Below are 57,186 nucleotides of genomic sequence, written 5' to 3'. Positions count from 1 at the left end.
CGTCGATCTCGTTGACCAGCCCGGGCAGGCCGGCGCGGTTCATCGAGCCGAAGATCAGCTTGTCGTCCAGGGCGCCGAGCAGCAGCAGGTCATCCAGCACATCGGGGGAGGCGAGCACGCCGTCGACCTTCGGGTGGGCCAACGCGATGCGCAGCCTGTCCAGCAGGCGGCGGCGGTCCGCGATGGCGTGCGGGTCGGACTTCACAGCCAGGGCTCCGCGGGCGGCGTGATCGGCGGCGATGATGAAGCTCTGCCGACCGTGCACCGGGCCCCGGTGGCGGGGTCGGGCGGCAGCGGCGGCGGCCACCGCCTCCGGGTGCTCCAGGCGGACCCGGGTGAGCGGCTCGTAGCGGCGCGGGTCCTCCTGGCCGGCGGTCACAGGCTCCGGGGGAGAGATCTCTGCGCGCAGGTGGTGGACAGGGGTCAGGGCCTCGGCGGTGTCGGGGCGGCTCATGCCGAGACCTCCTGCGGGACGGTGCGGCCGCGATCAGCCAGCATGGTGTTGACCTTCTCGGGGGTGGGCATCGCCTCCGAACAGGCGATCTCCGCGGCGACCAAGGCGCCGGCGGCGTTGGCGTAGTCCAGCACCTGCTCCAGCGGCCAGCCGGAGAGCAGGCCGTGGACCAGCGCACCGCCGAAGGAGTCGCCGGCGCCCAGGCCGTTGACGGTCTCCACCGGCAGCGGCTTGGATACCACCCGCTCCTCAGTGGTGGCCGCCATGACGCCCTCGGCGCCGCGTTTGACCACCGCGAGCTTCACCCCGGCTTCGAGCAGCCGGTCCGCCTGCTCGTCAGGAGTGCCAGCGCCGACGGCGACCGCGCACTCCTCGGAGTTGCCCACCGCCACGGTGACCTGAGGCAGGATGCGGGAGACCTGCTCACGGGCCTGCTCCACCGAGTCCCAGAACATCGGCCGGTAGTCCAGGTCCAGGATGGTGTGCTGGTCGGTGTCCAGGGACTCTTGCGGGCGCGCCAGGTGTGCGGCGACCTGCGCCTCCCGGGAACGTTCACGGGAGAGCCCGGTGACGGTGGACCAGAAGATCTTCGCCGCGGCGATCGCGTCGGTGTCGAGCTCCCCGGCTGCGATCTCCCAGTCCGGGGCGCTGGGGGAGCGGCCGTAGAAATAGAGCGGGAAGTCCTCCGGGGGCTGGATCGCGCAGAACGTCACCGGGGTCTGCAGCGCGGGCACCGGGGCGACCCACTGGTCGTCGACGCCGTAGCGGCGCAGCTCCTGGTGGAGGAACTCGCCGAAGGGGTCGTCACCGGTGCGGGTGATCACCGCGGTGCGCCGGCCATGGCGCGCCGCGGCGACGGCGACATTGGCCGGGGAGCCGCCCAGGTACTTGCCGAAGCTGGTGACATCGGCCAGGCCGACGCCGATGTCGTGGGGGTAGATGTCGACGCTGATGCGCCCCATCGTGATGAGCTCGTGGGTCATCGGTGCTCCTTGAGATCTGCGAGGAGTCCTCTGTGGTTCCTCAGCTGGTCGGGGCGGATCCGGGAAGGGATCCTTCGGGGTCTGGGCCGGCGCCTGGGCTGGGAGGGCTCAGCGGATGCGCGTGCGGGAGCCGCAGCCGCACAGGTACCTGCGGGTGCGGGTGGCGATCGGCAGAGGCACGTCGAAGGACTCGACCGGGTACATGTCCTGCTCGACGATCCCGAAGAAGGAACGGTCCAGGCGCTCCAGCTCGTCGATGACGACGGAGAGGTCCGGCAGCCCGGCCGGGGGCTCGACCATGACGCCTGCCTTGTTGGCGGCCGCCCAGGTGAGGTCGTCGCGGCGGACGATCTCCATGATCTTCGGATCGACCTGTTTCAGGTGCAGGTAGCCGATACGGTCCGGGTGTCGGCGGATCAGCTCTGCGGAGGAGGCTCCGCCGTACTCGGCGTGGCCGGTGTCCAGGCAGAGGCTCACCCGCCGCGGATCGGTCTCCTCCAAGAAGCGGAGGATCTCGTCCATGGAACACACATGGGAGTCGGCGTGGGAGTGGAACTGCTGGGCCAGTCCGTACTTCTCCTCGAGGACCGCACCGAGCTCGTCATGGCCTGCGGCGAGTCGACGCCAGCCGTCGGAGTCGAGGGTCCCCGGCTCCACTGCCTCGCCGGTGACGTCGTCGCGCCACATCGCTGGGATGACCACGATGTGCTCGCCGCCGACCGCCGCGGTGAGCTCGGCGACCTGATGGATCTGGTCCCAAGTGGCCTGGCGCTCGTCCTCGCCGGCGCGGTGGAAGGCGGTGAAGACGGTGCCTGCGGAGACCTTCAGATCCCGGGCGGCGAGCTCATCGGCCAGCCGGGAGGGGTCGGTGGGGAGGTAGCCGTAAGGGCCGAGCTCGATCCAGTGGTAGCCGGCCTCGACGACCTCATCGAGGAATCTCTGCCAGGGGGTCTGCTGGGGATCGTCCGGGAACCAGACGCCCCAGGAGTCCGGGGCTGTGCCGACGAGCACGGGAGAGGTGGTGCCGTCCTCGGCGGTGCTGGGGGTACGGGCGGGAGTGGTGGTCACTTCGGCCTCCTCGACGGCGACGGCCGCAGGGGCCGCCGGGCGGTTCATGACGTGGTCTGCACCACTGTGCTCCCTTGATGTTCTAATGTCAAGACATATGGGGTGAGGGGCGCAGATTCGGCGTGATGCTCGTGTCTGCGCGAGGGCGGAGGGAAGAGGTGGGGCGGGGTCAGCCGGTGAAGCCGATGTGCGCGAGCGCCTGTCGGACGAGCTGTCCACGGCCGCCGACGAATTCGCCCTGGACATCATCGCTGAGCACCTGATCAGGCGAGAGCCAGGACAACTCGAGGGCATCCTGCCGCGGCTGGCACTCACCGGAGACCGGCACCACGTAGGCCAGGGACACGGCGTGTTGGCGATCGTCGACCAGGCCCGTCTCGCTCGGGTACGGGAAGTACTCAGCCACGGTGAACGGTGTCGGCGAGGGCGGGAGCTGCGGCAGGCACAGCGAGCCCAGGTCCTTCTCGATGTGGCGCAGCAGAGCCGCCCGGATGGTCTCCCGGTACAGCACACGGCCCGAGACCACGGTGCGGTAGAAGCGGCCGTCGTCGTCGGCGGTGTAGAGCAGGCCGACCTCGGTCACGTATCCCAGGGAGTCCTGCCTGACCGGGATGGCTTCCACGTAGACCATCGGGAGTCGTCGGCGAGCCTCATGGAGGTCGGCCTCGTTCAGCCATCCCGGGTTGGGATCGGGGGTGCGCACGCTCATGGTCCATTCATACCTCACCGCAGCCCGGACTGCCCATGGACGCTCCCGACGTGAGACAGATCCGCCCTCGGCGGACAGGGCCGAGGGCGGATCTCAGAGGCTGCGTCGAGGCTCAGGGCCCCCATGGGGTGGCGTCAGATGATGTCGTCCACGGGGCGCCCCATGGCCGCGCGCCGTTCGGCGTGGTTGATCCTGTGTCGTCGGGACTCGGTGGCGAGGATGACGATGAATGCGCCCATCGCCGCGCCGATCGCCACCCAGACCGACGGGGTCTCGGAGAGCAGCCGCGGGAAGATCAGCCAGAACATCCCCCAGCCCAGCCCCAGGGCGATCGTCATCCGGCCCCGCTCGGTCATCGCATAGAACGCGCCGACCCAGATGCAGGCGACCAGTCCGATCATGGCCCACAGGATCGCCGGGAAGCCGGGGATCCGCACACCCATCATGGTCAGCATGGCCGAAACGGAGGCCATCGCCCCGACCAGCGCCCAGCCGGCGAACAGACCCACGACGGCGTCGGTCAGGCGTCGCTCGACCGCGTTGCGCGCCGTGTGCAGGGTGAACTGGCGCACGGCATCGACCAGCGCCAGTGCCGCGGCCAGTGCCGCCAGCACTGCGGCGGTCATCATCTCGGCGTGGACCGCTGCGGTCCACATCAGCATCAGGATCGAGGCCAGTCCCACCAGCCAGCCTGAGCGGCGCTGCCGGGGCGTGGAGATCTGCGTAGTGGTCCACTGGTACACCGCGTGGCCGACCAAGCACAGCGCGATGACCGGCCACAGCCAATAGTGTCCGGCGTCTGGCGTCAGCAGCGCACGATTGCCGGAGTACCAGCCATCGACCAGGCTCTCCAGGCCGTTGCCTCCGATGATCGCCGGGCCGGTGAAGAGGCCCAGCATCCACAGCGCCGAGGTGACGGCGGCCAGCGCGCCGATGGTGACGAAGATCTGGCGAGCCATGTCCTGCCCGCGCGGCACCGGGTCGGGATCCCTGGAGGGAAGGTTGTACGGCGGGATGTAGGTGTAGAGGTCCTCTTCCTCATCCGCGAACTCCTCGGAGTCCGGGTCCTCATGACCCGTGGCCGCCTCGATGGCGGAGGCCTTCTCCAAGATCACCGCGCGACGCCGCGCCGCGCTCGCATCCTGCAGACGGGCCTGCTCGGCCTGCTGCTCACGGACCTCCCACGGCAGGGGGCGCCCGTCGCCCGAGGGGGGACGGGGAAGCGCGATCCGGCTCGTGCGCGGGTCGCCGGTCTGGGCGTCGATGGGGGGAAGGGTCACCATGGTGGCGTCCTCTCCCGGGTCGATGTCCGCGGTCGGCAGCGTCAGCGGGGCGTGGTCCTGCTGCTGGTAGGCGTCTAGCTGGGAGGCGGACTCTGCGTCAGGCAGATCGACGTCGTCGGCGAGGTCCTCCTCGAGGTGTGTTGGGAGATCTGCGGGGTAGGAGGGGGCGTCATCGTGGGCCGAGATGGACTCCTCCTCCCACGAGGAGCCGTCCTCCCACGCGTCACCCTGGCCCTGGGGCGTCTCGTCGGGCTCCTCGCCGTGGTCCCGGACGGGCCAGGTGTCCACGCGGGCCGAGACCTGCTCGCCGGGCTCCGGGCGTCGGAAGGCGCCGGCGAGCCTGCCGGTGGCCTCGGCGACGCGGGCGTCGAGGGTGTCGAAGAAGTCGCTGAGGGTGGTGTCCTTCGCCTCGGGTCGCGACTCGGGCGGCAGCACGGGAGTGGCGTGGCTCAGCCGGATGCTCTCGGTGGTGGGGTGCACGCTCGACTGCTCCGACTCGGCGTCGGCGGCGTCGTCGTCCGGAGCCTCGTCGTCGGCGGGGTCGACTTCGGCGAGCGGTCCGGTGACCTCACCGAGTTCAGCGTCCTCAGCCGATTCTGGGGCCTCCGCCGGCTCGGGAACCTCAGCCGATTCTGGGACCGCAGGAGTCTCAGCGTTCTCCGAGGCCTCGGCGCGTGGGGAGTCGTCGCTCTCGGCGGGGGATGGTGCGCTCACGGTCTCCTCGGAGTGCTGCTCCGACCGCTCGACAGCAGGGGAGGCGGCCCACGTCGTGGACTCGGGGGACCGGTCGGTCACTGGGCTCTCTCCCCTCGTGCGGATGCGGGTCTTCTGGGCACTGGTGATCCCGGTGAGCGTGTCTGCGGATGTGGACATCCCAGACCCTCTGCCAGAGCTCAGGACGTGCTCGTGCGTGATCGGCGCCGTCGCGCGGAGACCACGGCGATGATCAACCCCACCAGCGTACCCACTCCGACGGCCGCGACCGTGCTGGCCCACGGGGGAAGCCCCGTAGTTGTTCCCGTAATGTAACCTAACCCGACCAGCCACAACGACCAGGTCACGGCGCCCGCCAGCGCCAGAGGGACGAGGAAGGGCCAGGTCAGGCGCATGATGCCCGCGGTCGCCATCGACGCGCAGCGACCTCCTGGGACTGCCCGGATCAGGAGCAGCCCCACCCAGGTCGAGGGGCCGCCGGCGCGCAGGGACATCCGCAGCAGCTTCCGGTGGATGAGCCTGCCCCACCTCCAGCGGTGCAGCAGGCGGATCAGCTGATACCGGAACAGCAGGTACACCCCGATGTCGCCCAGCAGGCAGCCGATCGTGGTCACGGTCAGGACCATGCTCAGCGGCATCAGCCCATCGGCGGCCATCGAACCGGAGGCGATGACCATGATCTCGGAGGGGAAGGGCGGCACGAAGGCGGTGAACGCCACCGCCGCCAGCTGAGCGGCGAAGTACCACCAGCCCCACTCCTCGAGCAGCGCAGGGTCACCGAGACCCTGGGCCGCGGTCATCAGCTCGTCCACGGGGGCGCCTCCGAAGGGGTTTCGGCCAAGGTGCGCCGGGAGGTGAACTCTCGCGCTTCACCGCTCAGCGGGTCGGTGAAGCTCAAGGTGCGGGCCAGCAGCTGCAGGGGCTCGTCGAAGTCGTCCGGGGCATCGTCGAGCAGCTCCGGGTAGAAGCGGTCGTGCATGATGCCCAGCCCCAGCAGCGCCATGTGGATGCGGAGCTGATGGGTCTTGCCGGTGTGCGGGGTGAGGCGGAAGTGCCCGACGTCGACTCCGGTCCGGCCGGCACCGACTCCCAGCAGTTCGACCCTCGAGGAGGAATTGGCGCCCGGGACGGGAGTGGTGCGGCGTCGCCCACGCCGCGGAGCATGGCGGTCATGCGGGCGCCTCCCCGAGTCGGCGACCTCGTAGGGCTGCAGCTCGGAGACGACCACGCCCTTGGTCTTGGTGATCCGGTTGCGGATCACCAAGGGGAAGCGAGCGGCCAGCGTCTCGCCGCAGTGGACCGGCCCTGAGCCGGCCGCAGGATGCGGCCCGGGTGGGAGGGCGCTGACACATTCATAGGTCTTGAGCACCTGGCGGTTCTCGAACAGCAGTTGGTAGGCGCCGCGCGTGCTGGGTTCCTTGGAGAAGATGACGACGCCGGCGGTGCCGCGGTCCAGCCGGTGGATCGGGATGAGGTCCGGCAGATCGAGTCGACGTCGCAGGCGCACCAGCAGGGACTCCTGCACGTACCGGCCGGCCGGCGTGGTGGGCAGGAAATGCGGCTTGTCCACGGCGAGGAGGTACTCGTCCTCGTGCAGGATCTCCTCGGTGACCGGCAGCGGCTGCTCATCGCTCACGGATCGGTAGTACCAGAGGAACTCGCAGGCCCCCAGCGGGGTCGCGGTGCTCAGCGGGCGGCCCTCGACGTCGACCACCTCGCCGTCTTCGAAACGCCGGGTGATCCCACCATGGTCGATATGTCCGAAGGTCTCCAGGACATAGTCGTGCAGGGTCTCCCAGGGGCCGGTGAGCGGAAGCCGCAGACGGGTGGCGTTGACCCCGTCGCGCACGGGGAGGGGAGACTTCTGAGCCACCTGTCCAGCCTACCGCCTTCCCGGGGCCCACCTCGACGGGCGGGCGTGGGGAAGGCCGTGCTCCGGCTCAGCCCCAGTCGGGGGCCTGGGCCCGGGCGATGTTCTCGTCGGGGGCGGTCAACGGGTGGTTGACCTGCCAGCACATGCCGAAGCGGTCCTGCACCCAGGCGAAGTTCTTCGCGAAGTCGTAGTCACCGGGCTCCATGAGGAAGCTGCCGCCCTCGCTGAGCTTCTCGACGACGTCGTCGAACTCGGTGCTGCTGTCCACCACCACTGCCACGGAGACGGAAGGGGTGAAGCTGAAGTCGTGCCGGACCAGGCTGTCCTGGATCATCAGCATCTGGCCGCCGACCTGCACCTGCGCGGTGGCCACCAGGCGGGTCGGAGGTGCCTGCTCCTGCTCAGCCTCGACCGTGGTCAGATCGGTGCCCGTGGACGGGGAGGTCTCCTCGTCCTGGGCGAGGTCCTCACCGTCGGTGTCCTCGCCGTGGGCTGCGGCCTCATCTTCGGAGGTGGTGCCGTCCTCTGCGTCGCTGTCCTCCGCGTGGCTGTCCTCCTCGACCTCGTCCTCCTCGGGCGGGCCGACGTCGAGGATCTCCGTCCCCTCGGGGTGGAGCTGGATCTCGATGAGCTCGGCGTCCGAGAACGTCTCCAGGTACAGGTCGATGGCCTCTTGGGCCCGACCTTGGAACATCAGGAACGGAAGGCAGAGAGTCATGGCATCAGCCTATCCGGAAAACCTGAGGCCCGACGGTGACGAATGGAAGCCGGCCCGGCGCAGCGCCTCCCCGAGCCGTGTGGACAGCACCGGGGACCCGTTGACGCGCTCGACGGCGACCCGTCCGGTGCGGGCCTGCCGGAGCCGCTGCACCAGGGCCTCCGCGGCCGCGTCGATGAGCCGGTCCTGCTCGGTGAACAGCAGCATCGTGCGTCCGCCGCGCTCCATGTAGAGCACCAGCTCCCCGTGATGGAGCACCACGACGGCGCCGGCCTTGCGGCCGGGACGGTGTCTGTTCTCCTCCAACTCCGGCCAGTCCAGGGCTGCCCCGTAGGCGTTGGCCGGGTCCGTGGCAGCCAGCACCAGCATCTCTGGGGAGGACTGCTCAGAGAGCGAAGGGTCTTCAAGGGTCTCGGAGGTGGCGCGCAGCGAGTCGATGGTGGCCGAGGTGGTGAACTGGGCTGCGCCCAGGTGCTCCACGAAGTAGCCGCGACGCACCTGCCCGGCATCCTCGGCGGCGGCCAGCACCTTGTACACCGCGGCGAACCCGCCGGCCAGCGGGCTCTCTGCCAGGGCATCGGTGTTGGCGGCGCGCGCGGAGGGGGCTCCTCCGGTCTGCTGCTCGGCGAGCACCGATCCACGAGTCACCACCCCGTAGCGGTCCAGGAGGATCTCAGCACGGGCATAGGCCAAGGCGGTGACCCGCTCCCTGCGCTGCTCCGTCGGGGTCAGCACCGGTCCGGGCGCGGAGGACCATCTGACTCCAGGAGGCCGCGACGCCGCGCTGCGCAGACCGGCCTGGGTCGGGGAGCCGCCGGCCACGGGACGGCGGGCGTCCACGGATCGACGCAGCGCCATCCGCCGGGAGGTGTGCCGGCTGCGGGTGGGGCGGGCCGTGGCCTTGTGCGCGGTGCGTCCACCCGAGAGCATGCTGCGGATCGCGGTGAAGCTGTCCGGGAGGACCCGCCCTGCCCAGAAGAGCTCCCACAACGCCTCGGAGACCTTCTCGGCAGAGGCTGATCCCGCGAGGCCCGATCCCACGGAGGCCGACTCGCCGTCGTGCGGCTCGCGACGCCGGGCCAGCTGGTCGGCCAGCGCCTCGGCGAACCAGGCGCCGCCGTCGTCGAGGATCTGGAGGACCTGCTCCTGCAGCACGGTCGGGGCGTGATCGCGGACCACCAGCAGGCCGGCCTCGGCGTCCTCTCGCGGATGCAGTGCGATCCACCCGTCATGGCCGGAGAGCGCCCCTCGGCCGGCCACCACGACGTCTCCGGAGCTGACCAGCTCATCGAGCATCGCGGGCCGATAGTCCCGGATCCTGGCCGGCAGGATCAGGCTCTCCCAGGCGCTGGCCGGTGCGGCAGCACCGGAGAGCTGCGCGATGACATCGACCAGGGCTCCCTGCCCCTCCATCCGGGTCTGCGGGGTCACCGAATGCCAGCCGGCCAGGAACTGGGCGAAGGCGCGCGGGGGCACCGGCTCCACCTCAGCCCGCAGTGCGGCCAGCGAGCGCCGCCGGATGCGGCGCAGCATCTCCGTCTCGCACCATTCGGTCTCTCCGCGAGATCCGGGCTCCACATCGGGTCGGAAGAGCCCGCGGATCAGCCGTGCGTCACCGGCCAGCTCCTCCAGCACCTCCGCCACGACGGCGGTCCCGAGCCCCAGGGCGCCGGCCGCCTCGGCGGTGCTGAAGGGGCCATGGGTGCGTGCGAACCGGGAGACCAGATCTCCGAGGGGATCTTCCACCGGGTCCAGGAAGACTTGGGGGATGCCCGGGGGCAGCGGGGCACCGAGGCCGTCGCGCAGCCGGGAGGCGTCCTCCACCGCCGCGTAGCGGTCCTGCCCGAGCCAACGCACGCGGAACGCGCGCTGCGCGGCCACCAGGGACTCGGCGTGGCCGCGCGCGGTGGCGACGTCGAGCGGCGGGGGATCGGCGGCGTCTGTGTCGGCGTCCACGGCGGCGTCCTCATCGCCCGCCGGGGCCGGACCTGCCAGCCGGGCCGCCAGCTCTTCGGCGCTGAGCGGCCCCAGCAGGCGCAGCAGATCTGCGGCACCCTCGACGCCGCGCAGCCGCCGGGAGGGTGTGAGCCGCTGGGCATGGGCCTCTGCGGTGGCGATGATGTCGGCGTCGAGGAAGTCCCGCAGCTCCACCCGGCCCAGCAGCTCGCCCAGCAGCTCGGGATCCACCGAGAGAGCGGCCGCCCGCCGCTCCGCCAGGGGTGAATCACCCTCATAGAGGAACTGGGCGATGTAACCGAAGAGGATGGACTGCGCGAAGGGAGAGGGCCGTTGCGTGGTGGCCTCCACCAGGCGGATCTTCCGCCGACCGATGTGTCCGATGACCTCGAGCAGGGCGGGCATGTCATAGACGTCCTGGAGCACCTCCCGCATCGCCTCCATGATCATGGGGAAGTCCGGATGCCCGGCGGCGACCTCCAGCAGCTGGGCAGAGCGTTGCCGCTGCTGCCACAGGGGCGTGCGTTGTCCGGGATTCTGCCGGGGCAGCAGCAGTGCGCGGGCAGCCGCCTCGCGGAACCGCCCGGCGAACAGCGCCGAGTAGCTGACCTGCGCGGTGACCAGTTCCTCGAGCTCATCGGGTTCGAACCGGAACAGATCCGCTCCGGGCGGGTCATCGTCCATCATCGGCACCCGCAGGACGATGCCGTCGTCGGAGGCCAGGGCGGAGCCGTCCAGCCCGTAGCGCTCATGCAGGCGTTCGCCCACGGCCAGCGCCCAGGGGGCGTGGACCGGCAGCCCGTAGGGGGAGTGCAGGATGATCCGCCAGTCGCCGAGCTCGTCACGGGTCTGCTCGATCACCAAGGTGGTGTCAGTGGGCAGCGCCCCGGTGGCCTCCTGCTGCTCGGTCAGGTACCGGACCAGGTTCTCCCTCGCCCAGGTGTCCAGGCCGAGGGCCCGCAGCCGGGCGGTGGTCGTGGCCTCGTCCTCGGTGCGGATCTCCCGGTGGAACCGTCCCAGCGCCTCGCCCAGCTCTGCGGGCCTGCCCAGTCCGTCACCGCGCCAGAACGGCAGCGCGGCGGGCTGCCCGAAGGCCGGGGTCACCAGGACCCGGTCGAAGGTGATCTCCTCGATGCGCCAGCTGGTGGCACCCAGGGCGAAGACGTCCCCCACCCGGGACTCGTAGACCATCTCCTCGTCCAGCTCGCCCACCCGGCGCCCGCCTGTGCGGGCGGAGCCGGATTCCTCGCCGCCGGCCAGATAGACGCCGAACAGCCCACGGTCCGGGATGGTCCCGCCGGAGGTGACGGCCAGCCGCTGGGCCCCGGGCCGGCCGGTCAGCGTGCCGGCGTCGCGGTCCCAGACGATCCGCGGGCGCAGCTCGGCGAACCGGTCCGAGGGGTACTTGCCTGCCAGCAGGTCCAGCGTCGCCTCATAGGCGGAACGCGGCAGGGAGGCGAAGGGTGCGCTGCGGCGCAGCGTCTCGAACCACTCCTCGACGTCCAGACTCTCCAGCGCGACGGCGGCCACAGTCTGCTGGGCGAGGATGTCCAGCGGGTTGCGGGGAATGTGCAGTGCCTCGATCCGACCGGCCAGCATACGTTCCACCACGACGGCGGTGGAGACCAGATCCCCGCGATGCTTCGGGAAGAACCATCCCACCGAGACCTCGCCCACTTGATGTCCGGCACGACCGATGCGTTGCAGGCCCGAGGAGACTGCGAACGGCGCCTCCACCTGGATCACCAGGTCCACCGCGCCCATGTCGATGCCCAGTTCCAGGGAGGAGGTCGCCACCACGCAGCGCAGCCGTCCGGCCTTGAGGTCCTCCTCCACCAGCTTGCGCTGCTCCTTGGAGACCGAGCCGTGGTGGGAGCGGGCGAGGTCCGGCGGGGCGACGTCGTCGTCGGGGCGATCCTCGGTGCCCCGGGATGCCTGACGCTCAGACCAGATCTCATTGAGTCGGCCGGTGAGCTTCTCCGCCAGGCGACGCGAGTTGACGAAGATGATCGTGGAGCGACGGGAGGCGACCAGATCCACGATCTGATGTTCCACATGGGGCCACACGGAGGGCTGCAGCGGCTGCGAGCCCGGGATGTGGGCGAGTTCGGCCACGCCGTCCCACTCGTTGTCATCACCGGGGTGGTGTCCTTCGTCGTCCCGGTCCTCCTCTGGAGCTGAGGACTGACCGGGCAGCGGCCCGTGCGGGTTGGCCAGGTCCTCCACCGGCACGGAGACGGTGATGTCCCATTGCTTCTCGGCCGGCGGGGCGACGATCTCCACCGGCTGGCGCCCGCCCAGGAAGCGGGCCACCTCATCCCGAGGCTCCACGGTGGCGGAGAGGCCGATCCGCTGGGCGGGGGAGTCCAGCAGGTCGTCCAGCCGCTCCAGGGAGACCGCCAGGTGGGCCCCACGCTTGGAGCCGGCCAGGGCATGGACTTCGTCGACGATGACTGTGCTCACCTGGGAAAGGGTCTGCCGCGCCTGGGAGGTCAGCATGAGATACAACGACTCGGGAGTGGTGATGAGGATGTTCGGCGGGCTGCGGACCAGATCCCGGCGCTGCTTGGAGGTCGAGTCCCCGGTGCGCACGCCCACCGTGACCTCCGTGGGCTCGTGTCCCAGCCGGCGAGCAGTGTGGCCGATCCCGACAAGCGGGCTGCGCAGGTTGCGCTCGATGTCCACCCCGAGGGCCTTCAACGGGGAGATGTAGAGGACCGTCGTCCCGGCGGCGGGCTCGGCGAAGAGCCGGTCCACCGACCAGAGGAAGGCTGAGAGGGTCTTGCCGGAGCCGGTCGGGGCGACCACCAGGGCGTTGTGCCCTCGGGACACCGCATCCCAGGCGCCCGCCTGCGCGGCGGTGGGCGCGCCGAAGGACGCCGTGAACCACTCGCGGGTGGGCGCGGTGAAGGGTGCGAGGGCCGGGTGGGGATCGCTCGACGCATCCATGGACGCCACTGTAGCGAGATCCGGTGACGTCTTCGGGCTCTCGACGGAGGCAAGGGGGCGCGGGTGAGCATTGGACGGTATCCCCCGGTTGCCTCGACCTCCCGCCTCGGCGAGGATCGAAGGATGGACGGTCACTCGTATCAGGGGACGCCCTCGCCCGGCCTGCCCGTCAGCGAGCTGCGCGAGGTGCTCGGGGCCAGTGTGCTCGGAGGGGCGGGCTGGCTCCGCGCCCGGCGAAACGCCGTCGTCGTGCAGGTGCTGTGGCGTGCCGATCACACGGAGATCGCAGCCCACACCCTGCAGGGGGCCGGGGCGCCGGACAGCATCGCTGCTGCCCTCGACCGGGTGGCGGAGATCGTCACGGCGATCGGCTCCGGCTGAGCTGCCCGGATCAGCGCGCGAAGGGCAGCAGATCGTCCCGGCGCACCGGACGGTTGAACACGGGCCCGTCAGGCTCCAGAATCCGCCCCGCGGCCAGTGGGCCGAGGGAGACCGGATCGAATCCCATGGCCTCGATCAGCATCATGACCAGGCCTCGGGCGGCGCCGTCGTCGCCGGCTGCTCCCAGCGCCCGGCGCTGATCCAGGGGCAGGTCCCGGTCCGCGGCGTCGTCGAACTCCCCGTGCGAGACATGGTTGAGGGCCTTGACCACCCGGGAGCCCGAGAAATGACCGGCCACCGCCAGCGAGGTGGGCAGCTGTTCGTCCGCGGCCGCCTGAAGCCATCCGGGCAGCACCTCGTCCTGCCAGGCGTTCGTAGCATCCACCAGCACACAGCCGGCGACCCACTCCGGCTCGACATCGTCGAGATCCTCCTGAGGAATGGCGAGGATGACCAGCCCGTTCTCATGCTCACGGGTGCGCGCCGCGACGTCCTCCGCGACGACGGCGACGGCGCCGGGGGCGTAGATCTTGAGATGGTGCCGCAGCGCTCGAGGCGGCCGGGTGGAGCAGATGTCCACCTCGAACCCCGCCTTCACCAACGTCCGGGCGAAGGCGGTGCCGGCGCGTCCGGCGCCCAGGACGCCGACCACCGGGGGCAGGAGCGTGTGCTCAGACATGGTGGTACGGCCTCCCGCCGGCGATCTCCTGAGCCCGGTACACCTGCTCGGCGAGGATCATCCGCACCAGCTGGTGCGGGAACACCAGCCGGGAGAGCGACCAGACGAAGTCCGCCCGGGCATGAAGCTGGTGGCTGACTCCGTAGGCGCCGCCGATCACCAGCACCACAGGGTGGCCGACGTCGAACTGGCCCTGCAGATGCTTCGCGAGGTCGGGGGAGTCGATGTTCTTGCCCCGCTCGTCCAGCAGGATGACGTGGTCCTGATCCCGAACGGCGCCCAGGATGCGGGCGGACTCCTCGTCCCGGGCGGCATCGCCCTCTCGGGAGGAGTGCGGGAGCAGCTTCCAGCTCAGGTCATAGGGCTTGCGCAGCCGCTTGGTGTAACGCTCGATGCCGTCCACGGCCCAAGCCTCATGCTTCTTGCCGATGGCGACCACGCTGATGCTCATGGGTCATGAGCCTATGCGGGCTGCAGGAGGGGCGTCCAGAGAGGGGACGGGGAAGGCCCCCGGGTTGGCCGACGCTGAGGGGGCGTTGAAGAAGGCCAGCCCGGGGGCCGCATCACTCGCACCTCTATGAGGTGACTCCCACGCTACGAGGCGAGGATGAGCAGGAGCCTGTGATCGGCTGGTGATCCTCTGGACGTGATTCCGCGACTTCATCCTCCGGTGAGGTTCGGATGATGTGCGCGCACGACGACGCCCCACCCGCAGCGCTCCGGGGAGGGGTGGCGAACTCGGCACGCGGGCTCAGGAACGCCGTCTTCTTCTCCGCAGACGGCATGTGTTCGTTGTCTCACTGCCTCCTGCGACTGCGGCGTCCGGCGTTCTCGGGAGGAGCGGACTGGCGCCCGAAGCGACGACGCACCAGGCGAAGGACGAATCCCGCGATCTTCATGACGAGGTACCGGATGATCATGACTGGATAGTAGCCGAGGAGGCCGCGCGAGATGCCAGGAACCTGCCCGCCGGAGACCAGCGTCGCCCTGATCGTGTTGACTGGACTGTGTCGTGCACGGAGGCATCGGGAGGACTTACGTGAACCGTCAGACGAAGAAGCAACGGAACTGGTCTGCTGCCCAGGGAGCCTTGTCTGGTGCCGCCTTCGTATTACTCGGCATCGCGATCGCTTCAGGGGAGCTCCATCTGGGTTCCATCGTGATTCCCAGCAGCATCCCGTTCGGGACAGCAATCATGCTGGCAGGAGCGGCCTACGCCGTCGCTTCCCTGCTCACGCTGAATCGTCGGAGGTGACGGTGGACGATCCCTCGAGGGACCTGAGCGCTTCGTCGACGGGGACGAATTCAGCGAACCTGGGAACAGAAGAGGCCCGGGCCCCGCCACATCGGCGGGATTCCGGGCCTCATTCGGCGGAGGCGGGGGGATTTGAACCCCCGGTCCGGGATAAACCGGACCCTTCATTAGCAGTGAAGTCCGTTCGGCCGCTCCGGCACGCCTCCTGTGCGCCTGGAACCCCACGGGGATCACCCACGGCTCGTCCAGACGCCCCACTAGAGTAGCGGGAATCCTCCTGAGAGCACAAAAGCGGGAGCGCAGCCTCCGAAGCGCCGCACAGTACCCTGGTCTGGACACCTTTCGGGAGCTCGCCAGACAGGAGGCCTCAGCGGATGAGCCAGGCCGAGACACCGCAGACGGCATCGGCGAGCAGGGAGCACGTCATCGCCGTCGTCGGCGCCGGCCCACGGGGGACCTCCTTCCTGGAGCGGCTGCTCGCCCACCTGGACCATGTGCCGGACCCTGTGCCACAGATGCGCATCGTGGTGCTGGATCCCGCCGCCCACGGCCCCGGCCGGGTCTGGGATCCGGAGCAGTCACCCCTGTACCTGATGAACACACCGGCCAGCTATCCCACGGCGGCCCCGGCGGGGGAGACCAGACACGAGCTGGCAGCCTCTGAGATCTCGCTGAGCTTCGCCCGGTGGCGACGCACCCGCCTGGGAAAGCTCGACGACGCCGACTACCCCACCCGCGCGGACTACGGCCGGTATCTCACCGAGCTGCACGAGGACGCCGTCGCCCTGCTCGGTGCCCGTGACGGGGTGGAGGTGGAGGCCCGACGAGTCCAAGTCACGCGCCTGCACCGCTATGACGACAAGGGACAGGACGGCGAAGGCCAGGACGGTGCCGCACGAAGCCCACTCCTCGGATCAGCTCCCGGTCCCTACAGACTGATCTGCGACGACGGGGCCGTGCTTGCCGCCGACGCCGTGGTCCTCGCTCTCGGCCATGTGCCGGCGCGGCTCAGCGACTCCGGGCAGCATCTGGCCGAGGTGGCCGGTGATCTGGGCCTGCACTACTCGCCCCCGGCCATCCCCACCGACGTCGACGTGGACTCGATTCCGGCGGGAGAGACGGTGCTGGTCCGCGGAATGGGGCTGAACTTCTTCGATCTGATGATCCAGCTCTCCGCCGGCCGCGGCGGACGTTTCCGCCACCTTCCAGAGAATCCGCCGGGTCGCCGTCTGGAGTACCATCGCAGCGGCGGGGAGCCGCACCTGGTCGCGGGTGCCCGCCGAGGAGCCCCCTACCGGGCCAAGACGACCGCCGCAGGCTTCGTCCCGGCAGGCATCCGACTGGTCCACTTCACTGACGAGGCCGTGGAGGGGGCCGAGCGTCGCCATGACCTGCTGGACTTCGCCGCGCATCTGTGGCCGCTCATCCACCGGGATGTGCTGCGCACCTACTATCGGACGCTGGCCGCCGTCTCCCCGGAGCTGTTCCCCGCCGGGCCGGACGCCTTCCTCGTCGCATTCGACGAGCTCCTGACAGATCCCGGGGTCGGCGAGCAGGTGCTGGCCGTCCAGGGGCAGCACCTGCTTCATGAGCATGCCCCGGACGTGCTGTGGTTCGACATCCGCTCGCTGGGTCGACCCTTCGACGACCTCGTCTTCGACTCCTCGGACCATCACCGGGACCACATGCTCGCCTACCTGGAGGACGACGCGACCACCTCGGCAGCAGGCGCGGCGAGCCCGGTGAAGATGGCCATCGGTGCGCTGCACGCCGCACGCATGGAGCTCAAGGCGCTCATCAGCGAGGGCAGGGTCTCCACCGACAGCCAGGTGGCTGAGATCGAGGGCTGGTTCGAGCCCCTGGTGGAAGGATTGGCGAGCGGCCCGCCGCTGCAGCGCATCGAAGAGCTCGCCGCCCTGACACGCGCCGGTGTGGTGGACTTCCTCGGACCGGACCCGGTCTTCGATGTCGACCGTGAGGCTCGTGCCTTCACCGCTGAGTCTCCGTGGGTGGCGACCGAGCCGGTGCGAGCGCACCGGCTCGTGGAGGCGATGATGCCGGCCAACCGCGTGCAGATGTCCTGCTCACCTCTGGTGGCAGGTCTGCTCGAGGACGGCCTGGCGCGCCCGAAGGAGGTCGTCGATGTCTCTGGTACCGCCCGGGCGGGAAAGGGCTTCGACGTCACCGAGACGCCCCACCGGCTCATCGACGCGGAGGGCACGCCGCTGGAAGGCGTCTATGTCCTCGGCCTGCAGCTGAGCTCGGTGCAGTGGGGCACCGCCATCGCCGCCGAGTCCGGCGGTGACCCCCGCTCCGGAGCCCGTACCCTCGCCGACGCCGATGCCGCGGCGGGCAGCATCCTGCAGAGCGCGCTGGGCGGCTGAACGGCTCCGGCACAGCAGTTGGCTCTGCGGTTCGAGCCCTTATGACGCGATGTTCAACTTCATAAGGGCCCAAACCGCAGAGCCACCGGGGAAGGGACCGCTCAGGCGCGCTCCCGCACCCGCGCGTCCAGGGTGTTCTGCGCGAAGAACTCCGCCAGCGCTGAGGTGTCGGTGAGCGGCAGGACCTGCGCCACGTACTGGTCCGGACGGACCACGACGACGGCGCCGTCCCGGGAGATGCCGCGGGTTTCGAAGATGTCCTCGTCCTCGAGCACGGCGAAGACCTTCTCGTACTGCAGCAGCTGGAAGGGCCCCACCTCCGGCAGGAAGATCCGCGGGGCGTCGGTGACCTCGAACTCGGTGTGCCGCTGCTGATAGACCACCTTGACGTCGAAGAGCGCATCGACGTCCTCACCCTCGGGAGTGCAGCGCAGCACCGGGGAGTCCGGGGACTCGGCCATCCACTGCGCCCAGTCGGTCAGCGCGGAGGGCTGTCCGGCGGCCGGGAGGTCGGCGAAGGCGTATATCCGCCAGCGGCCGTCCGCTTCGGCCTGGTGGCCCAGGTGCAGCGGGTTGGTGTCGCAGACCCGCACCACTCGGGAAGACTTGAACCTCTTGCCCACCGGGAAGCCTTCGGCCAGCCCCTGATGCTCGTCGGTGCCGATGACCATCGAGGGTTCGTACTGGGTCATGAAGCCGGCCGGGAACTCCGCGGTCTTCACGTAGAAGTCCTCCAGCTCAGAGGGGTCGCTGAAGTCCTCCGGCCGCTTGGCCATCATCGTGGACCACTCTCGGTCGAAGTCGATCAGATTCTGCGCGATCACCTGGCGCTCGGCCGAGTAGGTGCGCAACAGGTCCTCCGAACTGCGCCCGGAGAGCACATGCCCCAGCTTCCAGCCCAGGTTGAAGCCGTCCTGCATGGACACGTTCATGCCCTGCCCGGCCTTGGCGGAGTGGGTGTGGCAGGCGTCTCCGGCGATGAACACCCGCGGAGTGCGCGAGCCGCTCACTTCGTCATCGACGTCGTCGAACTTGTCTGTCAGCCGGTGACCCACCTCGTAGACGCTGTGCCAAGCCACATTGCGCACCTGAAGCGTGTAGGGGTGCAGGATCGCATTGGCCTTCTGCGCGATCTCCTCCACCGTGGTCTCCCGGATGCGCGCCTTGCGCTCCGGGGTGACCTCGCCGAGGTCCACATACATGCGGAACAGGTGGCCGCCTTCCCGCGGGATCAGCAGGATGCTGCCCCCGGAATGGGACTGGATGGCGCATTTGAGCCGGATATCCGGGAAGTCCGTGCGGGCCAGCACGTCCATCACACCCCAGGCGTGGTTGGCCTGGTCGCCGTCGAGGCTGCGCCCGATCGAGGCGCGCACCCGGCTGCGGGCGCCGTCGGCTCCCAGCACGTACTTCGCACGGATCACGCGTTCTTCGCCTTCGCGCGGGCCGGAGGTGTGCCTGACCCGCACGGCCACCGGGTGCTCCCCGGAGTCCTCCACAGTGAGGTCCAGGAACTCGATCCCGTAGTCCGGGCGCATCCGGCTTGGTGAACGCTCCATGAAAGCGCCGAAGTGGTCCAGGATGCGCGCCTGGTTGACGATCAGATGCGGGAACTCGCTGACGTCCTGCGGATCGTCCACCGGCTGGGCGGCGCGCGCGATGTGCTCCGGGTTCTCCGTGTCCGGCTTCCAGAACGCCATCTCGGTGATGTGATAAGCCTCGCAGGAGAGCTCCTCGGCGAAGCCGAAGGCCTGGAAGGTCTCCACACTGCGGGCCTGGATGCCGTCGGCCTGACCGACCTGAAGCCGGTGAGGGCGGCGCTCGATGATCCGAGTGTGCACCTCAGGGAACATGGACAGCTGGGCGGCTGCGATCATTCCTGCCGGGCCGGTGCCCACGATGAGCACGTCCATCTCGTCAGGGAGATCCTCGGGACGGTCCAGACCGATTCCGGCGGCGGGGCGGATGCGAGGATCCGTGGACACGTAACCGTGGTGGTGAAACTGCATCGTCATGCTCCTGCGGGTGGCTGGGGGATGAACTCGGTGGCGAGGCGCTCGACGCCGCGGGCGGCCAGGGAGACGTCGGCGCCCACCAGGATCCAGGAGGCCCCGGCATCCAGGTATGCCTTCGCCGTCGCCGGGTCGAAGGCGTTGACGCCCGCCGGCTTGCCAGCGGAGCGCGCAGCCGCGAAGGCCCGGTGGGCGGCGGCGACGACGTCCGGATGGGTCTGCTGGCCGAGCAGCTCCATGGAGGCGGACAGGTCGGAGGGGCCGAGGAAGAGGCCGTCGACGCCGTCGACGGCGGCGATCTGCGCGGCGTTCTCCACACCCTCGACGGTCTCGATCTGGACGAACACCGAGACGTGCTCGGCACCGCGGGCCAGATAGTCGGGAACCCGGCTCCATCGGCCGGAGCGGGCCAAGGCGCTGCCGATCCCGCGTCGGCCCGCCGGGGGGTACTGCGCGGCGGCGGCGACCTCGCGGACCTCCTCGGCGGTGGAGACCATCGGGACCAGGATGTTCTGGGCCCCGAGGTCGAGCACCTGTTTGATGGTGACCGCATCCGCTGACGGGACGCGCACGATCGGGGTGACGGGGTATCCGGAGACCGCGTGCAGCTGGGCGAGGATCGACTCCAGGCCGTTGGGGGCGTGCTCCATGTCCAGCAGCAGCACGTCCAGCCCGCCGCCGGCCATGACCTCCGCCATCACCGGCGATCCGGAGCAGACCCAGCCCCCCACCAGGGGGCGATCGGAGTCGGTGAGCCGTTCGCGCAGGGTGGGGCTCAGATGAATCGGCATGTCACAGCTCCCAGCTCTCCATAGTCACAGTGGACGGTGTCTCCGGGGTGGACCCACATGGGCCGGGTGAAGGATCCGGCGAGGATGATCTCTCCGGCCTCGAGCCGGTCCCCGTGTCCGGCGAGCCGGTCGGCCAGCCAGGCGACCCCGCGGGCGGGGTGGCCCAGCACGGCGGCGGCCACCCCGGACTCCTCGATGGTCTCGTTGCGGTACAGCAGCGCGGAGACCCAGCGGAGGTCGACGTCGTGAGGCCGCACCGGCCGACCGCCGTGGACCATGGCACCCATCGCGGCGTTGTCACTGATGGTGTCCACGATGCTTCGTCCCTCCATCTCGATGCGGCTGGAGAGGACCTCGAGGGCCGGCACCACGTAGTCCGTGGCGTCCAGGACGTCGAAGATCGTGGTCTCTCGGCCGGTGAGATCCCTGCCGGAGAGCTCCCGGCCCAGGACGAAGGCCAGCTCCACCTCCACTCGCACTCCGGTGAAGGAGCCGTGCTCCAGCACCGCACCGGTCTCATGGACCATGTCGGCGAAGATGGTGCCGTAGTCGGGCTCCGTGATGCCGGTGGCGACCTGCATGACCTTCGAGGTCAGACCGATCTTGTGGCCGGCCGGGCGGCGGCCGGCCTCGATGCCCCGGCGTCGCCACTCGTTCTGCACCGCGTAAGAGTCCTCCACGGTCATCTCCGGGTGACGGGCGGTCAGCAGCGGAACCATGGAACGGTCCCGCTCAGCAGCGGCGAGCTCGTCGGCGATCTGTCCGATCTGGGTCTCAGTGAGCATGTGTTCCTCCTCTAGAGCTGGTGGCCCAGCTTGTACTCGCCCTGCTTCCAGGTGGGCATCGACTCCGCGCCCTCGTCCGCCCGGGTGTAGGAGAATCCGTCGGCTCCGATGGTCACAGCCATCTCGGAGTCGTCGGTGCGTTCGGCGGTGGGCACCGGGCGTCCCTCGAGGTCCAGCACCGTGGAGGCCTCGGTGTACCAGGAGGGGACCACCGGGTTGCCCCACCAGTCGCGGCGCTGGTTGTCGTGGACGTCCCAGGTGACGCGCGGGTTGTCCGGGTCGCCGGTGTAGTAGTCCTGGGTGTAGACCTCGATGCGGTGCCCGTCCGGGTCGCGCAGGTAGAGGTAGAAGGCGTTGGAGACCCCGTGCCGGCCGGGGCCGCGCTCGATGTGGTCGGAGAGCCGCAGCGCACCCAGCTTGTCGCAGATGGCCAGGATGTTGTGCTTCTCATGGGTGGCGAAGGCGACATGGTGCATCCGGGGCCCGGCACCGCCGGTCATGGCGGTGTCATGCACTGTGGGCTTGCGGCGCATCCAGGCGGCGTAGGTGGTGCCGGCGTCGTCCTGGATGTCCTCGGTGACGCGGAAGCCGAGGGTCTCCATGTATCCCACGGCTCGCGGCACGTCCGGGGTGACCTGATTGAAATGGTCGATGCGCACCAGCGCGCCGGGGGAGTAGAGGTCATAGCGCCAGGCGAGCCGCTCCACATGTTCCACCTCGTGGAAGAACTCGTAGGGGAAGCCCAGCGGGTCCTGCACTCGGACCGAGTCGCCCAGTCCCTTGACGAAGCCCTCGGAGTTCCGCTTCACCGGGCAGCCCAGCTCCCGGTAGAAGGCCTCGGCGCGGTCCAGGTCCTCCGGGCTGCGCACCCGGTAGGAGAAGGCGGCGACGGCGGCCTCGTCCCCCTTCCGGAGGATCAGGTTGTGGTGGATGAACTCCTCCATGGAGCGCAGGTAGATGGCGTCCTCGTCCTCCTCGGTGACCACCAGGTCCAACACGTCCACGTAGAAGTCACGGGAGCGCTGCAGATCGGTGACCACCAGCTCCATGGAGGCGCACCGCAGGATGTCCGGCGGCGGAGTGGAGGGGGTCGGGAGGGGGTTCGGGTTCGTGTCTGTCATGCTGAGCGTCCTTGCTGCTGATGAGGATGAGAGGGGATGGGGCAGGGCGGTGCGGGGTCAGTCGGCCTTGCCGAAGACCGGGTTGTGGACCTCGCCGAGATTGATGTGGACGGCCTGTTGGTCGGTGTAGAAGTCCAGGGAGCGGTAGCCGCCCTCATGGCCGAGGCCGGAGGCCTTCACCCCGCCGAACGGGGTGCGCAGGTCTCGGACGTTGTTGGAGTTCAGCCACACCATGCCGGCGTCGACTGCCTGGGCGAAGTTGTGGGAGCGCTTGAGGTCATTGGTCCACACGTAGGCGGCCAGTCCGTACCGGGTGTCATTAGCCAGGGCGAGGGCCTCCTCCTCGGTGTCGAAGGGTGTGATGGCGACGACGGGCCCGAAGATCTCCTCCTGGAAGATCCGCGCGGTGGGCGGGACGTCGGCGAAGACGGTCGGTGCCACGAAGTTCCCCGACTCGAAGCCCTCCGGACGGCCGCCTCCGGCCACGAGTCGGCCCTCAGACGCGCCCAGCTCCACATAGCTCATGACCTTCTCGTAATGCTCCGGGTGCACCAGCGCGCCGACCTCGGTGGACTTCTCGTGAGGCAGCCCGACCTTCACCCGCTTCGCCTGGGCGGCGTAGCGCTCCACGAACTCGTCGTAGACCTCCCGCTGGACCAGGATCCGCGAACCGGCGGTGCAGCGCTCCCCGTTGAGGGAGAACACCCCGAAGATGGTGGCGTTGACAGCGGCCTCCAGGTCGGCGTCGGCGAAGACGATCGCCGGGGATTTCCCGCCCAGCTCCATGGACAGGCCCTTCAGGTGCGGGGCCGCGTTGGCGAAGATCAGCTGACCGGTGGCGGACTCACCGGTGAAGGAGATCAGCGGGACCTCCGGGTGCTTGACCAGGGCGTCGCCGGCCTGCTCGCCGAAGCCGTTGACCAGGTTGAACACGCCCTGCGGCAGGCCGGCCTCCTCGAAGATGCCGGCCCACAGGCCGGCGGAGAGCGGGGTGAACTCCGCCGGCTTGAGCACCACTGTGTTGCCGGCCGCGATGGCCGGGGCGAGCTTCCAGCTCTCCAGCATGAACGGGGTGTTCCAGGGGGTGATGAGACCGGCGACGCCGATGGGCTTGCGGTTCACATAGTTCACCTGCCGGCCGGGCACCTTGTAGACGTCGTCGGCCTGCGCGACGATCAGGTCCGCGAAGAACCGGAAGTTCTCCGCGGCCCGGCGCGCCTGACCGAGAGCCTGGGTGATCGGCAGCCCGGAGTCGAAGGACTCCAGCTCGGCGAGCCGATCTCCGCGGGTCTCCACCAGGTCCGCGATGCGATGCAGCACCCGGGAGCGCTCGCGGGGGAGCATGCGCGGCCAGGGGCCCTCGACGAAGGCACGCCGTGCGGCGGCCACGGCACGGTCGACGTCGGCGGCCTTGCCGGAGGCGGCCTGGATGTAGGTCGCGTTGGTGACCGGGTCGATGACGTCGAAGGTCTCGCCGTCGATGGAGTCGATGAACTCGCCGTCGATGTAGTGCCGGATGCTCTGCGGCAGGTCTGTGGGCACACGGTGCCCGGCGGTCTCGGTGGCGGGGCCTGCGGTCTGGGTCTCCAGGGAATTCATGGGGTCCTCTCAGGGCGGGGTGTCAGGGCGGGTCTGGTGTGGTCAGGGACTGACTGTCGAGGGAGCGCCGGTCTGGCCTCGGTAGGCCTCCACGGTGCGCCACTTGTGGTGCCGCACCGCCATCTCGATCTCCACCGGGTCAGCATTCTCACGGATCAGCGTCAGGATGTGCTCGTGCTCGGCCACGGAGAGCGGTGCCCGCTCCGGGACGAAGCTGAAGGTGGAGCTGCGCAGCCCGGAGAGTCGGTTCCAGCCGCGGTCCACCAGGTCGGCGATATGCGGGTTGGGGCAACGGTGCACCAGGGCACGGTGGAACTTCTCGTTCAGGGCGGTGAACACTGTGGGCTCGAAGTGGTCCAGTAGGGCCCGCATCTGCTCGTTGATCGCTTCGGCGCGGTCGAGGTCGGCCTCGCTCATCCGGCTCAGCGCCAAGGCGGTGGCCGCGCCCTCGAGCACTCCGAGTGTCTGCATGGTGTCGATGTACTCGCTGGCGTCCACCATGGCGACCCGGGCGCCGATGTTGCGCTCGAACTCGATCAGCCCCTCGGCCTCCAGGCGCCGCACGGCTTCACGCACCGGCACGGTGCTGACGCCGAGCTCCTTGGCGATGGTGCCCAGCACGAGCCGGTAACCGGGGTTGAAGTCGCGGCTGATGATGCGCTCGCGGATCCACCGGTATGTGCGCTCGGACTTGCTGGCCTGCTCATCGATGCGGATCGCGGTCATCGGGTCTCAGATCCCTCGTCGGCGGCACTCGCGGCAGCCTCATAGCGGGCCCTCCACTCGGCGTTCATCGGGAACAGCCCGTCGATCGGATGCCCGGCGGTGACCTGCTCGGCGACCCAGGCGTCCTCGGCCTCCTTGGTCAACGCCACATCCACGACCTCTTCGGCCAGCTGCGGGGGAAGCACGATGACGCCGTCGTCATCGCCGACGATCACGTCGCCCGGTTGGACGGAGGCTCCGCCGCAGGCGATGGTGACGTCCACGTCCCAGGGGACGTGGCGGCGGCCCAGCACCGCGGGATGCGGGCCCTGGCAGAACACCGGGAGGTCGATCTCGGCGACGGTGGAGTGATCGCGGACCCCGCCGTCGGTGACGACCCCGGCGGCGCCACGGGCCTGAGCGCGCAGGGCCAGGATGTCACCGAGCGTGCCGGAACCGGCCTCGCCACGGGCTTCGATGACGATCACCTCACCGGCACCGACATCGTCGAAGATCCGCTTCTGGGCGTTGTAGCCGCCGCCGTGGCTGCGGAACAGGTCCTCTCGGCCCGGGATGAAGCGCAGGGTGCGGGCGGTGCCGACCATCTTCCGGCCGGAGCGGGTCGGGCGGGGGCCGTCGATGGTCACGGTGTTGAACCCGCGGCGGCGCATCTCCTGGGCCAGTCCGGCCACCGGGGCCTCCTCGAGCTTGGCGCGCAGCGACTCGCTGAGGCCGCTGATCTGCTCCGGCAGACCCGCCGCCGTCCGGGATCCCCAGGCCTCCTCGCGCTGGGCGTCGTCCACCGAAGGGAGGCTGCCGAGGGCGGGATCGAAGTCTCCGGGGCCTTCGATGATGATGGTGCGCAGCCGGCCGGTGGTGGGCCCGCCGACGACGTCGACCTCCACCTCGACGACGTCGCCCGGTTCCGCCACGGATGCACCGGCGGGTGTGCCGGTGAGGATGATGTCGCCGGGCTCCAGGGTCAGATGCTGGGAGAGGTCCGCGACGAGCTGGGGGAGGGGGAAGATCATCCCCGCGGAGGTGTCCTCCTGGACCAGGTCGCCGTTCTTCCAGGTGCGCAGGCGCAGCGCCGAGGGGTCCACGTCGGTGGCGGAGATCAGTGTGGGACCCATCGGGGTGTAGCCCTCGCGCCCCTTGTTGCGGACGTTGGAGCCTTTGTCATTGCCTCGCAGGTCATAGAGACCGAGGTCATCGGCGGCGGTGATCCAGCCGATGTGCCCCCAGGCCTCCTGGAGGCTGACCCGCCGGGCGGCAGTGCCGATGATCAGTGCGATCTCACCTTCGAAGCCGAGCAGCTGGGTGCCGGCGGGACGCTCCACGTGGGCTCCCGAAAGGGTCAGCGAGCTGGCCGGCTTGAGGAAGTAGGAGGGAGAGGCCGGCCGCCGTCCGCGCTGCTCGGCGCGGGAGGCGTAGCTGATGTGGACCGCGATGATCTTGCCCGTGGGCCGGGGGAGGTCGGCGGGCCAGGCAAGGGTCTGGTCAGTCATGGGGTCTCCTCGTCGCAGCGGTGAGAAAGCGGGGCGAGGGTGCCGGGCTGGCCTCGCCATCATCTCGCAGAATCATATCACTGATCGTATATCATCTGTGATCCGATGCACATTCCTCAGGGAGGCGCGCCTGCGGCAGCACCGGGTGAGGGGATCGGGTCAGCCGATGGTGGCTCGCTCCACCGCCGCATAGACCTCGGGCCTGTTGCTCCGCAGGAACTGTCCCCAGGCCAGACCGGCCAGGCCGGAGCCCACGATGATCCCGGGGATGATGACGACCAGCGCGGAGAAGCCCTCAGCCTCGATCATGACGTCGAAGTTGACCATGATCAGTACGGCGATGACCGCGAAGCCGATGGCGGCGATCAGCGGCGCCACCAGGCGCAGGAACACGGGATGCCGATCAGGATCCCGGCTCAGGTGCCGCATGATCGCCACCGACGTCACGCAGAGCAGCAGCACCATGCCGAAGCCTGCGGCGTTGGTCAGCCAGGGGAACATCGTCAGCACCGGGTACAGCGGCCCGAGGTCGGAGCCGGCGCCGCTGACGGCGAAGACCACGATGAACACCAGGCCCAGCACGCTCTGAGCCAGCGAACCCGCCACCGGGGCGCCGCTTCTCGTGCTGGTGGCCCCCAGGATGGAAGGCAGCACGCGGGCGCGGCCCATGGAGAAGAAGTACCGCGCGGCGGCGTTGTGGAAGGCGATCATCGCCGCGAGGATGCTCGTCAGGAAGAGCACCGCCGCCAGATTCGTGACGATCGCCGGGACATGCTGGCCGAGGAATACGAACATGAGATCGGGCCCCCACTGCTGGGACTCCGCCACCATCAGCGAGGGTCCCACGCCCACGGAGAACGCCCAGGCGGAGAAGGCGTAGAACAGGGCGATGATGCCCACGGCGATGTAGGTGGCCCGGGCGACGGAGCGCGCCGGATCCTTCGCCTCCTCGGAGTAGATGGCGCCGGATTCGAACCCCATGAAGGCGGCGATGCCGAAGGCGAGCATCGCGCCGAAGCTGCCGGTGATCCAGTGTTCCGGCATGAACGCCTCCACGGTGACGCCCTCTGGTGCCACGCTGAAGGAGAGCAGGCTGACGGCGACGACGATGACGAACTCCAGTGCCACGATCACCGCCAGCACCTTCGCGTTGAGATCGACTCGGTTCACCCCGAGCAGTCCGACCACGAGCCACCCGACCAGTGCGCAGGCCCACCAGGGCGCGGTGATCCCGAAGAGGTCTCCGACGATCGAGGAGGCCGCGAACCCGAAGACCCCGTAGAGGCCGATCTGCATGGAGTTGTAGGTGACCAGCGCCAGGAACGAGGTCCCGATGCCGGATCGTGTCCCCAGGCCGGCGGTGACGTAGGCGTAGAAGGCGCCCGCGTTCTGGATTAGCGAGCTCATCCTGCCGTACCCGAGGGAGAAGAAGACCAGGATGATCCCGAGGATGAGGTATCCGACGGGCACGCCGAGCTCTCCGGTGACGGCGAAGCTGGTGGTCGCCCCGCCGGCAAGGACGGTCAGCGGTGCCGAGGCGGCGATGATCAGGAAGACCAGCGCGGGGACGCCGAGGGTGCGCCTGGCCAGGGCGGCCTCCTCGGGGGCTGGAGTCTGAGTGGTGAGGATCGGGTCATTCATGTCTGGGCTCCGTCTCGTGCAGTCGAGTGACGGTGGGTGAGTCCAGTGTCAGGCGCGGGCGGAGTCGAGTCTTGTGCCACCGTGCACGTGAGTTGACCGGCTGGGTGCCGGAGCGACCTCTTGCCTTGGCCTGTGAGGTGTGCCACACTCCAATCACGCTGACTTCACCTCTCTGAAATTGGTGTGCAGTCATCATTGAGCAGGTGCTCAATAAAAAAGCACCATCACCGGGCAGACTGTCACCAGAAAGCAGGAGGGGCCATGGATCACCGACGCGAGGGCGATGTGGTCCTCGACTTCCCGAGCCCCGCCGTGGATCTGCCCACCTGGCGTGCCGCGATCGCGGCAGCTGTGGTGCCGCTGGACATCCGCGCTGAGGACGGGATCACTTTTCGCGGGCAGCTCCGCCGCGCGACGGTGGACCACGTCGGGATCTTCCAGCTCGTCACGACTCCGCACACGGTGCGGCGGACCCCGGAGCTGATCTCGGTGGATGACGCGCGGTTCTACAAGGTGAGTCTCCAGCTCTCCGGCAGCGGCACCCTGGAGCAGGACGGGCGGGCCGCCACGCTGAAGCCGGGGGACCTGGCCATCTATGACACCCACCGGCCCTACCGGCTGCACTTCTCCGAGCCCAGCCAGGCGATGGTGATGGTGTTTCCGCAGGAGCTGGTCGACCTCACTCCGGAAGAGGTCTCCTGCGTCACCGCCACGTGCTTTCCCGAAGGGCACGGATTCGGACGGATGATCAATCCCTTCTTCGTGGAGCTGGGGAGGAACCTCGACCAGCTCCACGGCACCTTCGCCTCCCGGCTGGTGCATTCGGCCCTGGACCTGATGGTCACGATGCTCTCGCAGGAGCTGCACGAGCGGCACGACACTCCCGCCCGCGGGCTGGGACGCGAGGTCCGTCAACACATCCTGCGGAGGTTGGGTGATGAGACCATGACGCCGGCCTCCATCGCAGCGGCCCACTACATCTCGCTGCGCTACCTCTACACCATCTTCTCGGAGGAGGGGCAGACCGTCTCGGCATGGATCCGCTCTCGGCGTCTGGAACGCATCCGGCGGGACCTCGCGGACCCTCTCCACACCGATCGGTCCATCTCAGCGGTGGCCGGACGATGGGGTCTCCACGACGCAGCTCACTTCTCACGGATCTTCAAGGCTGAGTTCGGCGAGTCTCCCAGCGCTTATCGCCGTCGGCACCTCTCCCAGGACCTGCCGATCGCTGTCTGAGCGTCAGCACGAGGCGGTGGCCTCAGGCCTCAAGCCTCAAGCCCCGGACCTCTGGCTTGTGGCGGGCACGGCGCCGTCTACGCGATCCAGGGTGTTTGGGAGAGAATCGGACACATGCCCAAGAAGGTCGATCGCGCAGCGCGCCGGGACGAGATCGTGCGCACCTACCTGAAGATCGCGGCGCGCGACGGCATGGAGGCCGCCACCACGCGTGCGCTGGCCGCCGAGCTCGGGGTCGCCGTCGGCTCTCTGTGGCACTACTTCTCCGGTTTCGACGAGGTCCTCGCCAGTGCGTTCCGGATGATCTTCGACCGGACCAACGCCCGCATCGGCCACCTCGTCGAAGGTCTCGACGGATTGGCAGCGCTGCGTGCCATGCTTGAAGAAGTTCTGCCGATCGGCAGCGTCCCCCGGGACGAGGCCTACGTGGTGGTGAGCTTCTGGGGACGCGTCGCGGCGAACCCCAGCGTGGGAAGCCTGCAGGTCGCGGTCGAGCGACAGTGGCGTCGGCAGATGAGCGGGTTCCTCCGTGAGGCTGTCGACGCCGAGGAGCTGCACCCGGATGCACCGGTGGAGGACATCGCCGATGCTCTGCTGTACTTGGTCACCGCCTCACAGTTCGAACGCGTGCTCGGCACGCCCTTGGGCCAGGGGGTCAGGCTCTGGCAGATTCTGCGCCACCACCTGGCCCCCTGGATGACTGAGCGGGCGGCTCAGCAGTGGCATCCGCCGTCGCGCGCGGCTGGCGATTCGGAGGAGGCGGACGCCTCCGGCGCACCAGAGGCATGACAGTGCCCGCCGGCCTCCGGCGGAACGTCCAGGGTGGGGTTGCGGTCGAAGAACCCGTTCGGCGTCATGCGGAATCCCGCATAGTCCACCGGCATGATCGGCCAGTCCTCGGTGCGTGGGAAGTGGGTGAGGCCGAAGGTGTGCCAGAGCACCACGTCCTCCCCGTCGATCGCTCGGTCCTGCGCCGCGTACGTGGGGAGGCCGTCGTCGCCCGGGTTGAGGTTGACGAGCCGGCCGGCGGGATACAGCTCCTCGGCGTCGTACCGGGTCACCCACAGATGATGCGCGGCGAAGGCCGCGCGACGCCGGATCGGGGAATCGTCGGCTGCCAGCAGCGTGGGTGAATCCTCCGCGTGGAGCACGTAGGCGGTCGACTGCCCCAGGCGGTTGGTGGCCTCGGTGCTGCTGATGCGCCAGAGGCGTCCTGCGGAGCCGTCCGCATCGCGGATCGCCTGCTGTTCAGACGGCAGTCGGGTGATCGTGCGGTTGAACGTGTTGCCCCACGGATTGGTCTGAGAGGTCGGTTCGCGGACGACGTCGATCTCGTCCACCGCGTTCGCGGTGCCGTCGACCATCATGTCCATCCGTGCGCAGAACAGGTGCTGGTGGATCGGCGCGCCGAGTCCCGGGGCGATCTCGGTGGAGTACGGATAGTCGCCGCCGGGATGGGCGTTGGTGAACACGATGCCGGTCGCTTTGGACTCCAGCTCGATCTTCCCATCCAGGTACAGGTGCCAGTAGAACCCGTAGTCGTAGTTCCCCACGGTGACGAAAAAGGAGATGACCAGGCGCCGCTGGCGGCGGACCTCCGAGCTGCCGGAGAAGTCGTCAGTGTGCTTCCACAGGATGCCGTAGTCCTCCTCGTGGATGCAGATGGCGTTCGGCAGCGTCTGCGGGCGGCCGAAGTCATCGGCGACGACGGCGTCCACGTAGGTGATCTCGCCCTTGCAGTCGCAGCCCAGCTCCAGGGCGTTGGCCAGACGCCCGAACTGGAACTCGCCGACGTCGTAGTAGTTCTGCCAGGCGTTGGTGGGGGAGGGGTCTCCGTAGCTGACCACCATCTCCGCCACGGAGCCGCGGTACATGATGGGGCGCCGGCGTCCCTGGTCGGAGAAGCTGAGATCGTGCAGGGTCAGGCCCTCCCGGCCGTTGAACCCCAGGCGGACGCTCCAGTTCTCCCACTCCAGCAGGCCGTCGGACAGCGTGAAGCTGACTCCCTCGGGCTGGGTGATGGAGATGGGCTTCAGCGAGGTGCGGAACTCGCCGCGCACGGCCGGGTCCAGGTAGTCGCCGGACTCTTCGGGCACGTGGGTCACCTCTGTCTCGACGACGCGTAGGACCTTCTGGTCGGTCATGTCGATGTGGGCGACCACGCCGCCGATCGGGTGGGCCCAGATGGAGTCGGTCGGGTAGTCCTGTCGGAAGGAGAGCGCGCGCAGGATGCGGTGGCCGCGCTCATCCTCGTAGCCGAAGACGCCGGCGGAGAGGCCGATGACGATGACCTTCTCGAGGTCGGTCACTCCACGGCGTCTCAAGGCCTCGACGTAGCGTTCGTCGGCCTTGAGGACGTCGTCGGCCCCGAAGAGCTCCTCCATGAAGATCGGGCCGGTGCCCTGTTCTACGACGTCGACCGGCTGGTCGGAGGCGATGGTGTCGCCGTCCAGGTCGACGACGACGTCACGGACCGTGTTCGTGGCCAGGTCAGTGACGACGAGCGAGGCCTCTCGGGGGAGTCGCTGATCCGATGTCCAGGCCAGGACCTTCTGCTTCTCCGGCTCACGCAGCATCAGGTAGCTCACGCGGGCGGAATCGGGGAGCAGGCCGTGGTGCTGCAGCACCGCGCGGATCCGGGAGATCTCCTCGGTGGAGAGTGGGGTCAGCGGGTGGGGGGCGGCATCGCCCGAGGTCTTGTCAGTCATCGAACTCCTCCTTATAGTTGAGCGCACGCTCAATATAAATATGACACAGTTCACAGCAGATGGGGAAGGGGGCGGCGCTGATGACTCCCGTCGTCCTGCGTCGCACCGCGGCGACCTGTGCGGCTCTCTCCGGCGTGGTCCACCTGGTCCTGCTGGGCCATGGAGGTCTGCTGATGAGTCTCGCCATGGCCGCCATGGCCGTGGTGTGCCTGCCGTGCGCGGGCCACCTCTGGCGCGGCGAGTCGCTGCGCGCCTGGACGATGGTCGCCGTCATGAGCGTCGGAATGCTGATCCTGCATCTGGGTCTGATGAGGCCGAACGGCGCTGAGGCGGGGAATCCCGACGGACTCGAGGTAGAGGTGCCTCACCACGGCGGCGGTGTCGAGCTGGCCGAGATGCACGAGCTGCTCATGCACCTCGCACTGGGGCTCGCGACGACGGAGGTCCTGCTGGTGCTGGCGGCCGTGTGCTGGCATCTGCGCTCTCTGCACCGGCAGGGTCGGGGTCGGGCTGCTCGTGTCGAGGAGACGGCGCGCTCCCGTCCTAGAAGGCTGCAGGAGAAGACAACATCGTCCCTGCAGCTGTCGCGCACAGTGAAGTGAACGAAGCATTCCTGACAATGGAGGAGGAGTTACCGCGATGACGACGCAGAACGTACCCCAGAAGGTGTCCCTGCTGGAGCGAATCCAGTCGGCCAGCGGGGGGCGGGAGATTCTGGATCCGGCCACCGGCGAGGTGGTCGGTCGAGTGCCGGAGGCCACCGAGAAGGATCTGGATGCCGCCGTGGCCCGGGCCAAGGCCGCCCAGCCCGGGTGGGCCGCCCGGTCGGATGATGATCGTGCAGGCCTGCTCAACGCGGCTGCTGAGGCGATCGAGGCTCATGCCGAGGAGCTGGCGGTGCTGCTGTCCCGGGAACAGGGCAAACCGCTCAACGGCCCCAATGCCCGGTTCGAGGTCGGAGCCTGTGTAGCCTGGCTGCGCGCGACCGCCGCTTTCCCCATGGACCCGGAGGTCATCGTCGATGACGAGTCCGGCCGGGCCGAGCTGCATCACCGCCCGCTGGGGGTCATCGGAGCGATCGGGCCCTGGAACTGGCCGATGATGATCAGCATCTGGCAGATCGCTCCCTCCCTGCGCATGGGCAACACCGTGGTGATCAAGCCCTCCGGGTACACCCCGCTGTCCGTTCTGGGGCTGGTAGAGGTGCTCAACACGGTGCTGGATGCTGATGTGCTCATCGCCGTGCCCGGGCGCGGAGTCATCGGGGACCGACTGACCCGGCACCCCGACATCGCCAAGATCATGTTCACCGGCTCCACACCCACGGGCAAGAAGATCATCGCCGCAGCCTCCGAGACCGTGAAACGGCTGACTATGGAACTGGGCGGCAATGATGCCGGCATCGTCCTGGACGATGCCGACCCGGCCGCGATCGCTGAAGACCTCTTCTGGGGCGCGTTCATCAACACCGGGCAGACCTGTGCGGCCATGAAACGGCTCTATGTCCCGGATGCCCTCTATGACCAGGTCTGCCAGGCCTTGGTCGAGGTGGCCCAGCAGATGCCCATGGGTCTCGGGCTGGACGAGGCCAATGTGTTGGGCCCGGTGCAGAACCGCGCCCAGTGGGAGATCGTGGACCGGCTGGTCACTGCTGCCAAAGAGTCCGGAGCCAGGATCCTGCTCGGTGGGGACCCTGACCCCCAGGTTGTCGCAGGGAGGGGCGGGCACTTCTATCCGACCACCCTGGTCGCCGACATCGATCCCGACAACCCTCTGGTGGTCGAAGAACAGTTCGGCCCGGTGCTGCCGATCATCCGCTACACCGATCTCGATCAGGCCATCACCGAGGCCAATTCGCTGGAGGTCGGGCTGGGCTCCTCGGTCTGGTCCTCGGATCTGGGCCGGGCCCGGGGTGTGGCGGCCCAGCTGGAGGCCGGCACCACCTGGATCAACAAGCACGGCGCCGTCGATCCCCGGGTCCCTTTCGGTGGGGCCAAAGAATCCGGATTCGGTCTGGAGTTCGGATCTCATGGGCTGCGGGAGGTCTCCCAGCCCCACGTCATCAGCTGGTGAGTCCACCCGCAGGGCCCACCCTGAGGCTGTCCTGATCAGGTCGATCGCCAGGCGGAGGAGGATGCGCTTTTCAACTGACCAACCGTTCGGTCAATAAATCTGATACATTCTCCTCCAGGGGTGACCTGCATCACACGCAGGGGCCCGTCCAGGGCGGTCCATCCGCATTGAACCTGCATCCGGAGATGACATGAGCCAGACCATCTATCTCAGCACCGAAGGCCATGAGCTGACTCGCGAGGAGAAGAAGGTCCTCGCGGGGACTCTCGTGGGCACCACCATCGAGTGGTACGACTTCTTCATCTACGCCCAGGCGGCGGGCTTCGTGCTGGCCGTGCTGTACTTCGAGCCGCTGGGCCAGGAGAACCAGGCGCTCGCTCAGATCATCGCCTGGGCCTCGGTGGGCATCTCCTTCCTCTTCCGGCCCCTGGGGGCCGTACTCGCCGGGTGGCTGGGGGACCGGTTCGGACGCAAGATCGTGCTGGTGGTCACCCTGATGGGCATGGGCGGGGCCACTGTGCTGATCGGGCTGCTGCCCACCTACGCCACGCTGGGCATCGCCGCCCCGGTGATCCTGATCCTCCTGCGGATCCTGCAGGGTCTTTCGGCCGGCGGGGAGTGGGGCGGTGCCGCCCTGCTCTCGGTGGAGCACGCGCCGCGCCACAAGCGCGGCCTCTTCGGCGCCTACCCGCAGATCGGTGTGCCCCTGGGAATGCTGCTGGCCACCGGTTTCATGTTCGGCCTCAATGCGCTCACCACAGAGGAGCAGTTCCTCGAGTGGGGCTGGCGCGTGCCGTTCCTCTTCTCCTTCGTGCTGATCATCGTCGGTTACCTGATCCGAGTGAAGGTCGACGAGTCCCCGGTGTTCACGGAGATGAAGGAGCGCAAGAAGGAGTCCTCGGCGCCGCTCAAGGAGCTGCTGACCACGCACAAGAAATACACCTTCCTGGCCGCGCTGATCTTCGCGGCGAACAACGCCGCCGGCTACCTGGTCATCGCCTTCTTCGCCGCCTACGGCGTGAACCACCTGGGCATGGAGCGCACCGAGACGCTCATCGCCTCGCTCATCGGCGGCGTCGGGTGGTTCATCTTCACGCTCTTCGGCGGCTGGGTCTCCGACCGTATCGGCCGAGTGCGGACCTTCCAGATCGGCTACGGCATCATCATCGTCTGGGCCGTGCCGATGTGGTTCCTGCTGGACACGGCCTCGCTGCCGCTCTTCGCTCTGGCGATCTTCCTCCTCACGGTGGGCCTCGGCCCCTCCTACGGACCGCAGTCCGCGCTGTATGCGGAGATGTTCCCGGTCTCGATCCGATTCTCCGGCGTCTCCATCGGCTATGCGCTGGGCTCCATCATCGGCGGCGCCTTCGCCGCCACAATCGCCCAGACCATTCTGGACACCACAGGAAAGTCCTGGCTGATCGGCCTCTACATCGCCGCCTTGGCCGTGATGTCCTTCCTGGCCGTCTCGGTGGTCCCGAAGGGCCTGCAAGGCATCAATCTGATCGACGACAGCGAGCGTGAGGAGCTCATCACCACGAGGTCTTCGCGCTGACACGCCCGCCCAGGGCAGACAATCGACACCGAAGTCGAGCATCATGGCAGTCAGGCACCGCTGACCTGCACGCATGACTGACCAGCACCCCCAGATGAGGAGAACCCCCATGAGACACCGCACCCACGCCCTGAGACTCTCCGCGGCCGCCGCCGCGGCGGCCCTCCTGCTCACCGCCTGCGACGGAGGAGGCGACGGCCCAGGCGACGACGGCGAGGAGAACGGCGACGGCGGCGACAGCTACTCGATCGGCATCACCCAGATCGTCGCCCACCCCTCCCTGGACGCCGCCCGTGACGGATTCAAGGCGGCATTCGACGAGGCCGGCGTCGAGGTCGACTGGGACGAGCAGAACGCCCAGGGCGAGCAGGCCACCGCGTCCAACATCGCAGGAACCTTCGCCACCGCCGGTCATGACCTGGTCCACGCGATCGCCACGCCCACCGCCCAGGCGGCCGCCCAGTCGATCACCGACATCCCCATCGTCTTCTCCGCGGTGACCGAGCCGCAGGAGGCCGGCCTGGTCGAGGACTGGGACGCCCCCGGTGGCAATGTCACCGGCGCCTCGGACATGAACCCGGTGGCCGAACAGCTGGAGCTGCTGCAGGAGATCGCCCCGGACGTGGAGACCGTCGGCATCGTCTACTCCTCCGGGGAGGTCAACTCCGCCGTCCAGGTGGAGCTGGCTCAGGAAGCCGCCGAGGAGCTCGGCCTGGAGATCCAGGAGACCACCGTCTCGAACTCCTCCGAGGTCCAGCAGGGCGTGGAGTCGCTCGACGTGGACGCGATCTACGTGCCCACGGACAACGCCGTGGTCTCGGCGCTGGAGTCGGTGCTGCAGTATTCGCACCAGAACGAGATCCCTGTGATCGCGGCCGAGGGCGACTCAGTGCAGCGCGGGGCGCTGGCCACCTACGGCATCAATTACGAGCAGCTGGGACGCCAGGCGGGCGAGATGGCGCTGCGCATCCTGCAGGACGGTGAGGACCCAGCAGAGATGGCGGTGGAGACCGGCAGCGTCCTCGAGCTGATCGTCAACCCGGAGGCCGCCGAGCTGATGGGCATCGAGTTCGACGACGAGCTGCTCGACCGCGCCGACGGCGTCGTTGGTGAGGACCTCGAGGCGGAGGACCCCGCCGAAGCCGGTGAGGACGAGGACTCCGATGAGGACGCTGACGAGGACGAGTGACCCGTGCGGGAGGACTCCCGCGTAGGATCACGCACGACAGAAGAGCACCAGGGCGGGCACCGGAACGGCCACACCAGGCCGCGCCGGTGCCCGATCCCTGGGCGGACGTGGACACGTCGTCGGCCGAAGACCCGCCCGATGACGGCGAATGAGGACACATGATCACAGCATTGGAGCTCGGGCTGATCTACGCGATCATGGCCCTGGGCGTGTACCTGACCTTCAGGATCCTGAACTTCCCTGATCTGACGGTGGACGGTTCGTTCACCTCGGGTGCGGCGACGGCGGCGATCCTGATCACCAACGGCGTCAACCCCTTCCTCGCGACGGCGGCTGCCTTCGTCGTCGGGTGCGTGGCAGGCCTCATCACTGGGCTGCTGCACACCAAGGGGAACATCAACGGCCTGCTGGCCGGCATCCTGACCATGATCGGGCTCTACTCCATCAACCTGCGCATCATGGGTGGGGCGAATGTGCCCCTGCTGGGGCAGGACACCGCGATCAGCGCGCTGCGCGGCGTCGTCGGGGTCGGCTGGACTTCGGTGCTGGCGCTGGCCGCCGTCGCGGTGGTCTTCAAGCTCATCATGGACTGGTATCTGCACACGGACAACGGGCTGGCTCTGCAGGCCACCGGTGACAATGAGCAGATGATCCGCTCCTTCGCGGTCTCCACCGACCGGCAGAAGATCGTCGGCCTGATGCTCTCCAACGGCCTGGTGGGGATCTCCGGTGCGGTGGTCGCTCAGCACCAGGGCTTCGCCGACATCGGCATGGGCATCGGTCTGATCCTGGTCGGTCTGGCTTCGGTGATCGTCGGGCAGGCGATCTTCGGCACGCGCAGCGTCTTCCAGGCGACCCTGGCCGTGGTGCTCGGAGCGGTCATCTACCGCCTGGCCATCCAGTTCGCCCTGAACCTGGGGCTGAACCCGAACGACATGAAGCTGATGTCCGCCGTCCTGGTGGTGGCCGCGCTGCTGCTGCCGCAGTGGAGAGGATTCGCGAAGCTGACCCGGCGCAGGAAAGGTCGCTCGGCGCTCACCGCAGCGGCTGAGGCCACGCTGACCTCTGGCGCCACGGCCGGCGCCGGCAAGAAGGGAGCCTGACATGCTGAGCATCGCATCCGTGGCCAAGACGTTCTTCCCTGGAACCGTCAACGAGCGCCGCGCCCTGGTGGACGTCGACCTGGAGATGGTCGAGGGCGACTTCGTCACCGTCATCGGTTCGAACGGAGCCGGAAAGTCCACGCTGCTGAACACCGTGGCCGGGCGCATCATCCAGGACGAGGGCATTGTCTCCCTGGACGGCAAGAACGTCAGCCGCCTCCGCGAGCACCAGCGGGCCTCGATGGTGGGACGGGTCTTCCAGGACCCGATGGCCGGCACCGCACCGAACCTCACCATCGAGGAGAATCTCTCCCTGGCCGACCGCCGTGGGAAGCCCCGTGGGCTGGCCCGGGGTGTGACCAAGGCCAAGCGGGAGCGCTTCGCCGAAGCCCTCACCCAGTTGGAGCTGGGCCTGGAGAACCGACTGAAGACCAAGGTGGGGCTGCTCTCCGGTGGGCAGCGGCAGGCGCTGAGCCTGTTGATGGCCACCTACTCCGACCCCCGCGTGCTGCTGCTGGACGAGCACACCGCCGCTCTGGATCCTCAGCGCGCCGAGCTGGTGACCCGACTGACTCGGACCGTGGTGGAGGAGAAGGGGCTGACCACGCTGATGGTCACCCACAACATGGTCCAAGCCTTGGAGGTGGGCAATCGGCTGATCATGATGCACGAGGGCCGGATCATCCTCGACGTCGGCCCCGAGCGGAAGTCCCAGATGACCCCGGAGGACCTGCTGGCCGAGTTCGGCAAGCTCAAGGGCGCCGTCGTCGACGACAAGACGCTGCTGCAGTAGACCCCTCCCTTCACCGTTGAGCTGGTGAGTTTCCGCCTGAACTGGCGCCTCTGAGGCGTCTTTCGGGCGGAAACTCACCAGCTCAACGTGTTCTGAACGGTAGCGTGGACCGTATGACTACTGACGCGCTGTTGCTCTTGGCCGCCAACCCGCTCGTCCCCACCGGGTGGGAGGCCTCCGTCGGCTTCGGCGGGATTCTGCACCTGGCGCTGCTGATCTGGGCCCTGGTGCGGGTCTACCGCTGCCCGGCCCTGGCCTTCAGCTGGAAGCTCCTGTGCGTGGTGGCGGCGCTCTCCTCGCCGTTCCTCGGGCCGATCGTGGTGATCCTGGTGATTCGGGGGCACCGCCGGCGGGTGGATTCCGGGGAGCTCGCCGGGACGGTGATGGCTCCGCCGCTGTCTCGTTGAGCTGGGGGAGCCGCCGGTCAGAGGTCGACGTCGTCGCCGAACCAGGGTTCGGTAATCTCCTCGTAGGTGCCGTCGTTCAGAGCCATGGTCAGCCATTGGTCCACGTAGTGCTTCATCACCATGTCCCCGCGGGGCAGCATGTAGGCCTTCTCGAAGTAGTCGAAGGGCTCGTCGGGATTGACGGCGCAGAGCTCGTCATACTCGTGGGCGATCCACAGCACCTCGGAACGGTCCGTGGTCATCACATCTGCCTCACCCTCGACGATCTGGTCGAAGATCGTCAGGTTGTCGTGGGTGATCAGGTGCCCCTCGGGGTAATGCTCCTGGGCGAAGATCTCGTTGGTCCCGCCGCTGGGCATGATCGAGGTGACGCCGGGGTCGTTGATCTGCTCGATCGTCCGGTAGTCGTCGACGTCCTCGCAGCGAGTGATGGGAGTCTTGCCGTCCTCCATCAGCGGCTCGGAGAAGAACACCTGCTCTGATCGGGCGGGGTTGATCGAGATGCCGCCTACCGCGATGTCGCAGTCCGCCAGGTAGTCCTCCATGAGGTCGTCCCAACTGGTCTGCACCCAGTCGATCTCCACGGCCAGGTTCTCGGCGAGGTCCCGGGCCATGTCCACATCGATACCGGTGAATTTCCCGGTGTCCTCATCGAGCTCGGTGAACGGCGGGTAGTCCCCGGTGGTGCACACCGTCAGGGAGCCGCGGTCCAGCACCTCGTCCAGCAGCGACTCGGGCTCGCCCGCCGGCTCCTGTCCGCCGGCCTGCTGGGCGTCAGAGTCTGCGGGGGAGCAGGCGCCCAGGACGAGGGTCAGCAGTCCGGCGGTCGTCCACAGGGCACCGCCTCTTCCCGACACGCGAGGGACCCTCGCTTTCTCGGCGGTGCCTGGATGGTGGGGCTGCGGCATGGGCGTCTCCGATCGTGACAGGATGCTGATGGTGCTCAATCCTGGCACGACGACGTGTGGAATCTCACCTCCGTCTCAGCCTGTGGGCGCCGGGCTCTCAGGAGGGGCCTCAGGAGACGATGAGCAGTGCCGCGGCGAAGACGATCCCGGAGGCGATGAGCACGATCGTGGTGTACCCGAGGATGTCGCGCATCTTCAGCCCGGCGATCGCCAGCAGCGGCAGCGCCCAGAACGGCTGGATCATGTTCGTCCACTGGTCGCCGTAGGCCACCGCCATGATCGCCACCGCGGGATCGGTCCCCAGGGACTCGGCGGCCTCCAGCAGGATCGGTGCCTGCACGGCGATCTGTCCGCCGCCGGAGGGGACGAAGAAGTTCACGATCCCGGCCGAGAGGAACGCCCACAGCGCGAAGGTCTGGTCCGTGGAGATCGCCACGAAGAACTCGGAGAAGACCTGCATCAGGCCGGTGCCGGCCATGATGCCCAGAATCCCGGCGTAGAGCGGGAACTGCAGGAGGATGTCGCCGACGGTGCCCGCGGCCTCCTTGGTGAGCGCCAGCAGCTCGAAAGGGCTGCGCACCAGCAGCATGATCAGCGTCAGGAAGCTCCAGTTCACGATGTCCAGGGTCAGTCCGCCGCCTCCGGTGAAGTGGAGGGCGAGGTAGCCCACCAGCATCAGGCCGATCAGCGTCGTGGGGATCCTGCTGGCGTCGACCCGGTCCGCAGGAGTGACGATCTCGTCGTCGATCTCGGCATCCCGCAGCCGGGCGTCCACGCCCAGGGTGACGACGTCGTGCGGGTTCCGCGGGGCGATGAGCATCAGCGCACCGGCGACGACGACGATCGTCACCGCCGCGGTGATCATGTTCCACCCGGAGAACACCGTCTCCGTGATGGAGAGGGGATCGCCCAGGATCTCGGCGACGAAGGAGTCCGGGGTGGCAGCGGTCAGCGGCCCTGAGGCCGAGTAGCCCATGTGCCACACCACGAATCCGGAGAAGCCGGAGGCCACCAGCATCGGAAAATGCACCGGCATGTCCCGGCGCCTGGCCTGCTCAGCGACCTCGCGGGCCATCAGCCCGCCGACCACGAGGCCCAGCCCCCAGGTGATCAGCGAGGCCAGTGCCGCCACCAGGAAGACGAACAGATAGGCCTGCATCGGGCTCTGCGGGACCCGCGCCAACCGGCGCAGCAGGGCCCGCACCGGTCGGGTGCTGGCGAGGATGTACCCCAGGAACAGGATCAGGGCGATCTGCGTCATGAACTCCAGCAGGCCGGCCAGCCCCAGTCCCCATTCCTCGACCACCTCCAGCGGTCCGGCCTCGGTGAGCAGCAGGGCCAGGATCGCCACGATGACGGTCAGCCCGATCGCGAAGACCAGTGCTGAGGGGATCAGCTTCTCCACCAGCGTGTTCAGCGGTCGCATGATCGGGCCGAGCAGAGCTCCTCCGCCGGCTCCGGCAGACTCTTCCTGTGAAGGCTTCGCGGTCACATCATCCTCCTTGATGCGTGAGACACCCGCGCCCGGCTCCCGCGCGGTAAGGCACCGAGGGCGTGACGCACATCACCGACAGCCTGCCAGATCTCTGGTGCGAATCCCTGGAGAATCGCCCATCTGCCCGAACCTGCTGGTGATTGACCTCACAGCCCGGGCGTGGAAGTATCGAGGTGAACGATCGGTCAGTAATTCCGGAGCTGCGCCTGCGTACCTCCGGAGCATCAGCCACAGTCGGAGGAACCCCGTGACCACGCCCGCCTTCCTCGTCTCCGGGACACGTACCCCGGTCGGCCGCTACGGCGGTGCCCTCTCGATGGTCCGGCCGGACGATCTGGCCGCCCTGGTGATCCGCACCGTGGTCGAGGACGCCGGCATCGACCCCTCCGACGTCGACGAGGTCATCTTCGGCAACGCCAACGGCGCCGGAGAGGAGAACCGCAACGTCGCCCGCATGGCCTGGCTGCTCGCCGACTTTCCGGATACAGTCCCCGGCATCACGGTCAACCGACTCTGCGCCTCGGGCATGAGCGCCATCGCCCAGGCCCATCACATGATCGCCGCCGGCGCGGCCGACCTGGTCGTCGCCGGGGGAGTGGAGTCGATGTCCCGGGCGCCCTGGGCCATGGCCAAGCCCACCAGCGGCTTCGCCAAGCCCGGAGAGGTCGTGGACACCTCCATCGGCTGGCGATTCGTCAACCCGAGGTTCCTCACGATCGACAAACGCACGTACTCCATGCCGGAGACCGCCGAGGAGGTCGCCCGCGTCGAGGGCGTCACACGCGAGGAGGCCGACGCCTTCGCCGCCGAGTCCCAGCGCCGGGCCCTTGCCGCCGTCGACGCCGGCCGCCTCGCCCGCGAGATCACCCCGGTGGAGGTGCCCGGGCGAAGGGGCGCGGTCACCGTGGTCGACACCGACGAGGGCCCGCGCCCCGGCACCACCGTGGAGTCCCTGGCCGGGCTGCGCCCCGTGGTCGCCGGCGGCAGCGTCGTCACCGCCGGAAACTCCTCCTCGCTCAACGACGGCGCCTCCGCCGTCATCGTGGCCTCGGAGGCCGCCGTCGAACGATACGGGCTGACTCCGCGCGCCCGAATCGCCGGAGGGGCGAACGCCGGTCTGGCCCCGGAGATCATGGGCATGGGACCGGTCCCCGCGAGCCGCAAGGCCCTGGACCGCGCGGGTTGGAGCACCGGCGAGCTGGAGGCTGTGGAGCTCAACGAGGCCTTCGCCACCCAGTCCCTGGCCTGCATCCGCCGCCTCGGCCTGGACCCCGCCCTGGTCAACGCCGACGGCGGCGCGATCGCCCTGGGACACCCGCTGGGCTCTTCCGGGGCGCGGATCGTGCTCACCCTGGCCCGGCGCATGGAGGACGAGGGTGCTCGCCGCGGCCTGGCCGCCATGTGCGTGGGTGTGGGCCAGGGCTCCGCCCTGCTGCTGGAGCAGGTGTGACCATGGCCCACAGACTGTACGAGCTCGACCCCGGAACCTTCACCACCCTGCGCATCACGGACGCCGAAGACCGCGTCCATGCCCGCCTGGACCGGCCCGAGGTGCGCAATGCGATCGACGCCACCATGATCGATGAGCTCCACGCGCTCTGCGCCCACCTGGAGCACCACCCGAAGATCCTCATCCTCTCCGGCACGGACCCGGAGGCCGGCCGGCCCGGCATCTTCGCCTCCGGCGCCGACATCGGCCAGCTGAGGGAACGCCGCCGGGACGACGCACTGCGCGGAGTGAACTCCACCGCCTTCGACCGGCTCGCCAAGCTGCCGATGCCGGTGATCGCCGCCCTGGACGGTTATGCCCTGGGTGGCGGGGCCGAACTGGCGTGGGCCGCCGACTTCCGGCTCGGCACGCCTGAGCTGACCGTGGGTCAGCCCGAGACCTCCCTAGGCATCATCCCTGCTGCCGGTGCGCTGTGGCGCCTGCGCGAGCTCGCCGGGGAGCCGCTGGCCAAGGAGATCCTGCTGGCCGGGCGCATTCTGGATGCCGAGGAGGCGCGGACCCACGGCCTGATCAACGCGATCCATCCCGCCGAGGAGCTGCTCGACGCCGCCCACGCGCTGGCTGACCGCATCGCCCGCCAGGATCCGCTGGCGGTGCGGATCTCCAAGCAGGTCTTCTCGCTGCCCCGTGAAGCCCACCCCCAGGTGGACAACCTGGCTCAGGCCATCCTCTTCGAGTCCGAGGCCAAGTTCGACCGCATGCAGGCGTTCCTGGACCGAAAGAAGGACCGCAGCACACGCCGGTCAGAGGAGCCCTCGGCCGAGACGTCCCCGGCCCAGACCTCAGGAGACCACGCATGAGCGCCCGCCCCGAGACTTCTGTGCCTTCCACCGTCGGCGTGCTCGGCGGCGGCCGTATGGGGGGCGGCATCGCCCACGCCTTCCTGATCGCCGGCGCCCAGGAGGTCGTCGTCGTCGACGTCTCCGCCGAGGCCGCCGACGCCGCCCGCGGACGCATCGAGGGCGACGTCGCCGCCTCCCTGCAGCGCGGGAAGATCGATGGCGAGCTCACCGACTGGACCACCAGGCTGACCGTCACCGCCGACGTCGCGGACTTCGCCCGCTGCGCCTTGGTGGTCGAAGCGGTGCCTGAGGACATGGATCTGAAGACCGCCTCGCTGCGCCGCGTGGAGGAGCATCTGGCTCCGCAGGCGTGGCTGGCCACCAACACCAGCTCGCTCTCGGTCACCGACCTCGCCGAGCATCTGCAGCGCCCCGAGCGGTTCTGCGGGCTGCACTTCTTCAACCCGGTGCCGGCCTCCAAGCTCGTGGAGGTCGTGCTCGCCGGGACCACTGGTGAGGAGCTCGCCGCGCTCAGCCCTCAGTGGGTGGAAGCCCTGGGCAAGACCCCGGTGGTGGTGAAGGACGCCCCCGGCTTCGCCTCCTCGCGGCTCGGAGTGGCCATCGGGCTGGAAGCCATCCGCATGGTCGAAGAAGGTGTCGCCAGCCCGGAGGACATCGACAACGCCATGGTGCTGGGCTACAAGTTCCCCATCGGGCCGCTGGCGCTGACCGACATCGTCGGGCTCGACGTGCGCCTGGGCATCGCCGAATACCTCGAATCCCGACTGGGGGAGCGGTTCACCCCGCCGCAGCTGATGCGGGAGATGGTCGCCCGCGGCGAGCTCGGCCGCAAGACCGGCAAGGGGTTCTACGACTACCCGCCGCAGTGAACCACCGACCCGCCGATGACCACGGCTCCAGTTCCGGCTCCAGTTCCGGCTCTGGTTCCGGGCCCAGCCCCGGCGGCTGGACCGGCTCGACGACGGCACGGTGCCTCCACGCCGTCGTCGCGCTGGTGTGTGCGGCCGGCCTGGTCACCTCGCTGCATCTGGGCTGGACCACGGACACCGACCTCCCCCTGGGTGTGGGCTACCACGGCGGATTCACCGCCGGCTGGGAGCACGCGCTCAACCAGCCGGCCTACTTCACGGTGCTCTCGGGGCTGCTGGCCTGCCTGACCTCAGCGATGCTCGCCCTGCGGCCCCACCGGACCTCGGAGATCTTCCGCGCCGCACGGCTGTGTGCGGTGGTGTGCGTGATCATCACCGGGATGGTGTTCAACCTGCTGCTGCGGGGCCCCGACGTGCTCACCGGAGTGCGGTGGATCAATGACACCGTCCTGCACCTGATCGTGCCGGTGCTGGTCCCGGCCGTGTGGATGCTGGTCGGACCGCGGGGGTGGGTCACCGGACGCGTCGTGGCGCTGTCCCTGGTGGTCCCGGTGGGCTGGCTGGGGGTGACCCTGGCTCGCGGGCCGAGGATCGACTGGTACCCCTACGACATCCTCGACGTCCCCGGGATGGGATACGCCGGCGTCGGGGTCTACATCGGCTCCATCCTGGCCGGGTATCTGGCCGTGGCATGCCTGCTGTGGGGGCTGGATGCCCTGCTGACGAGGCTCACCCCGGAATGAGCCGGCGCCGGCTCCTCGAGCTGACGCCGGCCCATCCCCTCAGAGGTCGGCCAGAGCGGTGGAGGGATCCTCCACGCAACGGGCCACAAAGTCCAGGAACCCGCCCGCGGCGCCGCCGTCGCAGACCCGGTGGTCGAAGGCCAGGGTGAGCGTGCTGATGCTGCGCACGGTCAGTTCCCCGTCCACCACCCAGGGGCGCTCCAGGATCCGGCCGAGGCCGAGGATCGCCACCTCCGGGTGGTTGATGATCGGCGTGGCGCCGTCGGATCCGAACACCCCATAGTTGTTCACCGTGAACGTGCCACCGGTGAGCTCCCTGCCGGAGATCGTCCCCTCGCGGGCTGCGCCCACCAGCCGGCCGATCTCCTCGTGGAGGGCCCGGGCGGAGAGCCTCTCCGCGTGACGGATCACCGGCACCACCAGACCGGCGTCCGTCTGGGCGGCGAAGCCCAGGTTGACCCCGTCGAAGTGCACGATCTCCTGCTCGCCGTCCTCGCGGGTGTCCACCCGTGTGGCGAGCTCGGGGTGCCGGGCCAGTCCGGCCAGCACGAACCGCCCGATCAGCGCCAGCAGGGAGGGTGCGGCGGCGCCGCTGGTCTGGGCCTGCCGCTTCAGCCGCGCCCGCAGGGCGAGCAGCTCGGTGAAGTCGGCGTCCTGCCAGACCGTGGCCTCCGGGATCTCGCGGCGTGAGCGGGACAACGTCGTGGAGACCGCCTTGCGCAGCCCGGTGACGTGCACGCGCTCGCTGATCTCCAGCCCGCCCGGGGCCGGCCGGGACGACGACGCCGGGGCCGCCTGCTCCGTGGCCTGTGCGGCGCTCGGCGCCGGCACGGCCGCCGATGCCGATGGGGCATCCCGGTCCTGCGGGCGGTTCTCGGTGGCCTGTGGGGCGGAGGTCCTGAGGGCGGCGAGCACATCAGCACGCAGGATCAGCCCGTCCGGGCCGGTGCCGGTCACGCCGCTCAGCGGGATCTCGTGCTCGCGGGCGAGGCGTCGTACCAGGGGGGAGGAGACCCGCGGGGCCCGCTGCGGGGTTCGCTCGGCGAGGGCCACGGTGGTGTCGCCTCCGGTGCGGCGTCGGCGTCGACGGCGTGATCCCGAGGAGGCCTGAGTGCCATAGCCGATGAGGACATGTCCCGAGCCCTCGTCGGAGCTGTCCGCCGGAGTCTCCTCCGATGCCGCGCCGGCGGCCGTGACCTCGGAGGGGGCGGCCGTGCCGGCCCGCTCCTCCTCGCGGTAGCTCAGCGCACCGGCCGAGTCGGCGTGGTGCTGGTCGGCGTCGTCGAGCCAGCCGCCGCTGCCGTCGGTGTCCACGGTGATCAGTGGCTCCTCGACGATGAGCGTCTCGCCGACCGCGCCGTGCAGCCGCACCACGATGCCCGCGTACGGGGAGGGGACCTCGATGGATGACTTCGCGGTCTCCACCTCGGCGATGGGCTGGTCCACCTCGATCATCTCGCCTTCGTCCACCAGCCAGCTCAGCAGCGTGGCTTCGGTGAGTCCTTCGCCCAGATCGGGCAGATTGAAGGTGGTCATCTCAGTCCTCCCACTGCAGCTCGTCGAGGGTGTCCAGGATCCGCTCCACACTGGGCAGATGATGCTCCTCGAGCTTCGGAGACGGGTACGGGATGTCGAAGCCGGTCACACGTCTCACCGGGGAGGCCAGCGAATGGAAGCAGCGTTCCTGGATCCGGGCCACGATCTCCCCGGCCACGGATACGAAACCCTGCGGCTCGGCGATGACCACGGCGCGGCCGGTCTTCTCCACGGTGGCGGTCAGCGCGGCGTCGTCGAAGGGCACAATGCTGCGCAGGTCCAGGACCTCCGCAGAGATGCCCTCCTCGGCCGCGGCCTCGGCGGCCTTCAGTGCCACGGACACCGAGGGTCCGTAGCTGATCAGCGAGACATCGGTGCCTTCGCGGGCGACGACGGCGCGGCCCTCCGCGCCCACGCCGGCGGCGGTGCCGGAGGAGTGCGGATCCTCGTACTGCTCGCGGAGGGCGGCCAGGTCGACCGGCTCCTTGGTCCAGTAGAGCTTCTTCGGTTCGAAGAAGACCACCGGGTCTGCGGAGTCGATGGCCTCGCGCAGCATCAGGTAGGCGTCGGCCACGGTGGCCGGGGTGTAGACCTTCAGGCCGGGCGTGTGGGCGTAGTAGGCCTCCGAGGAGTCGCAATGATGCTCTACCCCGCCCACGCCGCCCCCGTAGGGCACGCGGATGACCATCGGCAGGCGCACGCGGCCGCGGGTGCGGTTGGCGAGCTTGGCGATGTGGCTGAAGATCTGTTCCAGCGCCGGGTAGGCGAAGGCGTCGAACTGCATCTCGATCACCGGCTTCATGCCGTTGATCGCCATCCCGGTGGCCATGCCGGCGATCCCGGATTCGGCCAGCGGGGTGTCGAAGCAGCGGTGCTCTCCGAAGCGCTGGGTGAGTCCGTCGGTGATGCGGAAGACGCCGCCCAGGGTGCCGACGTCCTCGCCGAAGACGCACACCGAGGTGTCGGCCTCCATGGCGTCGGACATCGCGGTGTTCAGGGCGGCGGCGAAGGTCGTGGCCTTCGGCGCCGGTGCGGAGCGCGAGGCGTCCGCAGCTGCGGGTGCGGGGGTGGTGGCGGTGTCGGTGGCGGGGGCCATGGTCAGTCCTCCTGGCTGCGCTCGAGCTCGTCGGCCAGCAGGGCGCGCTGTTCGCGCAGCTGGGCGGTGGGAGCGGAGTAGACGTGGTCGAAGATCTCCAGCGGATCCATCTCAGGCTCGGTGGTCATCGCCTGGCGCAGCGAGGCGGCGACCTCCTCCGCCTTCTCCGTGATGCGGGACTCGACGGCCTCGTCGAGCACCCCCTTGCCGGTGAGGAAGGTCTTCATGCGCTGCAGCGGGTCCCGCTTCTTCCACTGCTCGACCTCGTCGGCGTCGCGGTAGCGGGTGTCGTCGTCGGCGTTGGTGTGGGCCTGCATGCGGTAGGTGGTGGCCTCCAGCAGCAGCGGCATGGAGTGCTCGCGGGCCAGATCCACGGCGCGGCGCAGAGTGGCCAGCACGGCCACCATGTCATTGCCGTCGACCTGCTCGCCGGCCATGCCGTAGCCGATGGCCTTGTGCGCCAGGGACGGTGCGGCCGTCTGGTGGGACAGCGGCACGGAGATGGCGTAGCCGTTGTTCTGCACGAAGAACACCACCGGTACCTCGAAGACGGCGGCGAAGTTCAGCGCCTCGTGGAAGTCGCCTTCACTGGTGGCGCCGTCGCCGCACATGGCCAGCACCACGGTGTCCTCGCCCCGCAGCTTCGCCGCATGGGCGACGCCGACGGCGTGCAGCAGCTGGGTGGTCAGCGGAGTGGACAGCGCGGAGGTCCGGTACTGGTGCGGGTCGTAGCCGCAGTGCCAGTCGCCGCGGAAGGAGACCATGACCTCCAGGGGGTCCACACCGCGGGTGAGTGTGGCGACGGTGTCCCGGTAGGTGGGGAACATCCAGTCGCCCCGGTCCAGGGCGAGGGCCGCACCCACCTGGCAGGCCTCCTGGCCGTGCGAGGAGGGGTAGACGGCCAGCCGGCCTTGGCGCACCAGGGCGTAGTTCTGGTCATTGACGCGACGCCCGACGACGAGCGCCTCGTAGGCGGCGAGCAGGGCGTCGTCCTCAGGGATGGGGTATTCGTGGCCCGGGCTGGTTCCCTGCTCTGTCTCAGGGATCAGCGTGCCCTCGGGGGAGAGCATGCGGATCTGCCGACGGGCCGGGAGCATGTACTGCTCCGGGGTGATCCCGAAGCTGCTGCTGGCCTCCAGGATGTGGGCGGCCTGCTCGGCCTTCTCGTGGCCGGGGGCCTCCGCGGAGAACCGGGGGTCCTCGGCGGGGGCCGCCTCGCTGGCAGCTGCTGTGCCGTGCGTCATGGCGTCCAGCCTCCTCAGGTGTGTCGCCGGAGCGGTGCGTCTCGGCATGGGTGCCTCACTGGTGATGCTTCGAGTGTGACTCAGCTCATGCCTCGGCCTCCAGCCCTGCCGAGCATCGGAGACATCGTCTCGCCTAGAAGGGACTCAGCTGGACGCACTGTCAGAATCGGCGGCATGAGTGCCTGGTATCGTCCAGAGATATGAGCAGTCTCCTGGACGAATATCCACGCAGCGGGCGTCCCCTGGATGCCGTGGACCATCGCATCCTGGCCGCTCTGAGCGCCGATGCGCGCAAGTCGGTGACCAGCATCGCCCAGGAGCTGCACCTCTCCCGGGCCAACGCCTATGAGCGCATCGCCAGGCTCCGCGAGGCCGGGGTGCTGCGTGGCTACACCGCGGTGATCGATCCGCGTGCCGCAGGGCTGGCCACGGCCGCCTATGTGTTCCTCACGCTGAAGCAGGATGACTGGGAGGTCCTGCGCTCCGCACTGGCCGGTGAGCCGGCGGTCCGGCATCTCTCGCTGGTGGGCGGGCAGTACGACGCCGTGCTGCTGGTGCGCACCCGCACGGTGGAGGAGCTGCGCCGGGTGATCTTCGAGCGGATCCAGTCGCTCTCCTGCGTGCAGTCCACGCAGACCGCGCTGATCTTCGACGACCACGCTGAGCACCTGCATGCGGCCCCGGAGGGGTGAGGAGTGAGGGCGGGTCGTCGTCGGGCCCTCCATTTGCATCGAAAGGCCGATTTGTAGGGATTATGCCCCCTGTTGAGGCCTCTGGCGCCTTCGAAGTGACCACTCGATGCTGGGGTGAAGGGAGCGTCGTCGCCAGCTCCTCGAAAAGTGGTGGCGATCACGTTAGGATGACAGTGATTACCGACCGTTCGGTCAGTTTCACTGCTGTCGAGAGGACGTCATGACTGCCACTGCCACATCCGCCGAGGCCGGCTCGGCCGTCACCGACCTGCTGCCTAGCTACATCCGTGACGCCTGGTGGACCCCGGCGAACCCGGAGAAGATCGCCGAGGTCCGGGACGCCTCCACCGGCGAGCCCATCTGTCGGATCTCGACCGACGGCCTGGACACCCGCGCCGCCGTCGCGCACGCACGCAGCGCCGGCCAGGTCAGCCTGGGGGAGATGACCATCCACCAGCGCGCCCTGCGGCTGAAGCACATCGCGGCCTACCTGGATGAGCATAAGCAGGAGCTCTACGACCTCTCCGACCGCACCGGATCTACTCGCCGGGACCACCTGATCGACGTCGACGGCGGCATCGGGACCCTGCGCGTGTTCTCCTCCAAGGGGCGCAAGGAGCTGCCCAACGCCAATGTCATCGTCGACGGCGACGTGGAGCAGCTCTCCCGCGACGGGTCCTTCCTCGGTGTGCACATCTACACCCGGCTGACCGGGGTGGCCGTGCAGATCAACGCCTTCAACTTCCCGGTCTGGGGCATGCTGGAGAAGCTCGGTCCGAGCTTCATCGCTGGGGTGCCGACCATCGTCAAGCCTGCCAGCCAGACTGCCTACGTCACCCAGGCCTGCGTGCGCCTGATGCTGGAGTCCGGGCTCATGCCCGAAGGAGCGATCCAGCTGATCTCCGGCTCCGCCCGAGACCTGCTCGACCACCTGGACCATCGTGACCACGTGGCCTTCACCGGCTCGGCCGGCACCGCCCAGACGTTGCGCTCCCACCCGAAGGTGCAGAATGAGGGTGTACGGTTCACCGCCGAGACCGACTCGCTGAACGCGGCCATCCTCGGCCCTGACGCCGGGCCGGGGACACCCGAGTTCGAGGCCTTCATCAAGTCGGTGACTCTGGAGATGACCGCCAAGGCCGGGCAGAAATGCACCGCGGTGCGCCGGACGATCGTGCCCAGCGAGCATGTCGACACGGTCATCGAGGCCCTGCGCTCCCGCATCGAGTCTCGGGTGGTCCTCGGTGACCCGCGGGACGGGGCCACCACAGTGGGTGCGCTGGCCTCCAAGGATCAGCAGGCCGAGGTGAGCCGGGCCGTGCAGACCCTGCTCAGCGCCGGAGGGACGCTGTGCCTGGGCGGGCCTGAGGGTGACCTCGGCGCCGCCGACGCGCAGGTTGGGGCGTTCTTCCCGCCCACGGTCCTGTCCTTCGCGGACCCCCGCACTCCGGAGGTCCACTCCGTGGAGGCCTTCGGCCCGGTCACCTCCGTGCTGGGCTATGCCGACGTCGACGACGCCGTCGAGCTCGCCGCCCTGGGCGGCGGCTCGCTGGTGGCCACGGTCTGCACCCATGACCCGCACACCGCGGCGGCCTTCGCGCGCGGCATCGGCTCCCACCACGGGCGTGTGCTGTTTCTGGACCGCGACGACGCCAAGACCTCCACTGGTCACGGCTCCCCGCTTCCGCACCTCGTCCACGGCGGACCCGGACGTGCCGGCGGCGGGGAGGAGTTGGGCGGCGTGCGCGCGGTGAAGCACTACATGCAGCGCACCGCCGTGCAGGGATCGCCCGATCTGCTCACCGGTGTCACCGGAGTGTGGCACCGTGGGGCGCAGGCGAACACGGCCACCCCGGAGACCGTGGCCTCCGGCGAGGCCGTCCACCCGTTCCGGAAGTCGCTGGCGGAGCTGCGGATCGGGGACCAGTTCGCCTCGGGGCTGCGAAAGGTCCGCCTGGAGGACATCTTGGCCTTCGCCGAGTCCACCGGGGACACCTTCTACGCCCACACGAACGAGGGCGCCGCCATGGCCAACCCGTTCTTCCCGCGCCGGGTCGCCCACGGCTACCTGCTGGTCTCCTGGGCCGCCGGGCTGTTCGTGGAGCCCGAACCAGGGCCCGTGCTGGCCAACACCGGCCTGGAGAACCTGTCCTTCCAGACCCCGGTCACCTATGACGACTCTATCCGCGTGACGCTGACCGCCAAGCAGATCACCCCGCGCGAGACCGACGACTACGGCGAGGTCCGCTGGGACACCGTGCTGCACAACCAGCACGATGAGGTCGTGGCCACCTATGACGTCCTGACGCGAGTGGCGAAGGAGAAGCTGCCTGAGTGGGTCTGAGGCGCCGGCTCGCTGAGCCGCCGTCGTGCTGTGGCCGTTGACACCACTGAGGTGATTTGCGATAGTGAAAGTCAGATGGTCAGCTCCGGTGGAAGGCGGACACATGTCCTCGACGCGCAGGCTCCAGCAACCGCTCGCTCTGGCGGCGTTGACGGCGTTCCTCGCCGCCGGCTGCGTGCCGCTCGGGGAGGCCGTCGATCCCCCGGATGTTGAGGCGACCTCCGGCCAGGCGCAGGACGAGGGTCCGGAGGGCGGCGACGGGGTCGAGACCGTCGACGACGGGTCTGGGGAGTCCGGAGCAAGGGGCGCCCAGGGCGATGCCGAGGCTGAGGACCACGAGGAGGACGCGGAGGACTCGGAGGAGGATCCCGGCTCTGATGCGGGCGATCACCCGCCCGTGGTCGCCGAGGCGAGCATCTGGGACCACACCGCGGCCGAGCTGGTCGACGTGCAGGTCAGCGTGTACCCGCTGGTCCGGGACTCCCATGACGGCGAGGACTACCTGGCCGCGCGGATCGACTTCGAGCTGGCGGACGGTTCGGGGCGTTTCGACCTCGAGGCGGCGCTGACCTCACCGGACACCGACCCCACCGAGATCCGACTGGTCGACACCGAGGCGCTGGAGGTGCAGGCCCCGCTGATGGTCTCCGACGGCGAGCTCTCGCTGCTGCCGGTGCAGTTGGAGTACGACATCGTCTTCCCCGGGGACGTGGCCACCTGGACGGGCTTGTATGAGGATCTCGGGGCGGAGTCCAGCGCGGTGCTGGTGCCGTACTTCGGCCTGCTGGAGGACGTGGAGGTCCTCGAGCCCGAGGACCTCGACGCGGAGGTCTTGGAGTCGTACCTGCTCGTCGAGGATCTGGGGTTCGATCCGGTCAGGGTGCTGCCCCGCACCTACCCGGCGGACGTCTACCGGGAGCGCGACGGCGGCGACGTCTCCATCCGCGACGATGACGGCCAGGCGACTCTCACCATGGCCTCCGACGTGCTCTTCGACGTGGACGAGCATGACCTCGACGATGACGCCGACGTCGCGCTGCAGGCCGCTGCGGAGGAGCTCGAGCGGCTGGATGGGGGTGAGCTGTTCATCGTCGGGCACACTGATGACGTCCTGGACGAGGACCACAACCAGGCGCTCTCCGAGCGGCGCGCGGAGTCCGTGCATGACCGGCTTGACGAACTCACGGACCTCTCAGCCTTCGAGATCACGGTCGAGGGGCGGAACTTCCAGGAGCCGGTGGCGGACAACGAGACTGAGGAGGGGCGGGCGCAGAACCGGCGGGTGGAGCTGCTCTTCGAGCTGCCTGAGTTGGAGGACCTCACCGATCTGCAGCAGATTGGTGAGCCGGCGGATCCGGAAGGGCCGGTGGGGACCGCCGGTGAGGTCTTGGAGGTCACCGCTGAGGACGGCCGGGCCGCGGAGGTCGCCGTCGAGGAGGTGTATCGGGTGGACAACCTGCTGGTCGGCAGGCTCTCCGTGGAGATCACCCAGAATGCGGAGGGCCACGACACCTCCGGGCAGCTGGCCTGGCCGTTCAGCTTCGGAGACGACAGCCTCCGAGAGGAGCGCGAGTCCCTCGGCGAGGGCGGACAGGTGGATGCGGTCACCCTGCTGATCGGTGACAGTCGGGTGTTCCCGCTGGAGATGAGCGGACGTGGGTGGATCACCGGCGTCGATGATGACGGCGAGTTCCTCCAGGTGGACCTGCCCTGGTACAGCCCGCTCGCCGACCGCTATGTCGGTGGGGGTCAGGATGCGGTCGAGGGCACGCGCGGGGTGGTCACCGTGCTGTGGCCGCTGGTCTCCTCCGAAGAGGTCACCATCGACGTGCCGGTGGAGACCGAATATGAGGACCGTGAGGGCTTCGACCCGTGGAGGTTCGAGGACGTCCCGGTGGTGGACGGTCTCCAGCGATCGGAAGCCGACGCCGACAAGGACGAGGACTGAGCCCGGGCCGTCACTCGCCGCGGAAGGTGGGCTTGCGCTTCTGCTGGAAGGCGGCGAAGCCCTCGGCGTAGTCGGCGGAGCCGCAGAGCCGCCCCTGGGCGCGGTTCTCCTCGTCCAGAGACTCCCACAGGCCGATGCGCTCGTCTCGGATCCGGGACACCAGAGTCTTGGATTCGCGGAAGGCCAGGGTGGCCCCCGACGCCGCCCGCCGCGCCTTGTCGCGGCTGAAGCCCACCAGCTCCTCGGCGGGCACGGCGCGGGAGAACAGCCCGGCGGCCACCGCCTCGGCACCTGACATCAGGTCTCCGGTGTAGACCAGGTCCAGCGTGCGGTGGGCGCCCAGCCGCTCGGTGAACAGGGCGTGCCCGCCGGAGTCCAGGGTGGCGCCCAGTGCGGCGAAGGGAGAGCCGATCTTCGCGGTCTCGGCCACGTAGACGACGTCGGTGGCGATCGCCAGACCCAGCCCCACTCCGAGGCAGGCTCCCTGCACGGCGGCGAAGGTCGGTGCCGGGAAGTCGGCCATCCGGCGCAGCACCGGGGTGACCCTGTCCTGCAGGTAGCCCAGGGCGTCGTCCGTGGCGGGCTCCACCGCGGAGATGTCCCGGCCCGCGCAGAAGCCCTTGCCCTCGCCGCGCAGCAGCACCGCCCGCGCACCGGCGTCCTCAGCCTGGCGGTAGGCGTCGTCGAGGGCGGTCAGCGCCTCCTGGTCCAGGGAGTTGAGCTTCTTGGGCGCGTCCAGGACGATCTCGGCCAGGCCGTCGTCGATGGCGATGCTGATCACGGGCAGCTCCTCGCTGTGGGGCGGGTCTGGATGTGCGGGTCTGAATGTGCGGGTCGGGCCGGGCAGGTCAGGCGTCGTAGTCGACGACGAGCTTCTCCGCGGTGGGACGGGTCTGGCAGGTGAGCACATAGCCGGCCTCGACCTCGTCGACCTCCAGGGCGTAGTTCTCCTCCATGTCGAACTCGCCGCGGACCACCTTCGCGCGGCAGGTGCCGCACACCCCGCCCGCACAGGCGAAGGGCACGTCGGAGCGCGAGCGCAGGGCGGCGTTGAGCACGGTCTCCCCGGAGCCCTTCGGCGAGGTGACCTGCCCGGTGAGCCCGTCGAGGGTGAACTCGATCTCCACGGTCTCGCCGTCGGCGTCGGCCTCCACCTTCCGCCCCTGATGCCCCTCCGGGCGGTCCGGCCGGCCGGTGGAGAACAGCTCGAAGCGGACCTTCTCCTCGGGCACGCCGCGGGCGGCCAGCGAGTCGCGCACCAGCTGGACCAGTTCGAAGGGCCCGCAGAGGAACCACTCGTCGGTCTCCGGCACCCGCAGCACCTTGTCGAGCAGGTCGCTGAGCTTCTCGACGTCGATCCGCCCGGTCAGCAGCGGATTGATGCGCTGCTCGCGGCTGAGCACGTGGTGGATCGCCAGCCGGGCCGGGTAACGGTCCTTCAGGTCTCCCAGCTCCTCGGAGAACATCACGTCCCCGGCAGAGCGGTTGGCGTAGACCAGGTCGAAGGTGGAACTCTCGGAGGCGGCCAGCACCGAGCGGGCGATCGCCATGATCGGCGTGATACCGGAGCCTGCGGCGAAGGCCACCAGGTGCACGTCCGGGCGTTCCGCCACGGCCTCGGCGGCCAGCTCCTCCGGCCGGTTCATCGAGGTGATCGCGGTCTTGGAGACGAAGGTGCCGGTGGGGTTCATCACCTGCAGGGTGTCCCCGGGCGCCAGGTTCTCGTTGGCCCAGCTGGAGAAGGCGCCGCCGAGGTCTCGCTTGATCGCGATCCGGATCTCCCCGGCAGTGGGCTCCTGGCACAGGGAGTAGGAACGCCGGATCTTCTCGCCGTCGATCTCCGCCCGCAGCGCCACGTACTGGCCGGGCGCGTAGTCGAAGTCCTCCTGCAGCTCCTCAGGCACGGCGAAGGAGACCTCCACCGAGTCGGGTGTGAGTCGCCGCACCTCAGAGACGGTCAGCGTGGAGAACTTCGCGCGACGGCGCTTGGTCGTCTTGATCTGCATCAGTGCACCTTGAAGTGGTCGAAGGGCTCCAGACACTCGCGGCACTGGTAGAGCGCCTTGCAGGCGGTGGAGCTGAAGCGGGTCATCTCGCGGGTGTTCGGGGAGTCGCACTGCGGGCACTTCACGCTCAGCCCTACCGCGATCGGGCCGACGGCGGCGCGTCCGGTGGGCGGGGCGATGCCGTACTCGCGCAGCTTGGCCCTGCCCTCCTCGGTCATCCAGTCCGTGGTCCACGCCGGCTGCAGCACGGTGTCCACCCGCACCTGCTCGTGCCCGGCGGCGCGCAGCGCCTCGCGGACATCGCTGGTGATGGTGTCCATGGCCGGGCAGCCGGAGTAGGTGGGGGTGATGACGACGACGGCGGTGCCGTCCTCCTCCAGGCGGGCGTCGCGCAGGATGCCCAGATCCTGGATCGAGAGCACCGGGATCTCGGGGTCGTGGACAGTGGCGGCGATCTCCCGGACGCTGCGCTCGCCGTGGTGTGTCGGCGCAGCGGGCGCGGCAGCGTCATGGTCCGGGTGGCCGGCCATCATGGTCTCGGCGACGATGCGCGAGGCGCGACCGACGTCATGTGCCTCAGGGGTGACGCTCATGGCTTTCTCCTCCCGGTCAGTGGCGTGCAGCATGGCAGTGCTCACCACGTCGCTCCGGGGTGCTGGCGGGCCAGCACCTGCATCTCGGTGAGGATGTAGCCGCGCTGCTCGGAGAAGCGGCCGCTGCGGTCTGAGCCGTAGGCCCCGGAGATGTCCGGCACGGTCAGTCCAGCCTGCTCGATGATCTCCTGCAGCAGGCTCAGCGTCTCCTCGCGCAGGGACGAGGGCAACACGGCGACGTCGCCCAGCCCGGTGAGGGGGTCCACGTCGATGAAGAGCTCTTCCACGTAGGACCACAGGGAGTCCAGGCCGGCCTGCATGCGGTGGGCGGACTCCGCGGTGCCGAGTCCGAGCCTCAGGGTCCACTGGGCGGCATGGTCCTGGTGGTATCGGACCTCTTTCAGGGCCTTGTCCGCGATCGCGGCCAGGGTGGGGTCGGTGGAGTGCACCAGGCGCCGGTAGAGCTGAAGCTGGTAGGCGCTGAAGATCAGCTGCCGGGCGATGGTCTGCCCGAAGTCGCCGTTCTCCTGCTCCACGAGGCGGCAGGAGCGGAACTCCTCCTCGTCCCGGAAGTAGGCCAGGTCATCCTCCGTCTTCCCCCAGGCGGTGCCCGCGTAGCTGAGCAGGAAGCGGGCGTGCCCCAGCAGGTCGAGGGCGATGTTCGCCAGGGCGACGTCCTCCTCCAGCTCCGGGGCGCGGGAGATCCAGGCGCTGAGCCGCTGGGCGAGGATCAGTGCGTCGTCGCCGAGGATGAGCGCATAGCG

The 57,186-nt window shown here is 69.0% G+C and carries 49 protein-coding genes and 1 tRNA gene (2 of these 50 running past the window's edge); 19 read left to right on the top strand and 31 right to left on the bottom strand.

Annotation, left to right across the window (positions count from 1 at the left end):
* The 9 genes from ODE13_RS02510 to ODE13_RS02470 all read right to left on the bottom strand — a co-directional run.
* Positions 1-454 carry the start of a deoxyribose-phosphate aldolase gene (locus ODE13_RS02510; RefSeq protein WP_322477846.1) on the bottom strand. It extends 584 nt beyond the left edge of the window, so the window shows 454 of its 1,038 coding nt (coding positions 1-454); the start codon lies at positions 452-454; its stop codon lies off the left edge, out of view.
* On the bottom strand, positions 451-1,437 hold the full coding sequence (gene iolC / locus ODE13_RS02505; RefSeq protein WP_322477845.1) for a 5-dehydro-2-deoxygluconokinase: 987 nt from the start codon (positions 1,435-1,437) through the stop codon (positions 451-453). The genes ODE13_RS02510 and iolC overlap by 4 nt, the downstream gene beginning before the upstream one ends.
* A 108-nt stretch (positions 1,438-1,545) precedes the next feature.
* Positions 1,546-2,553 carry a sugar phosphate isomerase/epimerase gene (locus ODE13_RS02500; RefSeq protein WP_322477844.1) on the bottom strand — a complete coding sequence of 336 codons (1,008 nt, stop codon included), beginning with the start codon at positions 2,551-2,553 and terminating at the stop codon, positions 1,546-1,548.
* A 121-nt stretch (positions 2,554-2,674) separates the two neighbouring features.
* A complete protein-coding gene (locus tag ODE13_RS02495) occupies positions 2,675-3,214 on the bottom strand; it encodes an NUDIX hydrolase family protein (protein ID WP_322477843.1) in 540 nt (179 codons plus the stop codon).
* Positions 3,215-3,348: 134 nt separating this feature from the next.
* Positions 3,349-5,370 carry a hypothetical protein gene (locus ODE13_RS02490; protein WP_322477842.1) on the bottom strand — a complete coding sequence of 674 codons (2,022 nt, stop codon included), beginning with the start codon at positions 5,368-5,370 and terminating at the stop codon, positions 3,349-3,351.
* 20 nt (positions 5,371-5,390) lie between these two features.
* Positions 5,391-6,023, bottom strand: a complete 633-nt coding sequence (locus ODE13_RS02485; RefSeq protein ID WP_322477841.1) for a DedA family protein — start codon at positions 6,021-6,023, stop codon at positions 5,391-5,393.
* Positions 6,011-7,084: a pseudouridine synthase gene (locus ODE13_RS02480; RefSeq protein ID WP_322477840.1), complete on the bottom strand. Its 1,074-nt coding sequence runs from the start codon at positions 7,082-7,084 to the stop codon at positions 6,011-6,013. Before ODE13_RS02480 ends, ODE13_RS02485 begins: the two co-directional genes overlap by 13 nt.
* 67 nt (positions 7,085-7,151) lie before the next feature.
* Complete coding sequence (locus ODE13_RS02475; RefSeq protein WP_322477839.1) at positions 7,152-7,802, bottom strand: VOC family protein; 651 nt, start codon at positions 7,800-7,802, stop codon at positions 7,152-7,154.
* Between the two features lie 9 nt (positions 7,803-7,811).
* On the bottom strand, positions 7,812-12,707 hold the full coding sequence (locus ODE13_RS02470; protein WP_322477838.1) for an ATP-dependent helicase: 4,896 nt from the start codon (positions 12,705-12,707) through the stop codon (positions 7,812-7,814).
* Between the two features lie 123 nt (positions 12,708-12,830).
* Here ODE13_RS02470 and ODE13_RS02465 point away from each other — a divergent pair, with 123 nt between their 5' ends.
* A complete protein-coding gene (locus ODE13_RS02465; RefSeq protein ID WP_322477837.1) occupies positions 12,831-13,088 on the top strand; it encodes a hypothetical protein in 258 nt (85 codons plus the stop codon).
* Between the two features lie 10 nt (positions 13,089-13,098).
* On the opposite strand, the gene ODE13_RS02460 is transcribed toward ODE13_RS02465, so the two are convergent.
* The 3 genes from ODE13_RS02460 to ODE13_RS02450 all read right to left on the bottom strand — a co-directional run bounded on the left by ODE13_RS02460 (position 13,099) and on the right by ODE13_RS02450 (position 14,687).
* A complete protein-coding gene (locus tag ODE13_RS02460) occupies positions 13,099-13,767 on the bottom strand; it encodes an NADPH-dependent F420 reductase (protein WP_322477836.1) in 669 nt (222 codons plus the stop codon).
* On the bottom strand, positions 13,760-14,218 hold the full coding sequence (locus ODE13_RS02455; protein WP_179542095.1) for a 23S rRNA (pseudouridine(1915)-N(3))-methyltransferase RlmH: 459 nt from the start codon (positions 14,216-14,218) through the stop codon (positions 13,760-13,762). Before ODE13_RS02455 ends, ODE13_RS02460 begins: the two co-directional genes overlap by 8 nt.
* A 346-nt stretch (positions 14,219-14,564) precedes the next feature.
* Positions 14,565-14,687: a hypothetical protein gene (locus tag ODE13_RS02450; RefSeq protein ID WP_281366350.1), complete on the bottom strand. Its 123-nt coding sequence runs from the start codon at positions 14,685-14,687 to the stop codon at positions 14,565-14,567.
* 119 nt (positions 14,688-14,806) lie between these two features.
* On the opposite strand from ODE13_RS02450, the gene ODE13_RS02445 reads away from it, so the two are divergent.
* A complete protein-coding gene (locus tag ODE13_RS02445; protein WP_179542096.1) occupies positions 14,807-15,022 on the top strand; it encodes a hypothetical protein in 216 nt (71 codons plus the stop codon).
* Positions 15,023-15,139: 117 nt separating this feature from the next.
* Here ODE13_RS02445 and ODE13_RS02440 read toward each other — a convergent pair.
* Positions 15,140-15,228: transfer RNA gene (locus ODE13_RS02440), tRNA-Ser, on the bottom strand.
* Between the two features lie 168 nt (positions 15,229-15,396).
* Here ODE13_RS02440 and ODE13_RS02435 point away from each other — a divergent pair.
* Positions 15,397-17,406 carry an FAD/NAD(P)-binding protein gene (locus ODE13_RS02435; RefSeq protein ID WP_322477835.1) on the top strand — a complete coding sequence of 670 codons (2,010 nt, stop codon included), beginning with the start codon at positions 15,397-15,399 and terminating at the stop codon, positions 17,404-17,406.
* Positions 17,407-17,507: 101 nt separating this feature from the next.
* On the opposite strand, the gene ODE13_RS02430 is transcribed toward ODE13_RS02435, so the two are convergent.
* The 8 genes from ODE13_RS02430 to ODE13_RS02395 all read right to left on the bottom strand — a co-directional run bounded on the left by ODE13_RS02430 (position 17,508) and on the right by ODE13_RS02395 (position 27,568).
* Entirely contained in the window at positions 17,508-19,415 is a 1,908-nt protein-coding gene (locus ODE13_RS02430) for an FAD-binding monooxygenase (protein WP_322477834.1), read from the bottom strand.
* Positions 19,416-19,417: 2 nt separating this feature from the next.
* Positions 19,418-20,209 carry an HpcH/HpaI aldolase/citrate lyase family protein gene (locus ODE13_RS02425; protein ID WP_322477833.1) on the bottom strand — a complete coding sequence of 264 codons (792 nt, stop codon included), beginning with the start codon at positions 20,207-20,209 and terminating at the stop codon, positions 19,418-19,420.
* Positions 20,194-20,994 (bottom strand): fumarylacetoacetate hydrolase family protein, encoded by an 801-nt coding sequence (locus ODE13_RS02420; protein WP_322477832.1) that lies wholly within the window; start codon positions 20,992-20,994, stop codon positions 20,194-20,196. The genes ODE13_RS02425 and ODE13_RS02420 overlap by 16 nt, the downstream gene beginning before the upstream one ends.
* A gap of 11 nt (positions 20,995-21,005) precedes the next feature.
* Entirely contained in the window at positions 21,006-22,115 is a 1,110-nt protein-coding gene (gene hpaD, locus ODE13_RS02415; protein ID WP_179542101.1) for a 3,4-dihydroxyphenylacetate 2,3-dioxygenase, read from the bottom strand.
* 57 nt (positions 22,116-22,172) lie between these two features.
* Positions 22,173-23,714 carry a 5-carboxymethyl-2-hydroxymuconate semialdehyde dehydrogenase gene (gene hpaE / locus ODE13_RS02410; protein WP_322477831.1) on the bottom strand — a complete coding sequence of 514 codons (1,542 nt, stop codon included), beginning with the start codon at positions 23,712-23,714 and terminating at the stop codon, positions 22,173-22,175.
* 42 nt (positions 23,715-23,756) lie between these two features.
* Complete coding sequence (locus tag ODE13_RS02405) at positions 23,757-24,440, bottom strand: GntR family transcriptional regulator (protein ID WP_322477830.1); 684 nt, start codon at positions 24,438-24,440, stop codon at positions 23,757-23,759.
* The gene (locus ODE13_RS02400) at positions 24,437-25,927 is read right to left on the bottom strand and encodes a fumarylacetoacetate hydrolase family protein (protein WP_322477829.1); all 1,491 of its coding nucleotides are present in this window, start codon (positions 25,925-25,927) and stop codon (positions 24,437-24,439) included. Before ODE13_RS02400 ends, ODE13_RS02405 begins: the two co-directional genes overlap by 4 nt.
* Before the next feature lie 159 nt (positions 25,928-26,086).
* Positions 26,087-27,568 (bottom strand): APC family permease, encoded by a 1,482-nt coding sequence (locus ODE13_RS02395; protein WP_322477828.1) that lies wholly within the window; start codon positions 27,566-27,568, stop codon positions 26,087-26,089.
* Positions 27,569-27,829: 261 nt separating this feature from the next.
* Here ODE13_RS02395 and ODE13_RS02390 point away from each other — a divergent pair, with 261 nt between their 5' ends.
* Positions 27,830-28,807 carry a helix-turn-helix domain-containing protein gene (locus ODE13_RS02390; protein ID WP_322477827.1) on the top strand — a complete coding sequence of 326 codons (978 nt, stop codon included), beginning with the start codon at positions 27,830-27,832 and terminating at the stop codon, positions 28,805-28,807.
* A gap of 114 nt (positions 28,808-28,921) precedes the next feature.
* Positions 28,922-29,596, top strand: coding sequence for a TetR/AcrR family transcriptional regulator (locus ODE13_RS02385; RefSeq protein ID WP_322477826.1), 675 nt, complete (start codon positions 28,922-28,924; stop codon positions 29,594-29,596).
* Here ODE13_RS02385 and ODE13_RS02380 read toward each other — a convergent pair.
* A complete protein-coding gene (locus tag ODE13_RS02380; protein ID WP_322477825.1) occupies positions 29,521-31,515 on the bottom strand; it encodes a primary-amine oxidase in 1,995 nt (664 codons plus the stop codon). The two genes, ODE13_RS02385 and ODE13_RS02380, sit on opposite strands and share 76 nt — an antisense overlap.
* Before the next feature lie 80 nt (positions 31,516-31,595).
* Here ODE13_RS02380 and ODE13_RS02375 point away from each other — a divergent pair, with 80 nt between their 5' ends.
* From ODE13_RS02375 to ODE13_RS02345, 7 genes are all read left to right on the top strand, one after another.
* A complete protein-coding gene (locus ODE13_RS02375) occupies positions 31,596-32,117 on the top strand; it encodes a hypothetical protein (protein ID WP_322477824.1) in 522 nt (173 codons plus the stop codon).
* A gap of 37 nt (positions 32,118-32,154) precedes the next feature.
* The gene (locus tag ODE13_RS02370; RefSeq protein ID WP_322477823.1) at positions 32,155-33,588 is read left to right on the top strand and encodes an aldehyde dehydrogenase family protein; all 1,434 of its coding nucleotides are present in this window, start codon (positions 32,155-32,157) and stop codon (positions 33,586-33,588) included.
* Between the two features lie 190 nt (positions 33,589-33,778).
* Positions 33,779-35,143 (top strand): MFS transporter, encoded by a 1,365-nt coding sequence (locus ODE13_RS02365; RefSeq protein ID WP_179542111.1) that lies wholly within the window; start codon positions 33,779-33,781, stop codon positions 35,141-35,143.
* 109 nt (positions 35,144-35,252) lie between these two features.
* On the top strand, positions 35,253-36,332 hold the full coding sequence (locus ODE13_RS02360) for an ABC transporter substrate-binding protein (protein ID WP_322477822.1): 1,080 nt from the start codon (positions 35,253-35,255) through the stop codon (positions 36,330-36,332).
* 158 nt (positions 36,333-36,490) lie between these two features.
* On the top strand, positions 36,491-37,435 hold the full coding sequence (locus tag ODE13_RS02355; protein WP_322477821.1) for an ABC transporter permease: 945 nt from the start codon (positions 36,491-36,493) through the stop codon (positions 37,433-37,435).
* Between the two features lies 1 nt (position 37,436).
* Positions 37,437-38,228, top strand: coding sequence for an ABC transporter ATP-binding protein (locus tag ODE13_RS02350; protein ID WP_322477820.1), 792 nt, complete (start codon positions 37,437-37,439; stop codon positions 38,226-38,228).
* A 113-nt stretch (positions 38,229-38,341) separates the two neighbouring features.
* Positions 38,342-38,635, top strand: a complete 294-nt coding sequence (locus ODE13_RS02345; protein ID WP_322477819.1) for a hypothetical protein — start codon at positions 38,342-38,344, stop codon at positions 38,633-38,635.
* A gap of 17 nt (positions 38,636-38,652) precedes the next feature.
* Here the strand turns inward: ODE13_RS02345 and ODE13_RS02340 are convergent, their stop codons facing one another.
* Together ODE13_RS02340 and ODE13_RS02335 are read right to left on the bottom strand one after the other, a co-directional pair.
* Positions 38,653-39,492 (bottom strand): transporter substrate-binding domain-containing protein, encoded by an 840-nt coding sequence (locus ODE13_RS02340; protein ID WP_322477818.1) that lies wholly within the window; start codon positions 39,490-39,492, stop codon positions 38,653-38,655.
* Positions 39,493-39,652: 160 nt separating this feature from the next.
* Entirely contained in the window at positions 39,653-40,969 is a 1,317-nt protein-coding gene (locus ODE13_RS02335) for a short-chain fatty acid transporter (RefSeq protein WP_322477887.1), read from the bottom strand.
* Positions 40,970-41,285: 316 nt separating this feature from the next.
* On the opposite strand from ODE13_RS02335, the gene ODE13_RS02330 reads away from it, so the two are divergent.
* Genes ODE13_RS02330 through ODE13_RS02315 form a run of 4 tightly spaced genes read left to right on the top strand, consistent with a single transcriptional unit; the run spans position 41,286 to position 44,963 of the window.
* The gene (locus ODE13_RS02330) at positions 41,286-42,488 is read left to right on the top strand and encodes an acetyl-CoA C-acyltransferase (RefSeq protein ID WP_322477817.1); all 1,203 of its coding nucleotides are present in this window, start codon (positions 41,286-41,288) and stop codon (positions 42,486-42,488) included.
* A 2-nt stretch (positions 42,489-42,490) separates the two neighbouring features.
* Entirely contained in the window at positions 42,491-43,348 is an 858-nt protein-coding gene (locus tag ODE13_RS02325; protein WP_322477816.1) for an enoyl-CoA hydratase/isomerase family protein, read from the top strand.
* Positions 43,345-44,220 (top strand): 3-hydroxyacyl-CoA dehydrogenase family protein, encoded by an 876-nt coding sequence (locus ODE13_RS02320; RefSeq protein WP_322477815.1) that lies wholly within the window; start codon positions 43,345-43,347, stop codon positions 44,218-44,220. The genes ODE13_RS02325 and ODE13_RS02320 overlap by 4 nt, the downstream gene beginning before the upstream one ends.
* On the top strand, positions 44,217-44,963 hold the full coding sequence (locus ODE13_RS02315) for a Pr6Pr family membrane protein (protein WP_322477814.1): 747 nt from the start codon (positions 44,217-44,219) through the stop codon (positions 44,961-44,963). The genes ODE13_RS02320 and ODE13_RS02315 overlap by 4 nt, the downstream gene beginning before the upstream one ends.
* A 39-nt stretch (positions 44,964-45,002) precedes the next feature.
* Here the strand turns inward: ODE13_RS02315 and ODE13_RS02310 are convergent, their stop codons facing one another.
* Genes ODE13_RS02310 through pdhA form a run of 3 tightly spaced genes read right to left on the bottom strand, consistent with a single transcriptional unit; the run spans position 45,003 to position 48,839 of the window.
* Entirely contained in the window at positions 45,003-46,499 is a 1,497-nt protein-coding gene (locus ODE13_RS02310) for a dihydrolipoamide acetyltransferase family protein (RefSeq protein ID WP_322477813.1), read from the bottom strand.
* A 1-nt stretch (position 46,500) separates the two neighbouring features.
* Complete coding sequence (locus tag ODE13_RS02305) at positions 46,501-47,595, bottom strand: alpha-ketoacid dehydrogenase subunit beta (RefSeq protein WP_322477812.1); 1,095 nt, start codon at positions 47,593-47,595, stop codon at positions 46,501-46,503.
* A gap of 2 nt (positions 47,596-47,597) precedes the next feature.
* The gene (gene pdhA / locus ODE13_RS02300; protein ID WP_322477811.1) at positions 47,598-48,839 is read right to left on the bottom strand and encodes a pyruvate dehydrogenase (acetyl-transferring) E1 component subunit alpha; all 1,242 of its coding nucleotides are present in this window, start codon (positions 48,837-48,839) and stop codon (positions 47,598-47,600) included.
* Between the two features lie 200 nt (positions 48,840-49,039).
* Between pdhA and ODE13_RS02295 the strand changes: the two genes are divergently transcribed.
* The 3 genes from ODE13_RS02295 (at position 49,040) to ODE13_RS02285 (ending at position 53,823) form a co-directional block, all read left to right on the top strand.
* A complete protein-coding gene (locus ODE13_RS02295; RefSeq protein WP_179542124.1) occupies positions 49,040-49,531 on the top strand; it encodes an Lrp/AsnC family transcriptional regulator in 492 nt (163 codons plus the stop codon).
* 220 nt (positions 49,532-49,751) lie between these two features.
* The gene (gene paaZ / locus ODE13_RS02290) at positions 49,752-51,875 is read left to right on the top strand and encodes a phenylacetic acid degradation bifunctional protein PaaZ (RefSeq protein WP_322477810.1); all 2,124 of its coding nucleotides are present in this window, start codon (positions 49,752-49,754) and stop codon (positions 51,873-51,875) included.
* Positions 51,876-51,978: 103 nt separating this feature from the next.
* A complete protein-coding gene (locus tag ODE13_RS02285) occupies positions 51,979-53,823 on the top strand; it encodes an OmpA family protein (RefSeq protein ID WP_322477809.1) in 1,845 nt (614 codons plus the stop codon).
* A 10-nt stretch (positions 53,824-53,833) separates the two neighbouring features.
* On the opposite strand, the gene ODE13_RS02280 is transcribed toward ODE13_RS02285, so the two are convergent.
* The 4 genes from ODE13_RS02280 to paaC all read right to left on the bottom strand — a co-directional run.
* Positions 53,834-54,604, bottom strand: coding sequence for an enoyl-CoA hydratase/isomerase family protein (locus tag ODE13_RS02280; protein WP_322477808.1), 771 nt, complete (start codon positions 54,602-54,604; stop codon positions 53,834-53,836).
* 67 nt (positions 54,605-54,671) lie between these two features.
* Positions 54,672-55,829, bottom strand: a complete 1,158-nt coding sequence (gene paaE / locus ODE13_RS02275; RefSeq protein ID WP_322477807.1) for a 1,2-phenylacetyl-CoA epoxidase subunit PaaE — start codon at positions 55,827-55,829, stop codon at positions 54,672-54,674.
* Positions 55,829-56,362: a 1,2-phenylacetyl-CoA epoxidase subunit PaaD gene (gene paaD / locus ODE13_RS02270; RefSeq protein WP_179543165.1), complete on the bottom strand. Its 534-nt coding sequence runs from the start codon at positions 56,360-56,362 to the stop codon at positions 55,829-55,831. Before paaD ends, paaE begins: the two co-directional genes overlap by 1 nt.
* A gap of 101 nt (positions 56,363-56,463) precedes the next feature.
* Positions 56,464-57,186, bottom strand: the 3' portion of a protein-coding gene (gene paaC / locus ODE13_RS02265) for a 1,2-phenylacetyl-CoA epoxidase subunit PaaC (protein WP_322477806.1). 105 nt of this gene lie beyond the right edge of the window; the window shows 723 of its 828 coding nt (coding positions 106-828); its start codon lies off the right edge, out of view; its stop codon occupies positions 56,464-56,466.

Origin of the sequence: Nesterenkonia sp. HG001 (assembly GCF_034438835.1) — a bacterium.
Taxonomy (GTDB): domain Bacteria; phylum Actinomycetota; class Actinomycetes; order Actinomycetales; family Micrococcaceae; genus Nesterenkonia; species Nesterenkonia xinjiangensis.
The sequence above is the reverse complement of the archived record's forward strand: the minus strand, read 5'-3'. Positions and strand labels throughout refer to the sequence as shown.

Coding starts and splice junctions, on each gene's coding strand:
- iolC (WP_322477845.1), bottom strand. CDS start 1,437: ATGACCCACGAGCTCATCACGATGGGGCGCATCAGCGTCGACATCTAC.
- ODE13_RS02500 (WP_322477844.1), bottom strand. CDS start 2,553: ATGAACCGCCCGGCGGCCCCTGCGGCCGTCGCCGTCGAGGAGGCCGAA.
- ODE13_RS02495 (WP_322477843.1), bottom strand. CDS start 3,214: ATGAGCGTGCGCACCCCCGATCCCAACCCGGGATGGCTGAACGAGGCC.
- ODE13_RS02490 (WP_322477842.1), bottom strand. CDS start 5,370: ATGTCCACATCCGCAGACACGCTCACCGGGATCACCAGTGCCCAGAAG.
- ODE13_RS02475 (WP_322477839.1), bottom strand. CDS start 7,802: ATGACTCTCTGCCTTCCGTTCCTGATGTTCCAAGGTCGGGCCCAAGAG.
- ODE13_RS02470 (WP_322477838.1), bottom strand. CDS start 12,707: ATGGATGCGTCGAGCGATCCCCACCCGGCCCTCGCACCCTTCACCGCG.
- ODE13_RS02465 (WP_322477837.1), top strand. CDS start 12,831: ATGGACGGTCACTCGTATCAGGGGACGCCCTCGCCCGGCCTGCCCGTC.
- ODE13_RS02460 (WP_322477836.1), bottom strand. CDS start 13,767: ATGTCTGAGCACACGCTCCTGCCCCCGGTGGTCGGCGTCCTGGGCGCC.
- ODE13_RS02455 (WP_179542095.1), bottom strand. CDS start 14,218: ATGAGCATCAGCGTGGTCGCCATCGGCAAGAAGCATGAGGCTTGGGCC.
- ODE13_RS02450 (WP_281366350.1), bottom strand. CDS start 14,687: ATGATCATCCGGTACCTCGTCATGAAGATCGCGGGATTCGTCCTTCGC.
- ODE13_RS02435 (WP_322477835.1), top strand. CDS start 15,397: ATGAGCCAGGCCGAGACACCGCAGACGGCATCGGCGAGCAGGGAGCAC.
- ODE13_RS02430 (WP_322477834.1), bottom strand. CDS start 19,415: ATGCAGTTTCACCACCACGGTTACGTGTCCACGGATCCTCGCATCCGC.
- ODE13_RS02425 (WP_322477833.1), bottom strand. CDS start 20,209: ATGCCGATTCATCTGAGCCCCACCCTGCGCGAACGGCTCACCGACTCC.
- ODE13_RS02420 (WP_322477832.1), bottom strand. CDS start 20,994: ATGCTCACTGAGACCCAGATCGGACAGATCGCCGACGAGCTCGCCGCT.
- hpaD (WP_179542101.1), bottom strand. CDS start 22,115: ATGACAGACACGAACCCGAACCCCCTCCCGACCCCCTCCACTCCGCCG.
- hpaE (WP_322477831.1), bottom strand. CDS start 23,714: ATGAATTCCCTGGAGACCCAGACCGCAGGCCCCGCCACCGAGACCGCC.
- ODE13_RS02405 (WP_322477830.1), bottom strand. CDS start 24,440: ATGACCGCGATCCGCATCGATGAGCAGGCCAGCAAGTCCGAGCGCACA.
- ODE13_RS02400 (WP_322477829.1), bottom strand. CDS start 25,927: ATGACTGACCAGACCCTTGCCTGGCCCGCCGACCTCCCCCGGCCCACG.
- ODE13_RS02395 (WP_322477828.1), bottom strand. CDS start 27,568: ATGAATGACCCGATCCTCACCACTCAGACTCCAGCCCCCGAGGAGGCC.
- ODE13_RS02390 (WP_322477827.1), top strand. CDS start 27,830: ATGGATCACCGACGCGAGGGCGATGTGGTCCTCGACTTCCCGAGCCCC.
- ODE13_RS02385 (WP_322477826.1), top strand. CDS start 28,922: ATGCCCAAGAAGGTCGATCGCGCAGCGCGCCGGGACGAGATCGTGCGC.
- ODE13_RS02380 (WP_322477825.1), bottom strand. CDS start 31,515: ATGACTGACAAGACCTCGGGCGATGCCGCCCCCCACCCGCTGACCCCA.
- ODE13_RS02375 (WP_322477824.1), top strand. CDS start 31,596: ATGACTCCCGTCGTCCTGCGTCGCACCGCGGCGACCTGTGCGGCTCTC.
- ODE13_RS02370 (WP_322477823.1), top strand. CDS start 32,155: ATGACGACGCAGAACGTACCCCAGAAGGTGTCCCTGCTGGAGCGAATC.
- ODE13_RS02365 (WP_179542111.1), top strand. CDS start 33,779: ATGAGCCAGACCATCTATCTCAGCACCGAAGGCCATGAGCTGACTCGC.
- ODE13_RS02360 (WP_322477822.1), top strand. CDS start 35,253: ATGAGACACCGCACCCACGCCCTGAGACTCTCCGCGGCCGCCGCCGCG.
- ODE13_RS02355 (WP_322477821.1), top strand. CDS start 36,491: ATGATCACAGCATTGGAGCTCGGGCTGATCTACGCGATCATGGCCCTG.
- ODE13_RS02350 (WP_322477820.1), top strand. CDS start 37,437: ATGCTGAGCATCGCATCCGTGGCCAAGACGTTCTTCCCTGGAACCGTC.
- ODE13_RS02345 (WP_322477819.1), top strand. CDS start 38,342: ATGACTACTGACGCGCTGTTGCTCTTGGCCGCCAACCCGCTCGTCCCC.
- ODE13_RS02335 (WP_322477887.1), bottom strand. CDS start 40,969: ATGCGACCGCTGAACACGCTGGTGGAGAAGCTGATCCCCTCAGCACTG.
- ODE13_RS02325 (WP_322477816.1), top strand. CDS start 42,491: ATGGCCCACAGACTGTACGAGCTCGACCCCGGAACCTTCACCACCCTG.
- ODE13_RS02320 (WP_322477815.1), top strand. CDS start 43,345: ATGAGCGCCCGCCCCGAGACTTCTGTGCCTTCCACCGTCGGCGTGCTC.
- ODE13_RS02310 (WP_322477813.1), bottom strand. CDS start 46,499: ATGACCACCTTCAATCTGCCCGATCTGGGCGAAGGACTCACCGAAGCC.
- ODE13_RS02305 (WP_322477812.1), bottom strand. CDS start 47,595: ATGGCCCCCGCCACCGACACCGCCACCACCCCCGCACCCGCAGCTGCG.
- pdhA (WP_322477811.1), bottom strand. CDS start 48,839: ATGACGCACGGCACAGCAGCTGCCAGCGAGGCGGCCCCCGCCGAGGAC.
- ODE13_RS02295 (WP_179542124.1), top strand. CDS start 49,040: ATGAGCAGTCTCCTGGACGAATATCCACGCAGCGGGCGTCCCCTGGAT.
- paaZ (WP_322477810.1), top strand. CDS start 49,752: ATGACTGCCACTGCCACATCCGCCGAGGCCGGCTCGGCCGTCACCGAC.
- ODE13_RS02285 (WP_322477809.1), top strand. CDS start 51,979: ATGTCCTCGACGCGCAGGCTCCAGCAACCGCTCGCTCTGGCGGCGTTG.
- paaE (WP_322477807.1), bottom strand. CDS start 55,829: ATGCAGATCAAGACGACCAAGCGCCGTCGCGCGAAGTTCTCCACGCTG.
- paaD (WP_179543165.1), bottom strand. CDS start 56,362: ATGATGGCCGGCCACCCGGACCATGACGCTGCCGCGCCCGCTGCGCCG.